Raw genomic sequence first — 57,173 nt, forward strand, 5'->3', positions numbered from 1 at the left:
GCCAATCATGACCTACTACCAGGCCGAAGATTTGGAGACACGCCCTAGTGACGGCAGGCCCGGCGGCTGAGGTGCCCCAGCCGCACCCCGCACCAGCCGGGGTGCGGCTGCCGTCGCCTCACTCGTGGGCCTCTCACCGCCCGGCCGCCCGTGCCCGGCCGCCCCTGCGCGGCCGCCGCCCGCTGGCCAGTCCCGACACCCGGGGCCTTCGCCCGCTGGCGGCACCGTTGAAGGGGCGGTACCCGGAGGCGGGCGGTCCGGTCGGGGCATGCGGCGGGTCGAGGCGGCCTTGTTGTTTCTCCCGACGTTTCAGATGAATAATAACACCGTGTTCTTTGATGCCGGCGGCATGATCACCCGATCGTGAACACGGCCATCGGTAAAAGCGCAGGTCAGAGGTGCGGCTGGGCTCGTCGGCTTCTGCACTGGGAGGCCGTCAAAGTGCTTCGATCTCCTCGCGCGCGGCGCGCTGGACGGGGCAGGCGGGTTAGCCGCGTGGGTCCCAGCGGAAGAAGCGGCCGGCCAGGGCGGTGGCGGCGACGGTCCACAGGGCCACCGACAGGGCGGCCGGGCCGATCTGGTCGGTCGGGCCGCCCCACGCCGCGCCGACGAGAGTCCCGAGGCCGGTGCCCGGCACCAGGAACACCGGCAGGTCCACCACCCCGTTGGACCCGAACAGGCCACCGATGATCAAGGCGAAGAAGAACGGCGCGGTGGTGATCTGGGCCAGTTCCGCGGTGCCGGTCACGCCGCTGGTCGCCACGCCCGCCGCGCAGCTCAGCGCCACCCCGCCGACCAGCGCCAACGCCAGCAGCTCCGGCCGCGCGGGCACCGGTGCGCCCGCCGCCACGCTGATGCCCAGCAGCACGAGCGCCTGCACGACCCCCAGCAGCACCACCGGCAGCAGGATGCCGGTCAGCACGACCACGTCCGACGCCGCACCCGTCCGCAGCCGCTTCAGGTAGAGGTCCTGGCGGCGGGCGGTCAACGCGGTCGTCACCGTCACGTACACGGTGAACCCGAACGAGAACAGCAGCTGGAGCGTGACCACCATCGTCCAGCCGCCCTCCTCGCCGTTCATCTGCAAGGCGAAGAACAAGCCCGTGGCCAACGGCATCAGCACGGCCAGCGCGGCGGCGGTCCGGTTGCGCAGCAGGAGCTTCAGCTCGGCCACGCCCAGTGCGACGATCATGCGGCCACCACTTCCCTGCCCGTGCGGGCGTTGTGGAACACGTCCTCCAGCGACGCGTGGTGCGCGCGGATCCGACCCAACCGCAGGCCTTCCCGCCCCGCCCACGCCAACAGCACCGCCAAGTCGTCCTGCAACTCGCCGGTGCGCACCTCGACCCGACCGGTCGGCCGGTGCACCACGTCGCCCGCCAGCATCGGCAACGCGGTCACGTCCAGCCGGTCCGGCAGGTCGAACTCGATCCGCGCGGGCTGCGCGGCCAGCACGTCCACCAGCGCACCGGACACCGCGACCAGGCCCTCGTGCAGGATCGCCAGCCGGTGCGCGAGCGACTCGGCTTCCTCCAGGTAGTGCGTGGTCAGCACGACCGTCGTGCCCTCGGCCAGCAGCCCGCGCACCACGTCCCACGTCCGCTGCCGCGACTCGGGGTCCAGCCCGGTCGTCGGCTCGTCCAGGAACAGCAGCTCGGGCCGCCCCAGCACGGCGAGCGCGAGGTCCAGCCGCCGCCGCTCGCCGCCGGAGAGCTGCTTGATCCGCACGTCGCGGCGGTGCTGGAGGTCCAGCCGGGCGAGCACGTCCTCGGTGGCACGCCGACCGCTCGTGACGCCCCACAGCGCGACCATCTCGCGTGCGGTCAGGTCGGCCGGGAACCCGCTGTCCTGCAGCATGATCCCGGTGCGCGACCGCAGTGCCGCGCGTTCGCGGAACGGGTCGAGCCCCAGCACCCGCACGGTGCCGCCGAACGGGGCGCGCAGCCCCTCCAACGTCTCCATGGTCGTGGTCTTGCCCGCGCCGTTGGTGCCCAGGAGCGCGAACAGCTCACCGCGCCGGACCTCGAAGTCCACCCCTCGCACGGCTTCGAAGTCACCGTAGCGGCACCTGAGGTCCGCCACGTCGATCACCGTTTCTCCCATGGCCACCATGCTGGTCGCGCGCACGGGCAGCACCCAGTGCCGTCGCACACCGGTCCGTGTGACAGATGTCAGCAGACAGGCGGGCGATCCGGCTCGTAGATTCGTGCTGTGACTCCCCTGAGCAGGCTCCGCCGCTACACGTGGTGGACCGTGGTGGCCGGCGGCGTGGTGGTCGGCCTCGGCACGGTGGCCGACCTGCTCGCCCACGACCACGGCGTGCTGAAGTCGGTGCTGCTGGCGGCGGCCGTGGCGATCGTGATCACCCAGCACGCCCGGTACATGCGGCGGGCCATGATCGGGTTGGGTCGCGGTGACGGCCCGCTGTGGGAGCACGCGGCGACGTTCGCGGTGGCGCTGGCGGCGTGGGCGGTGACCAGCGGTGGCGGCGGCTTCATGCCCGCCTGGGCCATGCTGCCCGCCTTGGTGGTCGCGCACGTGGGCGCGGTCCTCCCGGCGCGCAGCCGGTGGCCGGTGGTGACCGTCATGGCGGTGCTGTCGGTCGGTGTGGGCGGGTTGTTCGGCGGCGACGACGCCGGTCTGGCGATGCTCACGGCCGGGGTGCTGATCGTCGCGCTGGTGGTCGCCGACCTGGCCCAGCTGTGGATCTGGGACCTGGCGGTGAAGCAGGAGCAGGCCCGCAAGACCGCCGAGGCGCTGGCCGTGGCCGAGGAGCGGCTCAGGTTCGCCGCCGACCTGCACGACATACAGGGCCACCACCTGCAGGCGATCGCGTTGAAGGGCGAGCTGGCGCAGCGGCTGATCGGCCGGGACGACGAGTTGGCCAGGCAGCACGCGGGCGAGGTGGCGGAGCTGGCGCGCACGGCGTTGCGGGAGACCCGCGAGGTGGTGCAGGGCTACCGGCGGGCGAGCCTGGGCACGGAGATCACGAACGCGGTGGGCGTGCTGCGGGCGGCGGGCATCGAGACGACGGTCGAGGGTGACGCGGCGGGCGTGCCGCCGCCGTTGCAGCCGCTGTTCGGCGCGCTGGTGCGGGAGGGCACGACGAACGTGCTGCGGCACAGCCGGGCGCGGCGCTGCGCGGTGTTGATCGACGTGCTCGACGGTCAGGTGTGCGTGCGGCTGCGCAACGACGGCGTGCCGGCCGATTTCGCGCCGGGCGCGGACGGGGAGGGCGCGGGGCTGGCCGGGTTGCGGGAGCGGTTCGCCACCGTCGGCGGACGGGTCGAGGTGGGTCCGGCGGGCCCGGAGGAGTTCGAGCTGGTGGGCAGGGCCGGGGTGGGCCGGTGATCCGGGTGGTGCTGGCCGACGACGAGGACCTGATCCGGGGCGCGCTGGCGGCGTTGCTGGAGTTGGAGGACGACATCTCGGTGGTCGCGCAGGCCAGCGACGGTGACGCGGCGGTCGCGGCGGTGCGGGCGCACCGGCCCGACATCGCGGTGTTCGACCTGGAGATGCCCCGGCTGGACGGTGTGCTGGCGGCCGAGGCGGTGCGCGGGCTGGAGGGTGTCGCGGTGGTCATCGTGACGCGGCACGCGCGGCCCGGCGTGCTGCGGCGGGCGTTGAGCGCGGGCGTGCGCGGGTTCGTGCCCAAGACGACACCGGCGGCGCAGCTCGCGTCGATCCTGCGCGACGTGCACGCGGGCCGGCGTTACGTGGACTCCGAGATCGCCGCCGCCGCGCTCACCGAGGGCACGTGCCCGTTGACCGCGCGGGAGTTGGATGTGCTGCGGTACGCGTTGCGGGGTGGCACGGTGGCGGCGATCGCGCAGGAGGCCCACCTGGCGGCGGGCACGGTGCGCAACTACCTGTCGTCGGCGATGACGAAGCTTGGCGTGAACACCCGCTACGAAGCCGCCCGGTTGGCCTGGGACGAGGGCTGGATCTGAGCCTGGCCGAGGTGCACGACCTTCACCGCGGTCATCTCGTCCAGCAATTCCGGCCCGTAGCCGAACCCGGTGCCGGACAGGCGGCGGGGCTGGGCGGCGCCGCCGGGCGCACCGCCGAAGACGGCGTTGACCTTCACCGTGCCCACGGGCAGCGCCCGCCACGCCTGCTGCGCGTGCGCCATCGACCCGGTCAGCACGGTCGCGGCCAGGCCGTGCTCGTCCACGCACGCCTCCGCCAGGCCGTCCTCGAACGACGGCACCACGCGCACGGGCGCGACCGGCCCGAAGGTCTCCTCCCGGAACACGCGCATGTCGGGCGTGCAGTGGTCGAGCACGGTCGCCGGGTAGTACGCGCCGTCGCGGTCCGGGATCTCGCCGCCGACCAGCGGCTGCGCGCCGTCCGCCACCGCCTCGGCGACGTGCGCGTGCACGTGGTCGCGCATCCGCAGGTCGACCAGCGGTTGAGGGTCGGCGTTCCAACGGCGGGCCTCGTCGCACAGCGCGGTCAGGAACTCGTCGGCCACGGCCTGGTGTACGAAGATCCGCTCCACCGACGTGCACAGCTGGCCCGCGTTGGTGAACGCGCCGATCGCCGCCTGCCCGGCCGCCCACGCCGGGTCCACGTCCGCGTCGACCAGCAGCGGGTCGTTGCCGCCGTTCTCCAGCAGCGCCTTCGCGCCGGTCCGGGCGCACGCGGCGGCAATCGAGCGGCCGGTCGCCGTGCCGCCGACGTGGGCGACCACGTCCACGTGCGGTGAGCAGGCCAGCGCCGAGCCGATCGAGGCGTCGCCGGTGAGGCTCTGCAGAACGCCCGGCGGGAAGTGGTCGACCATGAGCTGCGCGAGCAGCACACCGGTGTGCGGGCACCGTTCGCTCGGCTTGTGCACCACCGCGTTGCCGGTCACCAGGGCCGCGCCGAGCAGCCCGCAGGACACGGCCACCGGGTCGTTCCACGGGGTGAGCGCGACGACCACGCCGCGCGGTTCGGGGACCATGAAGTCCGCCGCGTCAGGCGAGCCTTGGAGCGAGCGTCCACGGTGGACGGGTCCGAGCTCGGCGTACTGCTCCAACGTGGACACGCTGGCCAGCACACCGTCCCGGGCGGACGCGAGCGGGCGGCCGGTCTCGGCGTGCAGCACGTTCGCCAGGTCCGCCGCGTGCTCCCGGATCGCCTGGGCGGCGGCCTTGAGCGCGGCTCCCCGTTCGGCGGCGGGTGTCGCCACCCAACCGGGCTGCGCCTCACGGGCGGTGAGCACCGAGCCGGCCACGTCCTCGTCCGTGGCGGTGGGCAGCCAGCCGATCAGCTGACCGTCGAGCGGGCTGTGGACGTCGAGTGCATCGACACGCATGTCCGTCATGGCCTCCGGGTACCCCGGTGGCCGAGGTGAAACCCGAGGCGGAGCCCCGAGGAGGACAGCCATGCCCGGACGTGAGGAGTTGCCGAGCACGATCGCGCGCTCGTCCAAGAAGGCGCAGCGGACGTGGATCAAGGCGCACGACTCGGCAGTGCAGACCTACGGCGAGGGCCAGCGCTCGCACCGGACCGCGTTCGCCGCGTTGAAGCACTCGTTCGAGAAGGTCGGCGACCACTGGGAACCGAAGGCGGAGAAGGGGCCGTCCGACAAGCAGGCGGCTCGCAGCACGCCGAAGCAGGGCCGGACTGCGGGTGGGGTCGATGCCAACGCCAGCAAGCAGCACTTGTACGACTTGGCCAAGAGGCTGGATGTGCCGGGGCGGTCGAGCATGACCAAGCAGCAATTGGTGGACGCGATCGGCAAGGCGAACAACCGCAAGACCGCCAAGGCCCGGTCGTAAGACGAATAAACCGCCAAGGCCCGGTCGTAATCCGCACAAACTCAACGCGCCCACATCGGACCCGCCCACAACGGGTCCGCCCACAACGGGTCCGCAGCCCAACCGCAGAGGCCCGATTTTACATGGGGTTCGGGTGCTTTAGGCTGGTCGAAGCCGGGCAGGCTTGGCGGGCGCTTTTTCCGCCAGGCCTGCCCGGCTTTGGCCTGCCTGGAGTGCCCGTAAGGGGCCCCATGTCAAATCGAGCCGGGACTTGAGTGGCGTGCTGGTAGTTCTTAAGTGCAAGAACCTAAAAGATTAAAAGCATGTCCTCGCCGGACGGGCAGATCAACAGGATGACATCCCCTGGTCCCGCCTCGCTCTTATTGCGTCGGGAACTCCCGCTGAGTTGGTGGTACCGGACTCCGTGTCATCCCACCGACCTCCCTCCGGGTTACCACACGTGTCAAGGGCGGCGCGAGGTCCCAGTGAAGTAGCGGGCAAAGCCGCACGCGCCGCCCTTGACACGTGCGGTAAGGCTGCGCCAGGTCGGCGGGATGACACGAAGCCCTCCTATGAGGGAGAAGGACGTGCCAGTGCAGTGAGGGCGGCGTGCCGGTGCAGGTGTGGTGGGTTGGTCAGGGTGTGAGCCAGCTTCGGTCGGTGAGGAGTTGGCTTGCTTGGGGGCCCATCAGCGTCATTCCGCCGTCCACGAGGAATGAGGCGCCGGTGACGTAGCCGGCGGCTGGTGTGGCGAGGAAGGCGACGACGGCGGCGACTTCGTTCGCGTGGCCCGGGCGTCCCAGAGGCACGCCTGGCCGGGGTTCGGTGCGGGGGTCGATGTCCTCCTGGCCGGTCATCGGGGTGGAGATTTCGCCCGGTGCGACCGAGTTGACCGTGATGGCGTGCTCGGCCAGTTCCAGGGCCAGCACCTTGGTCAGTGCGCCCAGGCCTGCCTTGGCGGCGCAGTACGGGGCGGCGCCGACCCTGGGCTGGTGCTCGTGGACGGACGTGATGTTGATGATCCTGCCGCCTCGGCCCGCTTTGATCATGTGCTTGGCGGCGCGTTGTGAGCACAGGAAGGCGCCGTCGAGGTCGACCGACAGGACGCCGCGCCAGGTGTCGAAGTCCATGTCCATGGCCTTCTGCGCGGTGCCGGTGCCGGCGCAGTTGACCAGGACGTCGATGCCGCCCAGTTCGGCGGCGAGGTCGTCTACGACGGAGGCGGCGGTGGGGAGGTCGGTCAGGTCGAGTCGGCGGACGGCTGCTTGGACGCCCTGTTCACGTGCCTTGCGGGCGGTGTCCTCGGCGCCGTCGGCGTCGGTGTGGAAGGTGATGCCGACGTCGACGCCGCCGCCTGCCAGGGCTACCGCGATCGCCTTGCCGATGCCGGAATCGGACCCGGTGACGACCGCTCGTTGCGGCGCGCCCACCCGGTCCTGGGGTAGTGGTGCGCTCATGAGCTGCGGGTACCCGGGCCGGTGTTTGCCACACGCCGTGCCGGGAACGCTCCGGGCAGTCGACCGCGGCGCAGTCGGGAGGGGTTTTGATGAAGGCCGTCACCTGGCACGGCAAGCGGGACGTGCGCGTGGACACCGTGCCGGATCCGATCCTCAAGGAGCCGAGCGACATCGTCGTGCGCATCACGTCCACCGGGCTGTGCGGCTCCGACCTGCACCTGTACGAGGTGATGGGTCCGTTCATCGACGAAGGCGACATCCTCGGGCACGAGCCGATGGGCGTGGTCGAGGAGGTCGGTGCGGAGGTCACCGAGGTCAAGCCGGGTGACCGGGTGGTGGTGCCGTTCAACATCTCCTGCGGCACGTGCTTCATGTGCGGGCGGGGCCTGCAGTCGCAGTGCGAGACGACCCAGGTGCGCGAGCACGGGTCCGGCGCGGCGCTGTTCGGCTACACCAAGCTGTACGGGCAGGTGCCGGGCGCGCAGGCCGAGTACCTGCGGGTGCCGTTCGGCAACACGTTGCCGATCAAGGTGCCGGAAGGGCCGCCGGACGACCGGTTCGTGTACCTGTCCGACGTGCTGCCCACGGCGTGGCAGGCGGTGGAGTACGCGGGCACGCGGGACAGCCTGGTGGTGCTCGGGCTCGGCCCGATCGGCGACATGGCGACCCGCATCGCGCAGCACCGCGGCGTCGAGACCGTCATCGGGGTGGACCTGGTGCCCGAGCGGATGGCGCGGGCTCGCGGCCACGGTGTGACCGTGCTGAACGTGCGCGACAGCCACTTGGTGGACCACATCCGCGACCTCACCGACGGGCGCGGGCCGGAGGCCGTGATCGACGCCGTCGGCATGGAGGCGCACGGCGCGCCGGTCGCGAAGCTGGCGCACCAGGCCGTCGGGATGCTGCCGGACGCCATCGCGGCGCGGTTCATGCAGACCGCGGGCGTGGACCGGTTGCACGCCCTGCGGTTGGCGATCGACATCGTGCGGCGCGGCGGCACCATCTCGGTGTCCGGCGTGTACGGCGGGATGGCCGACCCGCTGCCGATGCTGACCCTGTTCGACAAGCAGGTGCAGCTGCGCATGGGCCAGGCCAACGTGTGGCGCTGGGTGCCGGAGATCCTGCCGCTGCTGACCGACGACGACCCGCTCGGCGTGGACACCTTCGCCACCCACCACCTGCCGCTCGACCAGGCGCCGCACGCCTACGACATCTTCCAGCGCAAGCAGGACGGCGCCGTCAAAGTGCTCCTGCGCCCATGACGGGTTATGGTCCAGCCATGATCCGCTTTCGGTGGTGCGCCGTCGTGTCGCTGCCGGCGGTGCTGGTACTGGGCGGGTGCGGTTCCGGGTCCGGTGACGTGGTGAAACGGGTGACGGAGGAGTTCACCGCGGCGGTCGCCTCGGGTGACTCGGAGAGGGCCTGCGAGCTGCTCACCGACCGTGCCCGCGAGGACGTGGAGTGCTCGTCGCTCGACGTTCCCGGTGGGACGGTGGAGTCGGTCGAGGTCTGGGGTGACGCCGCGCAGGTCCGCACGTCCGACGACGTGCTGTTCCTGCGTGAGCTGTCGTCGGGGTGGCGGGTGGCGGGCGCCGGCTGCGAGTCGCAGGGCGAACGGCCGTACACGTGCGAAGTGGGTGGGCCGTGACGCAGCGCGGGATGTTCTACGCCTACCTGCTCGGTGTGGTGGTGTTGCTGGTGTTCTTCAGCGTCATCGGATTGGTGGGGCTGTGAAGAGGTTCCTGCGGGACAACGGACTCGGGCTGGCGTTCGGCCTGCTGTTCCTGGCAACGCTGGTGGGTCAGGCGTTCGCGGGCAACGCCGACCTCAACAACCGGCGGCTCACCGACGGCGGTGACCCGATCGGCTTCTGGCAGTACGTGGCCTCGTCGGACTTCGCGGTGGACGTCGCCGAGAACTGGCAGTCGGAGTACCTGCAGTTCTTCCTGTTCATCTTCGCGACCGTGTGGCTGATGCAGCGCGGCTCGCCCGAGTCGAAGCCCGCCGACCGGATCGGCGCGGAGTCCGACAAGGACCAGCTGGTCGGGGCGTACGTCAAGGAGCAGTCGCCGCCGTGGGCGAAGGCGGGTGGCTGGCGGACGGCGCTGTACTCGAACTCGCTCGGGCTGGTCATGCTGGGGCTGTTCGTGGGCTCGTGGCTGACCCAGTCCATCGCCGGTCGCAGTTCGTACAACAACGACCAGCTGAACACGTTCCAGGACCCGGTGGGCTGGTGGGACTACGTGCTGTCGGCCGACTTCTGGAACCGGTCGCTGCAGAACTGGCAGTCGGAGTTCCTGGCCATCGGGTCGATGGTGGTGTTGAGCGTGTACCTGCGGCAACGCGGGTCGCCCGAGTCCAAGCCCGTGGGCACGCCACACGACCGGACCGACGAGTCCGGCTGACCGACCCCGGGCGGTGACCGCGGCCGGCCCGGGGCAGGACCGGCCGCGGGTCCACCACTACGCGGACCGGGCGCTCCCGGCACCGGCGGGCGTCCCGAGCTCGACCAGCCCGCTCAGGGCGCGCGGCAGCGGGCCGTGGTGCAGGACGCCGAGGCGTTGCGTGGCGCGGGTGAGGGCGACGTACAGTTCGGCCGCTCCGCGTGGGCCGTCGGCGAGGATGCGTTCCGGTTCCACCACCAGCACGGCGTCGAACTCCAGGCCCTTGGTCTCCGACGCGGCCACGGTGCCCGGCACGTCCGGTGGGCCGATCACCACGCTGGTGCCCTCACGGCCGGCCTCGGCCCGGACGAACTCCTCGACGGCCGCACCCAACTCGTCCTCGCTGACCCGCCTGGACCACGGCCGCACGCCGCACGCGCGGACCGACTCCGGTGGCTTGACGTCGGGGGCGAACCCGGCCAGCACCGCGGCGGCGACCGCCATGATCTCCGCCGGGGTGCGGTAGTTCACCGTCAGCGGCCGGTAGGCCCAGCGGCCGGGGACGTACGGGTCCAGCATCGTGCCCCACGACGTGGCACCGGCGGGCGAGCGGCGTTGGGCGAGGTCGCCCACCACGGTGAAGGAGCGGCCCGGGCAGCGCCGCATCAGCACCCGCCAGTCCATTTCGGACAGTTCCTGCGCCTCGTCCACCACGACGTGCCGGTAGGTCCAGTCCCGGTCGGCGGCGGCGCGTTCCACCAGCTCGCGGGTGTCCCGCTCCAGCACGCGGTCGGCCAGGTCCTCGGCGTAGAGCAGGTCCGTGGCGTACAGGTGGTCCTCGTCGTCCATCGAGTCCTGGCGGCCCTGGAGGCTGTCGAGCACCTCGGCGGCGTACTTCGCCTCGGCCTGCCGCGCGCGCTCGGCGGCCCCGTCGTCGGACTTGTCCCGGCCCAACAGGTCGACCAGCTCGTCGAGCAGCGGCACGTCCGACACCGTCCACGCCTCGCCGTCGGCACGCCACAGCACCTGGTCGGCACCGGCCGCCCGCAGCCGTTCCCGTGACGTGTACAGCGAGGACAGCAGCGCCTGCGGCGTCAGGACGGGCCAGAGCTCGTCCAGCGCGGCGGTGAACCCCTCGTCCTGCGCGAGTTCCTTGACCAGGTCGGCCCGCAGCCGTTCCCACGACTCGCGGTCCGACCGGGTCAGCCAGCCCTTGCCGATCCGGCCGATCGCCCGCTCGGTGAGCACGTACGTGACGATCTCGGTGAACACCGCGCGTGCCTCGTTGTGCGGCAGCCCGCTCGTCCGCGCCTCGTCCCTGGCCCACGCCGCGGTCTCGGCGTCGATCCGGGCCGTGACGCCGCCCAGTTCGACCGGGATCGGCTCCTCCGGCAACCGCTGCCGGTCGGCGACCGCCGCCGCGAGCACGTCCAGGATCTTCCGCGAGCCCTTGAGCCGGGCGGCCTCGGGCGCGTCCTCGGCCGTGGCGCGCAGGCCGGGCACCAGGTCTCCGGGGGTCGTGAACACCACGTCGGACTCGCCGAGCGACGGCAGGACGCGGCCGATGTGGTTCAGGAACGCCGGGTTGGGGCCGACCACGAGCACGCCGTGCCGCTCCATCCGCTCCCGCTGCGTGTACAGCAGGTACGCGACGCGGTGCAGCGCCACCACGGTCTTGCCGGTGCCCGGGCCGCCTTCGATCACCAGCACGCCGGGGTGGTCGAGCCGGATGACCTCGTCCTGCTCGGCCTGGATCGTGGCCACGATGTCGCGCATGCCCTCGCCGCGCGGCGCGTTGACCGCCGCGAGCAGGGCCGCGTCACCGCGCTCGGCGCCGTCGGGGCGGCCGAGGACCTCGTCGGTGAAGTCGACCACGTGCCGCCGGTTGGTGTGGAACTGGCGGCGGCGGCGCATGTTCTCGGGGTTGGCCGCGGTGGCGACGTAGAACGCGCGCGACGCGGGCGCCCGCCAGTCCAGCAGCACCGGCTCGTACTCGTCGTCCTCGTCGAACAGCCCGATCCGGCCGATGTAGGAGACCTCGCCGGACACGGCGTCCAGCCGGCCGAAGCACAGCCCGTTGTCCGCCACGCCCAGCCGCTTCGCCTCCTTGGCCAGCGCGCGCACCTCGTCGTCCCGCTCCAGCCGCGTGCCGCCGGTGCCGCGCAGCGCCGCTTCGTACTGCCGCTTCACCCGCGCGCGTTCGGCGTCGAGCCGCCGGTGCAGGTCCGCCACGTACGCGCGTTCGGACCGCAATTCTTCTTCATACCCCTGAGTGGACACGTGCCCCCGGTTTCCGCAGGTCATGGCGTTGGCCGTGAGAGTGTGCGGCATGACCGGGGGCTTGCCGCAAGTCCGGGGGTGCGCTATAAGTTGAAGGTGGCGGGAAGGATTCCGCTCACTCGATGCGGTCCTCGTCGTCTTCGTCGTCGTCCGCCATGGTGTCCCGCCCGCGCTCGCGCCAGGGCCACGCGAACCACAGCGTGCCGAACACCAGGGCCGCGAACGCGCCGAGCACGATGCCGATCCAGCCGCCGATGATGACCTCGCCGAGCACCAGGATCGTGCCGGTCATGGCCACCGCCAGGCACGCCAGCCCGATGATCGCGAAGTTGTTCGCCACCTCGATCACGTCCTCGCGCCTGCCCCGGCGGAAGAGCAGCCGGTGCCAGGCGGCGGGCGCGGTGAGCAGCGCCACGGCCCCGGCGGCGAACAGGACGGTGATCAGGTGGGTGGCGCGGATGTAGGTGCCGGCCCCCGCGTAGCGCTCGGTGAACGCGATCGACAGCAGGAAGCCGAACAGGATCTGCACACCGGCCTGTGCCACGCGCAGTTCCTGCAACAGCTCGTTGAGGTTGCGCGCCAATCTCCGTTGATGTGACTCCTCAGCCTGACTCACGGCCACCACATACCCGTCTGAGGGAGTAACTAATCATCACTTCGAGTGACGAACGTCAGCCCGAAGTGGTTCAGCGTGGCGGGCAGCGGCGGACTCAGCGTCGGCACCTCCAAGTGGTCGCGCAGCGCGTCCAGCATGGTGCTCCCCGCCACCAGCACGAGGTCGCGGCCGGGGCAGATGCCCGGACCGCCGCTGAACGGCACCAGGCCGGGGTCGTTGGGCGCGGGCCAGTTCTCCGGCGCGTAGGCGTCGGCGCAGGGCAGCCGGTCCGGGTCGCGGTGGAAGTACGGCAGGAACACGACGAACGTGGTGCCCGCCGGCAGCCACGTGCCGTGCCAGCGGGTCGGTTCGGTGCTCTCGCGCAGGATCACCGGCGTCGTCGGCCACAACCGCACCGACTCCCAGATCCCGGCCTCCCCCTCGCCGCCGATCGCCAACGCCCGCATGGTCGCGATACCGCCCGCGTCGAACGCGAACAGCCAGTGCGGCGCCTGGTCGACCAGCTCGTCGGCGGGCGCGAGGCTCGCCAGGCTGCCCGGCTCACCGCGCTCCAGATGCCCCCGCAGCCGTTGCTCGAACCGCCGGCGCAGTGCCTCGCGGCGGGGGTGGAGGTAGGCCCAGTTCGCGTTGCCCCGCAACGTCCGCAGCAGGTCGGTCAGCTCGCCGTCCTGCCGCGCGAACGACCCGAGCACGATCCGCCGCGCCGCCCGCCACCACGCCTGCGCGAACGCGTCCCACGTCAGCTCGCCGACGCTGCGCGCGTGCCGGAGCAACAGGTCGGCCTCGTCGGCCACGATGCCCACCACGTCGATCTTCTCCGGCCGCAGCACGTCCTCGTTCACCGCACGCCGGTGCGCCCGTTCCGGTCCCGTCGAGATCAGCACGCCGTGCGGCTGGAAGTGCGCCAGCGCGGCCTCCTTCTCCCGGGTGGCCAGGGCGAACGGCTCGGGCGACTCGGCCAGCAGCCGCGCCACGTCCACCGGGTCGAGCAGCAGCGCGATGCTGCGCCCGGTCACCCTGAGCCGCAGCGGTTCCGGTCCGTAGCGCTCGCGGAACCGCTGCACGGTGGCCACGGCCACGGCGTCCGCCCGCACTTTCTCCGCCATCGCCGTGGTCGACGGGCGGCGCACGATGACGCCCTTGGCCACCGTCGGCAGCAGCACCTTGGCGAACGCCCGGCCGGTGTCCAGCCGGGAGGCTATGGCCACGACCCCTCCTCGGCGTGCGCGACCACGAGTTCGCGCACCTCGCACCCCTCGGGTTGGCGCAGCGCGAACACGATCGCGTCGGCGACCCGCTCGGGCGGGTTGAGCTTGCTGTCGTCCGGCGGCCGGTACTGCTCGGCGCGGTCGTCGAAGAAGTGCGTGCGCATGCCGCCGGGGATGACCAGGGTGACGCCGACGCGCCCGGCGGTCTCGGCGGCCAGCGCCCTGGTGAAGCCGACCACGCCGAACTTCGAGGCGCAGTACGCGGTGGCGTCGCTGACCGCCTTGATGCCGAGCGTGGACGCGATCGTCACCACCCGTCCGCCGTCCAGCAGGGGCAACGCCGCCCGCACCACCGCGGCGGTGCCGAGCAGGTTCACCATCACCACCCGGTCCCAGTCCGCGCCGGACACCTCGTCCAGCCGGCCGCACGCGTCCGTGCCCGCCGCCGTGACCACGGCCCGCAGGCCGCCGTTGCGCCCGGCGATCGCCTTGACCGCGCGTTCCGCCGCCCTGGTGTCGGACAGGTCCACCGACTCGAAGTCGGCCACCTCCGGCGACGACGGTGCCGCCTTGTCCAGCACCAGCGGTCGCCCGCCCAACTCGTGCACCGCGTGCACCACGGCCGCGCCCAAGCCGGACGCGCCTCCGGTCACCAGCACCTGACCGAGCATCAGCCCCTCCTCGACAGCATCTCGGTGGTCGACCGGCCCCGGTGGTAGGGCACGACGACGGTCCGCCCACCCCACCCCCGGACCAGGTCCGCTTCCGGCAGCGACTCCACGGTGTAGTCACCGCCCTTGACCCACACGTCCGGGCGCAGGGCGGCCAGCACGCGTTCCGGCGTGTCGTCCTCGAACACGACCACGTCGTCCACGCAGCCCAACGCGCGCAGCACCTCGACCCGGTCCTGCTCCTCGGTGACGGGCCGGTCCGGGCCCTTGAGCCGGCGCACGGACGCGTCGGAGTTCAGGCACACCACCAGGCAGTCGCCGAGCGACCGGGCGGCGCGCAGGGTGCGGACGTGACCGGCGTGCAGCAGGTCGAAGCAGCCGCCGGTGGCGACGACCGTGCCGCCCCGCGCCCGCACCGCGTCCACCGTGGACAATTCATCGGTCGACCGGAACCCGGACGCGCCACCACGGCGCAGGAACTCGGCGGCCGACGTGACGCCGTCGGCGACCGCGTCGTCCATCGCCGCGCCGCGCATGAGCCGTGCCGCGACGGTGACCGCGAACCGGTCCCCCGCGCCGCACGGGTCGAGCACGGGGACGCGGGGCGCGGGCACGGCTACCGGCGTGCCGCCGCCGTGCAGCAGCGCACCGTCCGCGCCGAGCGTGACGACGACGGCCCGGGCACGCCACTTCGCCCGCAGCGCTTCGAGGGCGTCCATCGGGTCGGCGTGGCCGCTGAAGGTCTTGGCCTCGGCCGCGTTCGGCGTCACGAGCCGCGCCCCGGGCACCGGGGCCGGACCGCGCGGGTGCGGGTCCCACACCACCGGACGGCGGGCGAGCACTCCGCGCAGCCGTTCGTCACGCACCAGCCCGCGACCGTAGTCGGAGACCAGCACGTAGTCGGCTTCCAGCACGGCGTCGAGCATGTCGTCGGTGGCCTGCGGCGCACCGGGGCCGCCACCGCGGTCGAGCCGGGCGATCGACTGGTCGCCGCACCGCAGCCGGGTCTTGACCGGCGTGGGCGCGGGTGACGGGCCCAGGACGGTCTCGACGTGGGCCAGCTCGTCGCGCAGCCGGTGGCCGTCCTCGTCGTCGGCCACGGCGCTGACCAGCGTGACGTCCACACCGTCCGCAGCGGCCAGGGCGGCGGCCAGCCCCGCGCCACCCGGGCGGGCGCGTTCTTCCTGCACGTCGAGGACCGGCGCGGGCGCATCCGGGCAGAGGCGCTCAGCGGTGCCGAGCACGTCGATGTCGAGCAACGAGTCGCCGACGACGACCAGCTTCACGAGACCCTCCGTTCCGCCGCGGGTAGAGCCGCTTCGAAGGCCGCACACAGTGCATGCACGGCCACGAGTTGCGCTTCCTGCACGTTCGCGGGTTCGCCCGGCAGCGCCAGCACCTCGTCCACGGCCTCCGCCAGCGGGTTCGGGGTCGGGCCCGTCATCGCCCACACGTGCGCGCCCGCCTGCCGGGCCGCCTTCGCCGCCTCCAGCAGGTTCGGGCTGCGCCCGCTGGTGGACAGCAGCACGACCACGTCCTGCGGCCGGGCGTGCGCGGTGACCTGGCGGGCGAACACCTGCTCGTAGCCGTAGTCGTTGCCGATCGCCGTGACGCTGGACGACTCCGCGCACAGCGCGATCGCCGAGAACGGCCGCCGGTCGTCGCGGAACCGGCCGACGAGCTCGGCGGTCAGGTGCTGCGCCTCGGCGGCCGAGCCGCCGTTGCCCGCGGCGAGCAGCCGTCCACCGTCGGTGAGCCTGCGGGCCAGCACGCCGCCCCAGCGGGTCAGCCGCGGCGCCTGGGCACGCAGCCCGGCCAGCGACTGGGCCAGCCCGTTCAAGTGCGTCTCGACGGTCATCGCGTGCCTCCCACGGCCACGGCGCGCACCGCCGTGACCCGCTCGTAGACGCGTTCGGTGTCCTCCGCGATCCGGTCCCACGTGTAGCACACGCCCACCCGGTCCAGCCCGGCCATGCCGCACGCTTCCCGGCGGGCGTCGTCGGCCAGCAGCGAGTGCAGCGCACGGGCGAGCGCGGCCGGGTCGCGCGGCGGCACGAGCACGCCGGTCACGCCGTCCACGACGGTGTCGGTCAAGCCACCGACGGCGCTGGCCACCACCGGCACGCCGCACGCCATGGCCTCCAGCGGCACGATGCCGAACGGCTCGTACCAGGGCACGCACGCCACCACGTCGGCCGAGCGCAGCAACGCGGGCATCGCGTCCCGCGACACCTGGCCCGCCAGCCACAGCCGCCCGCGCACGCCGACGCGCTCCGCGTGCGCGGCCAGCCGTCGTGCCTCAGGGTCGGACTCGACGTCCACCGGGCCGCCCGCGATGACCAGCTCGGTGTCCGGCAGCGACCGCAACGCGGTGATCAGGTCCTGGAAACCCTTGCGCGGCACCAGCCTGCCGACGGACACGACGCGGTGCCGGTAGCGGCGGCGGTCGGTCGGGCCGTCGGGGCGGAAGCGCACCGGGTCCACGCCGCACGGCACGACCGAGATCCGCGACCGCTGCACGCCCATGCGCATCAGCTCGGCCGCCTCGTCGTCGCACGTCGCCGCGATCCGGTCGGCCTCGCGCCCGATCATCCGCTCGATGCCGATCCGCTCGGGCGGGCTGGTGTCGTCCGCGCCCTGGTGGCGGCGCTTCACCGTGCCCAGGGCGTGGTAGGTCTGCACGACGGGCACGCCGACCTTGCGCGCGGCGAGCACCGAGGCCAGGCCGGACATCCAGAAGTGCGCGTGCACGACGTCGGGCGGGTCCTCGCACCACGCGTTCTCCAGGAACCGGGCGAACTCGCCCATGTGCGGCAGCAGGTCGTCCTTGGGCACCGCCGCGGCGGGGCCGGCGGGCACGTGCACGACCTCGTAGCCCTGCTCGGTGCGCACCCGCGCGGGCAGGGCCGGGTCGTCGCGGCGGGTGTAGACCACCACGTCGTGCCCGCCCGCCGACAACGCCGCCGACAACGCGGCCACGTGCACGTTCTGCCCGCCGGCGTCGACACCGCCCAGGGCAGCCAACGGGCTGGCGTGCTCGGACACCATCGCGATCCTCATCCGCTCACTCCTGTCAACAGCCGGTCCCAACTCCGCAGGAAGGCGTCGAGCCCGTACCGGGCCAGGGCGAACTCCCTGGCGTGCTTCCCCTTCTGCCTGGCCAGCGCGGGATCGGCGACCAGCTCGGCCGCGGCCCGCACCAGCTCGTCCACGTCGGTGGACACCACGCCCGCCTCCGGCGGCACCGCGCGCACGACCTCGGTGCACGCCAACGCCACCACGGGCATCCCCAGGTGCATCGCCTCGATCAGCGACAGCCCCAGCGACGTCCACCGCACGGGGTGCAGGTAGAGCCGTCGCAGGGCCAGTTCCCGGTGCAGCGAGGCCAGGTCGTGGTCGCCGCGCCCCATCTCGCCCAGCTTCTCGGTCTTCATGCCGTAGACGTCCAGCGGCGCCGCCTCGGCGAACCGGGGCAGCAGGTCGGTGCCGACCGCCCGGCCGCGGCGCACCGGGTCGTTGACCACGACGGCGGCACGGGGCAGTTCACCGGTGTACAGGGGGCCGGGGTCGACCACGCCGTGCTCGATGACCACCGTGCGCGTGGTCCCGCAGTCCCACATCAGGTCGTTGAAGTGGGTGACGTGGACGATCGTGCCCGGCCAGTCCTTGAGCGGGTGCGTCTGGTTGGGGTACTTGGGCGTGTTGTGCTCCAGGTACACCACCGGGATTCCGGTGGGCACCCAGCCGACTTCCTCCGGGCGTTGCAGCACGGCGATGTCGGCGTCCACTTCGGACGACGTGACCTCGCGCGCGGCGGGCCAGTCGCGTCCGGCCAGGCCGATGCCGTTGGGCGGCCCGGGGATCAGGTACTCGTGCCCGCCCCGGACGAACGCGTTCGTCCACGAGCCGTGCACGTGCCACAGCAGGATCTTCACGTCCGCACCCCCACGAGGTCGGCTACGGCGGTGACGACCTGGTCGGCCGTCACCCGGTCAAGGCACGGGTGGCCGGGCACCGGGCACTCGCGGGCGCGCGAGCCGCGGCACGGCGCGTCCTGGTCGCCCAGCAACACGTGCGGCCCGTGCGGCGCCCAACGGCGGGCGGGCACGACGGGCGAGAACAAGGAGACGACCGGCGTGCCGACCGCGGCGGCGAGGTGCGCCGGTCCGGTGTTGCCGACCACGACCGCGTCCGCGCGGGCCAGGACACCGGCCAGTTCGGCGAACGTGGTCCGGCCGCCGAGGTCGACGCCGTGCGCGCCGGCCACGTGCCGGGTGAGGTCGGTCTCGTTCGGACCACCGGTGACCAGGACGCGGTGCCCGGCCTCGGCGAGTGCCGTGACGGCTTCGGCGCACCGGTCCGGCGACCACGCGCGGGCGGGCACGGAGGCGCCGGGGTGCACCACGACGTACGGCCCGATCTCGGCCGGTTCCGGTGGTGGGATGATCGCCGGCCTGCCGTCGTCACCCGGCGGCAGCTCGAAACCGGCGGCCCGTGCGACTTCCAGCGCGCGCTCGGCCTCGGGGATGTCCGGGTCGTCGCGCAGCCGGACGTCGAGGAGGGAGCCGGGGTAATCCGTCGAACGGGCCACGATCTTCGGCACACCGGCGAGCTTGAGCAGCAACGCCAGCGGCAACGGGCTCTGGTGGAACGACGTCAGGATCAGTGCCACGTCCGCGCGAATCCCTTTGAGCAGGGCGACGATCCCTTCGATGTCCGGTGTGCGCACCTCGGGTGCGGGGTTGGCGATCCACGGGCAGTCCCACCGAACGACCCGGTGCACACCGGGCAGGAGCGCGGCGGCCTGCGCGCCGGAATGACCGCACAGCACCACGACTTCGCCCGCGTGCGCGGCGGCGCGCACCGCCGGACCGGCGAGCAGCACGTCACCGTCGTTGTCGAGCCTGGCCACGAGCGTCCTCATAGGACCATCGCCAATGCGGACCGGAGGTCGGGCGCGGTGTGCGGTGCGCGTTCGACCTCGTCGGGCAGGGTCGCCGGGGTGGGCACGAGGATGGGGGTGGCACCGGCCGCGAGGGCGGCTTCGACGTCGGCCTCGATGTCACCGATGAAGACGGTGCGCTCCGGACGGGCCTGAAGCGCCTCACAGGCCTGGAGGATCATGGTGGGCGCGGGTTTGCGGCACGCGCAGCCGTCGTCCGGGCCGTGCGGGCACACCTGCCACGTGCCGAACCGGCCGAGCAGCGCTTCCACCCGCGAGTTCACCGCGTTCACTTGGGTGCGCGTGAGCAGACCACGACCGATGCCGGACTGGTTGCTCACGACACCCGTGCGCACTCCGTGAGCGCGCAGCACGCGCAGAACTTCGCGCGCGCCGGGCATCGGCTCCACCCTGTCCGGGTCGCCGTTGTAGGGCACGTCCCTGATGAGCGTGCCGTCGCGGTCGAAGAGAACCGCGTCGGGGTACTGGTCCACAGAGGAGAGTTAGCCGGTGGGAAGAGAAGCAAACACTTCTCGGCGAGGCGCTACTCTCCGTCACTCCGCGGTGGTCGCCCATGTGTGTAAGGACCTTGTTCCGGGGTATCCGGGTGTCGAACTCGATTCCCTGAAGAGAGGTTGTTGCAAGTGACGACGATCGAGAAGTCCGTGGACGTCGAGGTCCCGGTCACGACCGCGTACAACCAGTGGACGCAGTTCGAGTCGTTCCCGCAGTTCATGGAGGGCGTCGAGCGCATCACCCAGGTGACACCCACCCGGACCCACTGGGTCACCAAGATCGGTGGCGTGACGCGGGAGTTCGACGCCGAGATCACCGAGCAGCACCCGGACGAGCGGGTCGCGTGGCACACCGTCGACGGTCCGCCGCAGGGCGGTGTGGTGACGTTCCACCGCCTCGACGACCGCCGGACGCGAGTGCACGTGCAGATGGAGTACGACCCGCAGACGCTCACCGAGAAGGCCGGTGCGGCGACGGGCGTGGTCGGCCACCGCGTCTCCGGTGACCTGGAGCGGTTCAAGGAGTTCATCGAGGGGCGCGGCGTCGAGACCGGTGCGTGGCGCGGTGACGTGAACCGGCCGCCGCAGGCCGGCGAGACGCGTCACGACCTGCCGGACGCCGGCCGTCCGGGAGATCCGCTGCGATGAGCCCCTCGGCGGTCCGGGACCCGCGGCGACGGAGTTGGTCACACCCTCCGATCCCCCGTCCCAGGCCGCCGGTCGACGGCAGCTGACCGGCTGCGGTCGAAGGTCCGCGAAAGCCCCGCGAACTCCGGTTCGCGGGGCTTTCGCATGCGATGGGTGCGTGCCATGCGATGGGTGCGTGCGGCGATCCGCGTGTCTCGCATGCGAAAGGGCCCGCGCCGCGGCGGGCCCTTTCCGGTGTTCCGGTGCTCAGCCGTCCTTCAGCCGCTCGAACAGCTGCCCGACCGACTGGCGCAGCGCGGACGCCGCGTCACCGAGCAGCGAACCGGCCTTGGGGCTGCCGTTGGTGCCCCGCTCGCGGTCGGCTCCCGGGTCCACGTCCTGGTCAAGCAGCTCCCGCAGCACCTCCAGCACCACCTCGGGGTGCCCGAGCGGCACGGGGGCGGCGAACGTCTGGGCCGAGCTGATCAGGTCCTGGTGTCGCCGGATCAGCTCACCCACCCCGGCGCCGGCCGCCGCACCGGCCACCAGGTGCACCGGCACCGAGCGGTCGGCGAACTCGGACAGCACCTCGTCCACCTCGTGCCACGGCTCGTCCGCCGCGGGCAGCCGGCACCACATGACCTGCAGGTGGTCCGTCAGCGGGCGCCAGGTGCCGGGCAGGTCGCCGTGCCTGCCGACACCGGCCGGGTCGAGCACGATCACGGCCGGCGCGTCGGGCGGACCCGCCCACACCACCGACGGACCTCCGCTCCTGGGTTCCTCGTCCATGCGGCTACACCTCCACTACGGCGGGTTCCACGCAATAGACGGTGTATGCCGATCGGATGACCGGTTGTGCCACGTTGCGCACCCGCACGCCACCGGGCGTCATGCCGTGCTCGTTGCCGAAGTGCGCGTGCCCGTGCACGGCCAGGTGGGCGTGGTTCGCGTCGATCGCCTCACCCAGCAGGTACGAACCGAGGAACGGGTAGATCTCCGGCGGCTCGCCGCGCAACGTGTCCGGCACCGGCGAGTAGTGCGTCAACGCCACCTTCACGTCGGTGTCGAGGCTGCTCAGCGCGGCACGCAGCGAGTCGGCGATCTCGGAGGTGTGCCGGATGAACGCCTTCATCTCCGGCTCGCCGAACGCGCTGCCGCACTTGCCCGCGAACCCGCCGCCGAAGCCCTTCACCCCCGCGACGCCCAACGTGTGGCCGTCCACGCTGATGGTGGTGCTCTCCCCCTCCAGCACGGTGAGGCCCGCGTCGCGCAGCACGGCGGTCACCTCGTCGGGCTTGTCGTCGTGGTGGTCGTGGTTGCCGAGCACGGCGACCACGGGCACGGGCAGGCCACCGAACTCGTCGGCCACCACCCGCGCCTCCGACACCGTGCCGTGCCGGGTCAGGTCGCCGGCCAGCAGCAGCACGTCGGCCTGCTCGCCGAGCTGGTCCAGCGCGGGCCGCAACCGGCCGCGCGCGTCTTCGCCCAGGTGCACGTCACCCACCGCGGCGATGCGGATCATCGCAGCTCCTCTCGGCCGACCGGCGCCTCGGACGGCACCACTTTCACGTCGTCGAGCACGGTCAACTCCGGCGCCACGTCGTGGATCACGGCTTCGAGCTCGGCGCGGCGCTCCGGGCTGGCCACGTCACCGGACAGCAGCACGTGGTCACCGCGCACGGTGACCCGCACGCCCAGTTCGGTGGTGCGCGGGTCCTCGGCCAACGCCTGGCGGAGCCGGGCGGCGAGGTATTGCTCTGCGGTCATCGGGTGCTCCTGGTCAGCGGGGCGGGCAGGAGGTCGAGGCGTTCGACGAGCACGAGGAACGCCTCGGCGTACGGCGAGTGCTTGGTGGCCTCGCGGACGTGCTCCCAGTCGATCTGCTCGCGGAGCGCGCGGACGAACGGCAGCAGCTCGCTGAAGTCGCACCGGTGTCCGTCGAGGACGAGCAGTTTGCCGATCAGGACCTCCGTGGCGGGCATGACCGGCAGCACGACCGAGCCGACCTGCAACTCCTCGGCACGGGCCAGGGTCTCGTCGGTCACCGGCACCTCGTTGGGCCGGAACAGCAGGTCAACCAGCGAGTCACCGTCGTAGACCTTCAACAGCCAGTCCTCGGGTGGTGTCGCGGCCCGCATGCCGGCCGCGACGAGCGCGCTCACGGCGGCGCTGGCGTCCTGCTCGCGGACCAGGAGGTCCACATCGTGTTCTGTCGCCGGCCCGCCTCTGGCGTACACCGCGCACCCGCCCGCCAGGGCGAACGGGATCTCTTGCGCGCGCAGGGCTTTGGCGACTTTCGTCAACGTGCGCAGCAGCTCGTCTTGAACACCGCTCATGTGACGTGATTACCCGTACGGCTGGTCGTTCACACGGGTGCGGGTAGCGCCGTCCCCACCGGGTAGCCCACCCGGTATGACTGCCACACCGCCCGACCCGGACCCGGCCCGCACGCCCGGTCTGGAGCCCGGTGGCGGGGTCGCGCCCGGCGAGACACCGCCCGATTCCGGCCAGACCTCCGGTCTGTCGCACCCGCAGCCGATGCCGTCCCGCCGCGGGCCCGTCATCACGCTGGTGGCCGTGCTGCTCGTGACGGCGCTGGCGCTGGCGTTCGTCGTGGCCCAGGTGATGGGGTGGACGAACCTGTTCGAGGGCTTCTGACCGAGCTTGACCGGGCCCTCGGAGCTCTCGGGGCTTGCTCTCAGGGCTTGAGCGGGGGGCTCGGTGCCAGGCCCTCCTTGCGGCCGAGGCCGTCGAGGAGCTGGCGGAGGGTGTCGCGGGCGTTGTGCCGGGGTGCCCAGCCGAGCCGGGTGAACGCCTTGGTCGCGTCCAGCAGCGGCGCGGTGAGGGCCAGGTCGACCCAGCCGTGCGAGGTGGGTTGCAGGCGCAGGTGCCAGCTGACCTTGGCCGCGGTGCGCAGGAGGGTCGGCGGGATCGGCACGTGCCGGGTGCCCATGACCTCGGCCAGCACCTGGGGTGTCACGACGGGCTCGGAGACCAGGTTGTACGCGCCCTCGGCCCGGGTGGTGAGGATCTTCGCCAGGGCGTCGGCCACGTCGTCGGCGTGCACGAACTGCAGCACCATCGTGCGCGGGAGCGGCAGGACGGGCGGCTTGAGCCGGAACAGCGCGTGCGGCACCAGCGGGCCCAGGAAGTAGCGCTTGATCTCGGCGGCGGCCTCCGGCTGCAGGACCAGGCCGGGGCGGACACGGGTGACGGTGAGCTGCGGGTGTGCGCGTTCGAGCTGGTCGAGCAGGTGCTCGGCGGCGGCCTTGTGCCGGCTGTAGTAGGAGTTCGCCAGGCCGTCGTGCGCCCAGCTCTCGTCCACGGTGTGGTCTTTCGAGGCAGGCGAGTAGGCGCCGACCGACGACATGTGGACCAGGTGCGGGACGCCCGCCTTCACGGCGGCGGTGAACACGCGGTCGCTGCCGGCGACGTTGGTCCGGTAGAGGACGCGCTCGTCGTGGCCGGGCTGGATGAGCCAGGCCAGGTGGACGACCGCGTCGGCGTCGCGGAAGGCCTCGGCGAGGGGTTCCTCGGCACCCTCGCGGCTGAGGTCGACCGGGGTCCAGGTGATCGTGTCGTAGGGCGGTGCGACCGCGGGTTGGCGGCGGGAGACGCCGTGCACGGTGATGTCCGGTTCGTCGGCGAGACGGCGCACCAGGGCGGTGCCCAGATTGCCGGTCGCGCCGGTGACGACGATCCTCATGGCGTCCGGTTACCCGCGCGGGGCGGGTCCGACACGGGAGGCGCGGTGTTCCAGGCGGCGGGGTGGGGGTTGCTGGCCGGGTCCGCGCTGCTAGTGGGTGCGCTCGTGGGCTACCTCGTCCGGGTGCCGCGCGGTGTGGTGGCCGGGGTGATGGGGTTCGGCAGCGGCGTGCTGTTGTCGGCGGTGTCGTTCGACCTGATCGACGAGGCGCACGAGTTGGGCGGGCTGCTGCCCACGGCGACCGGTGCCGCGTTCGGTGCCCTGGTGTACACGGCGGCGAACGTGGCGTTGGCGCGGCGCGGTGCCCGGCACCGGAAGAGGTCGGGAGGGTTGCAGCCGTCCGAGGCGGAGCAGAGCGGGTCGGGGACGGCGATCGCGGTCGGTGCGCTGCTGGACGGCATCCCCGAGTCCGTGGTGATCGGGGCGAGCCTGCTCGGCGGCGGAGGGGTGAGCGCGGTGACCGTGGCGGCGGTGTTCATCAGCAACGTGCCGGAGGGGCTGTCGTCGGCGGCGGGCATGCGGAGGGCCGGCCGGTCGCGCCGCTACGTGTTCGGCCTGTGGACCTCGATCGCGGTGGTGAGCGGCCTGGCGTCGATGGCGGGCTACGGTCTGCTGGCCGACGCCCCACCCCAGTGGCTGGCCGCGATCACCGCGTTCGCCGGCGGCGCGATCCTGTCGATGGTGGCCGACACCATGATCCCGGAGGCGTTCGACGACGCCCACCTGCTGGTCGGCTTGGTGACGGTGGCCGGCTTCCTGAGCGCCTTCGCACTATCCCGGGCCTGACCAGGCCAAACCGGGTGCGACGGTCCGTTGGTGGGTCACTCGGCCGGGCGAATAGTGCAACCTTTGACAACCCAAATCGCATTTCTCACGTTAGCCGGAGAAAACGGCCGGCCCGGCGGCGGGGAGGCGTCGGTCGGTCCGGGAAGGGCGGTTCGGGAGGCGGATCGGGACGGGCCGTTCGGGAGGGCGGAGCGGGGCGAATCGGGTAGGACGGTCGGTCGGGCAGGCGCGCGACAGCAGGCGGGCAGGCGCGCATTGCGGACGGGCAGGCGCGCGACAGCGGCAGCGGCGGTCGGCCCGTTGCCAGCCGCTCGCGGTCGGCCCGTGGTCAGCTGCTCGACGGTCAGCTGCTCGACGGTCAGCTGCTCGACGGTCAGCTGCTCGACGGTCAGCTGCTCGACGGTCAGCTGCTCGACGGTCAGCTGCTCGACGGCGGGGCGGGGACGGGGGATTTCGCCAGTGCCGTCGCGACGGCGTGCAGGTTGGCGGCCATCGCTTCGCCGGTGCTCCTCGACCACTCGTGGCCGTGGACGGTGTCCGGGTAGCTCGGGCCCGGTCCCGGGCCCATGTTCCAGTAGGTCCACGCCTGGCCGGGGATGGTGTAGCCGATGTCGCCGAGGGCGCCGGCGACCTCGCTGATCACGTGGTGCGCGCCGTCCTCGTTGCCGGTGACGACGACGCCCGCCACGCGGTTGTACGCGACCGGGCGGCCCTCGTCGTCCTGTTCGGAGATCATGGCGTCCATCCGCTCGATGACGCGTTGCGCGATGGACGACGGGTGCCCGACCCACGTCGGCGTGGCGACCACCAGGATCTCCGCGTTCAGCAGCTCGTCGTGGATCATCGGCCACTCGTCACCGTCGCCCAGGTCGGTGACGACGCCCGGCGGCACGTCGTGGTCCACCACCCGGAACGTCCGCACCTCGACGTCGCGCTGCTCCAGCGCCTTGACCACGACGTCCGCCAGCAGCTGCGTGTTGGACGTGTCGGGCGACTTCTTCAGCGAGCAGTTGAGCACCACGGCCCTCATCACGGGCACCTCCGCATCCGGTCGGCCACCCGCCGGGGTACCCGCGACGGGCGCGAAAATGCGTTGCCGTCTCCGCCGCCGGGTCGCCAGGCTCGGAGCATGGTCGACATCCCGTACCACGACGGACGTGCCGGTATCGACGCCGGGTTGGTGCGGCGGCTGCTCGCGAGCCAGTTCCCGCGGTGGGCCGGGCTGCCCGTGACGCCGGTCGAGGTCGACGGGTGGGACAACCGCACCTACCGCCTCGGCGACGACCTGACGGTGCGGCTGCCGACCGGTGCGGGCTACGCGCCGGCGGTGGAGAAGGAGCACACGTGGTTGCCGGTGCTCGCGCCGGCGCTACCGGTCCCGGTGCCCGTGTCGCTGGCGATGGGCGTGCCGGGCGAGGGTTACCCGTTCCACTGGTCGGTCCGGCGCTGGCTGGACGGGCAGACCGCGTCGCCGGACCGCGTCGAGGACATGGCGGGGTTCGCGGTCTCGATCGCCGACTTCCTCCGCGCGCTGCGGCGCATCGACGCGACGGGCGGGCCGACGGCCGGTGCGCACAGCTTCCACCGCGGCTCGCCGCCGGGTCACTACGACGACGGGACGCGGCGGGCGTTGGCGGCCTCGGCAGGTCGGATTGACGTCGAACGGGCCGCGGCCGTGTGGGACGACGCCCTGCGCGCGCCGGGGTGGTCCGGGCCGCCGGTCTGGTTCCACGGCGACATCGCGAGCGGGAACCTGCTGGTCGACGGCGGGAAGCTGGCTGCGGTGATCGACTTCGGCACGTGCGGTGTCGGGGATCCGGCGTGCGACCTGGTGATCGCGTGGACCATGTTCTCGGGTGAGAGCAGGCGGGTCTTCCGCGAGGCGGTCGGGTTGGACGACGCGACGTGGGCGCGGGCACGCGGGTGGGCGCTGTGGAAGGCCCTCATCACGCTGGCGGAGGGCGACGAGCGGTCACGGCCCGTGCTCGAGGAAGTGCTCGCCGACGCGCCGTAGCGAATGGGGCGCCTCCGCGGCCAGAGGCGCCCCATTCGGCTCGATTCAGCGGTTGACGGTCAGGTCTCGCGCCGAGGCGTAGCGGTCCCGCACCCACGGGGTCGGCTCGGCCTCGACCGTGGTCGACGCCAGTTCCGACCAGTGCGGCGGTGCGTCCGCGCCGCTGACCGCCCACGCCGCCTGCCTGGCCGCGCCGTCGGCCACGTACTCGCTCGGCGACGGCACGAGGACCGGGCAGCCGAACACGGCGGGCGCGAGCCGCTGCACGGCGGGCATGCGGGCCCCGCCGCCGATCAGCAGCACCCGCGTCACGGGCATGTCCAGGGCGCGCAGCGCGTCGATCGCGTCGGCCAGGCTGCACAGCAGACCCTCGACCGCGGCACGCGCCAGGTGCGCCGGGGTCATGGTCTCCAGCCGCAGGCCGTGCAGCGCACCGGTGGAGTCGGGCTTGTTCGGCGTCCGCTCCCCCTCCAGGTACGGCACGAACACCAGCCCGTCGGCACCCGCGGGCGCGCTCAGGGCCAGGTCCGACAGGTCGGCCAGGTCCACCCCGAGCACGGACGCCGCCGCCGTGAGGATGCGCGACGCGTTCAGCGTCGCCACGAGCGGCAGGTGGCCGCCCTCGGCGTCGGCGAACCCGTTGACGATGCCGGTGCCGTCGACCACGGGGTTCGGCCGGCGCGCGAACGCCGTGCCGGACGTGCCGATGGACACCACCACGTCACCGGGCTGCGCCTGCACGCCCAGCGCGGCCGCCGCGTTGTCGCCCGCGCCCGCGCCGAACCGGCCGTCGACCAGTTCGGCCGGGCCGACCACGCGGGGCAGCCCGACGACCTTGCCCAGGGCCAGTTCGAGCAGATCCGGCCGGTAGTCCTCTGTGGACGGTGACCAGTAGCCGGTGCCGCTGGCGTCGCTGCGGTCGGTGGTCAGCGTGGCCGGCGACGTGCCGCCGGACAGCTTCCACGTCAGCCAGTCGTGCGGGAGGCAGACCGCCGCCGTGCGGGCGACCGACTCCGGCTCGTTGGTCGCGAGCCACCGCAGCTTGGTCACGGTGAGCGAGGCGACCGGGACGCTGCCGATCGCCTCGGCCCACTTGTCCGGCCCGCCCAGCTCGGTGGTGAGCTCGGCCGCCGCCCCCGCGGAACGGGTGTCGTTCCACAGCAGCGCCGGCCGGACCACCTCGCCGGCCGAGTCGAGCGTGACCATGCCGTGCTGTTGCGCGGCCACCGACACGGCGGCCACGTCGTCCAGGCCGCCCGCGTCCGCGATGGCGGTCTGGAGCGCGTCCCACCACGCGGAGGGATGCACCTCGGTGCCCGTCGGGTGCGCCGCACGCCCTTGCCGAACAAGGGCGCCGGTGTCCGCGTCGCGCACCACTACCTTGCAGGACTGGGTGGACGAGTCGACGCCCGCGACGAGCGCCATCAGCGGGCGCCCAGCAGGTGCTCGGTCGCCAGCTGCGCCAGGCGCACGAACCCGAAGCCGCGCTCGCTCGCGGCGGACGGGTCGAAGTCCTCGCCCTTGAGGAAGTCCGCGATCGACTCGCCCTCGTTGAGGGTGGGCTCGGCCAGCTCGTAGACGCCGCTGTACTTCATCGCCTCCTGCACCTCGGGGTCGGCGCGGAACGCCGCCGCCCGCTCGCGCAGCAGCTTGTAGGTGCGCATGTTGGCCGCCGCGCTCTCCCACACGCCGTCGAAGTCCTCGGTGCGCAGCGGCTTGTAGTCGAAGTGCCGGGGGCCGTCGTAGCCCTCGTTCTCCAGCAGGTCGACCAGGAAGAACGCGGACAGCAGGTCGCCCTGGCCGAACACGAAGTCCTGGTCGTAGCGCGGGCCCTTCTGGCCGTTGAGGTCGATGTGGAAGAGCTTGCCCTGCCACAGCGCCTGGCCGATGCCGTGCACGAAGTTGAGGCCCGCCATCTGCTCGTGGCCGACCTCGGGGTTCACGCCGAACAGCTCGTGGTGCTCCAGCGTCGAGATGAACGCCAGGGCGTGGCCGATGGTCGGCAGCAGGATGTCGCCGCGGGGCTCGTTGGGCTTGGGCTCCAACGCGAAGCGGAAGCCGTAGCCCTGGTCGACCGAGTACTGGGCGACCGTGTCGACGGCTTCGCGGTAGCGGTCGAGGGCGGCGGACACGGGCTTGGCCGCGTCGACCTCGGAGCCTTCACGGCCGCCCCACATGACGATGGTCTGGGCGCCGAGCTCGGCGGCCAGCTCCAGGTTGCGCAGCACCTTGCGCAGCGCGAACCGGCGCACCGAGCGGTCGTTGCTGGTGAAGCCGCCGTCCTTGAACACCGGGTGGGTGAACAGGTTGGTGGTCACCATGGGCACGACCATGCCGGTCTCGTCCAACGCCGCCCGGAAGGCGGAGACCCGCTTGCCGACCTCGGCCGCGTCCGAGCCGAAGGGGAACAGGTCGTCGTCGTGGAACGTGATGCCCCACGCACCGAGCTCCGAGAGCTTGCGCACCGCCAACGGCACGTCGAGCGGCGGGCGGGTCGCGTCGCCGAACGGGTCGCGTCCCGGCCAGCCGACCGTCCACAGGCCGAAGCTGAACTTGTCCACGAGGGCACCTCCAATAAGTTTGATGCCTGAACTTATCGCACAAAGCCGCTAGGATCCAGTGGTGTCCAGACCGCAGCCCGCGAGCCAGCACACCGTGCGACGGCACAACTCCGCCCTCGTGCTCGACGCCATCGCCGAGGCGCCCGGGTCGTCCCGCGCCGCCGTGGCCGCCCGCACCGGCCTGACCAAGGCGACCGTGTCGAGCCTGGTCGACCGGATGATCGGCGCCGGTCTGGTGGCCGAGGGCGAGGCGCAGGCCAGGTCCGGGCCGGGGCGACGCGGCACGGCGCTGCACCTGTCGCCGACCGGTCCGCACGGGCTCGGGGTGGAGGTCGGGGTCGACTACCTGGCCACGTGCCTGGTCGACCTCACCGGGCGGGTGCGGGCGCGGTGGGTGCGGCCCAGCGACAATCGTGCCTCCTCCCCCGCCCGCGTGCTGGCCAAGGTGGCGGCGGCGGTGCGCACGGCGGCGAAGCAGGACGTGCCGATCGGCGGGGTCGGCGTGGCCGTGCCCGGTCTGGTGAAGGTGGCCGGCGGTTCGCTGCGGCTGGCGCCGAACCTGGGCTGGCGCGAGGTGGACGTGCGCGGTGAGCTGACCCGGCGGTTGGAGCTGGACGTGCCGGTGCTGGTCGGCAACGAGGCCAACCTGGCCGCGTTGGCCGAGCTGTGGCACGGGGACGTGGCGGCGGACTTCCTGCACATCTCCGGTGAGATCGGCATCGGCGCGGGCATCGTGGTGGGCGGGGCGCTGTTCGAGGGCGTGTCCGGGTTCGGCGGCGAGATCGGGCACCTGTCCGTCGACCCGCGTGGGCCCGCGTGCGCGTGCGGGTCGCGGGGGTGCTTGGAGCGGCTGGCGGGGCAGGACGAGATCGTGCGCGCGGCGGGCGTGACGGGGGTGGACGAGCTGCTCGGACGGCTGGCGGCGGGTGATCGGACGGCCACGACGGCGGTGCGCTCGGCGGCGCGGTGGCTGGGCGTGGCGCTGTCCGGGGCGGTGAACCTGCTGGACCTGCCGACGGTGGTGCTGGGCGGGACGTACGCCCGGCTGGAGCCGTGGCTGCAGGAGCCGTTGCACGCGGAGTTGGATCGACGCGTGGTCAGCGCCGAGTGGTCGACCGTGCGGGTGGTCGCCTCGTCGTTGGGCGCCGAGGCCGCCGTGCGCGGCGCCGCCACCACCGCCGTCCGCGCGATCCTGGCCGACCCCGACCCCTACGTCACCTCAGTCCTCGCCTGACCGTTGAATTCGGGGGTCCTGAACGTACGACACGCGCGTTCCGAACGTAGGACACGCGCGAGAGTCGTACCTTCGCGCCGCGCGTGTCCTACGTTCGGAACGGCCGTGTCCTACGTTCAGGTACCCCGAGTTGAACGTTCAGGGCGGCCAGGAGGGTGTGGTAGGTGTGGGCTGGGTCACCTTCCACCGAGGGGATCACGGTGGGGTGGCGGGTGGCGATGACGGCTTGGAGGTTGTCGTACATCGCGGACAGCTCGGCCGGGGTCGCCTGGACGGTCCCGCGCTCGAGAAAGCGGCGGATCGCGTTCTCCCGCGTGTCGTGCAGGACGATCTCGTGGTACTCGACGCCCACGTCGGCGGCCAGCGCGCAGAGCCGGTCCAGGAACTCGGGGCGGCCCAGGAACTGGGGCACGATCACGTCATGGCCCGAGGTCAGATGGGTGCGGGCGGCGGAGATGGCGATGTCGCGGGCCAGTCGGCCCGCCTCGGCGAGGTCGCCGGCGATCAGGTCGCGCACCCGGTCGACGTCCAGCACCAGCGCGGGCGGGTGGTTGTCGGCGTAACGGCGCGCGATGGTCGACTTGCCGCACCCGGGCGGACCGTTCAGGGCGATCAAGCGGGGCACCGGGCCGAGGATAACCGGGCGGGGGACGGTGCCCCCTGGTCACCGCCCCCGCACCGCACATCCTGCTGATCACCGGTACACGCCGGGGTACACACCTGCGTGTACCGACATCACTACGCTGTGTCCTGTGCGTTTCGGGGTGTTGGGTCCGCTGGAGGTTCGCGACCGCGCGAACCGGCTCGTCGTACCCACCCGGCGCAAGGAACGCGTGCTGCTCGCCGTCCTCCTGCTGCGCGACGGCACGCCCACCTCCGCCGACGCGCTCAGCGACGCGTTGTGGCCCGAGGCGCTGCCCCGCTCGGCCGGCGCGAACCTCAAGACCTACCTGTCGGACCTGCGCCGCCTGCTGCGGGACGGCGACGCGGTGATCGACACCCGCCCGGACGGCTACGTGCTGCGCGTCGACCGGGACGCGCTGGACGCCACCCGGTTCGAGGACCTGGTGGCCGAGGGTCGGGAGGCGTTGCGGGACAAGAGGTTCGACGTGGCCGCCGAACGGCTGACGCGGGCGCTCGGCCTGTGGCGCGGCCCGGCGCTGGACGGCTTACCGGTGCCGGAGATCATCCGGCCCCGGGTCACCGTGCTGGAGGAGCTGCGGCTCACCGTCCAGGAGGACAACGTCGACGCCCGCTTGGCGCTGGGCCAGGAGGCGGAGCTGTGCGGTGAGCTGTCCGCCCTGACCGAGCAGCACCCGCTGCGGGAACGGCTGTGGGCCCAGCTCATGCTCGCCCGTTACCGCACCGGACGCCAGGCCGAGGCCCTGGCCGCCTACCAGAGCCTGCGCGCAGCGCTGGGCACCGAACTGGGCATCGAGCCCTCCCCCGCCGTCAAGCGGCTGCACCTGGAGATCCTGCGCGCCGACCGCGCGTTGGACCGCACGCCGCTGCTGCCCGCCGCGGTCGTGCCGCGCCAGCTGCCGGCCGCCGTCCCGGACTTCACGGGCCGCCGCACGGCACTGGAGGAACTCGACCGCCAGGCGAGCAGGGCCCGCGAGGACCGGGCCGGTGCCACGGTCGTCATCTCCGCCATCGCGGGCACGGCCGGGGTGGGGAAGACGGCGTTGGCCGTGTACTGGGCGGACCGGGCGCGCGAGCTGTTCCCCGACGGCCAGCTCTACGCCGACCTGCGCGGTTACGACGCCCTGCCGCCGCGGCGCCCGCTGGAAGTGCTCTCCCGCTTCCTGCACGCCCTCGGCGTGCCACCCGAACGGGTGCCGCCGGACGTGGACGAGGCCACCGCGCTGTACCGCAGCACGCTGGCCGACCGCGCAGTGCTCGTGGTGCTGGACAACGCGGCGGGCGCGGACCAGGTCCGCCCGCTGCTGCCGGGCGGCTCGGGTTGCCTGGTCGTGGTCACCAGCCGGGACCGGATGGCGGGTCTGGTGGCCCGCGAGGGCGCCGCGCGGGTCGCGCTGGACGTGCTCACCCCGGCCGAGTCGGTCGAGCTGCTCGGCCGCCTGCTCGGCGAGGACCGCACGGCCGCCGAGCCGGAGGCGACCGCCGAGCTGGCCGCGTTGTGCGCGCGCCTGCCGCTGGCGTTGCGCGTCACCGCCGCCCACTACGCCGGTGGCCGGATCGCCGACCACGTCGCCGAGCTGCGCCGCGGCAACCGGCTCACCGCGCTGCACGCCGACGAGGACACCGCCGTGCGGGCCGCGTTCGACCTGTCCTACAGCGCGCTCCCGGCCGCCGCGCGGAGGCTGTTCCGGCTGGTCGGGCTCATCCCCGGCCAGGACTTCGGCGTCGAGGCGGCGGCGGCCGTCGCCGACTTGCCCGTGCCGCGCGCCCGTGAGCTGCTGACCGCGCTGACCGACGCGCACCTGCTGCACGAGGACGCGGGCCGGTTCACCGGGCACGACCTGCTGCGCCTGTACGCGCGGGAACGCGCGGTGGCCGAGGAGACCGACGACCGGCGGGACGAGGCGGTCCGCCGGCTGTACGACTGGTACCGGGAACGGGCGCGGTCCGCGGCGGCGGTGCTGTACCCGGACATGTCCCGGCTGCCCGGCCCGCTCCCGCCGGAGTTGTTCGAGCACGAGAACCAGGCGTCGGCCTGGCTGGACGCCGAACGCGCCAACCTGGTGGCCGCGGTGCTGCACGCCGCCGGGCACGGACCGCGCCGCGAGGCGTGGCTGCTGTCGGACGCGCTGCGCGGCTACTTCTGGCTGCGGATGGCCACGGTCGACTGGATGACGGTGGCGAGCACCGCGCTGCGCGCCGCCGAGGGCGAGCCGATGGCGCAGGCCGCGGCCGAGCTGAGCCTGGCGAACCTGAAGTTCCTGCGCGCCGAGCACGCCGCCGCGATCGAGCACTCGGCCAGGGCGCTGCGGCTGGCCGAGGAGGGCGGCTGGCCGGACGGGCAGGCGTCGGCGCACAACAACCTCGGCGGCATCCACCGCCAGTCCGGGCACCTCACCGAGGCGGCCGAGCACTTCGCGCGGGCCGTCGAGATCGACCGCCGCCACGGCCTGGTCGCCGGTCAGCTCGCGGGCCTGAACAACCTGGCGATCGTGGCGTGGCAGCTGGGCAGGCTGGCCGAGTCGACCGACTACTTCACCGAGGCGCTGCGGCTGAGCGACGACGCCCGCGCGCCGCAGGCGATCGCGCTGGCCAAGGGCAACCTCGGCGAGCTGTGGCACACGCGCGGAGACCTCGACCAAGCGTCCGGGTACCTGACCGAGGCGTTGCGGATGCACCGCGAGATCGGCGCGCGGGTCGCCGAGGCGGGCAACCTGACCACGCTCGCCGCCGTGCACAACGACCGGGGCGACCGGGCCGCCGCGTACGAGCACGGCCGCACGTCGTTGATGCTGGCCCGCGACACCGGTGACCGCCGGATCGAGGCGGGCGCGCTGCACGTGCTGGGCGACATCCACCGCCGCGCCGGTCAGGAGGGTGACGCGCTGGACTGCTACCGGCAGGCGGTGGAGCTGGCCCGGGAGACCGAGGACGACTTCCTGGAGGCCGAGGCGCTGATCGGGTTGGGCCGGGCGGAGGAGGCGCTGGCCATCGCGCGCAAGGCGGGCTACCGGGTGGTCGAGGCCAAGGCGCTCACCGCGCTGGCCCGCACGGCACCCGCCGAGGAGGCCGTCGCGCACGCGCGGCAAGCCCTCGACCTGCACCGGAGCACCGGTCACCTGGCTGGTGAGGCGCACACCCTGCGCCTGCTCGGCCACCTCGAACCGGAGCACGCGCGAACACACTGGCGAAGTGCTCTAGACCTCTTCACCCGAATGCAGTCCCCCGAAGCGGACACACTGCGCCCGCTCGTCTGACAGCCTGGACGGCACGTTTGTCACTGCGGACAATCGTCGCCGAGACTGCCAGGGGGTGAGCCGGTTGCCGCGCGGAGAACGCCCATTGGACGTCGGTGACAGCCCGTTGCTGAGGTTCGCCGCCGACTTGCGGTCGTTGCGGGACAAGGCGGGTGGGTGCAGCTACCGGCAGTTGGGCGCACGCGCCCACTACTCGGCGACCACGCTGTCGGACGCGGCGGGCGGGCGGAAGCTGCCCACGCTCGCGGTGACGCTGGCCTACGTGCGCGCCTGCGAGGGTGACGTGGCCGAGTGGGAGGACCGGTGGCGGCAGGTCGCCGCCGAGGTGCTGCCCAGCCCCGACCAGGACCCCGACGAGAGCCATCCGCCGTACGCGGGCCTGGCGGCCTACGGCACCGAGGACGCCGAGTGGTTCTTCGGCCGCGACCACCTGCTGGACGACCTGGAGAAGCGCATCGCGCAGCGCCGGTTCGTCGCGGTGTTCGGCGCGTCGGGCGCGGGCAAGTCGTCGCTGCTGCGCGCGGGCCTGGTGCCGCGGGTGACCGGCCGGGCCGTGGTCACCTCGCCCAGCGAGACCGCCGAGCCCGACCTGGACGCCGACCTGCTGATCGTGGACCAGTTCGAAGAGGTCTTCACGCTCTGGCCGGACGCCGACCGGCGCACCGCCTACGTCGACGCCCTGTTGGCGGCGCGGTGCAAGGTCGTGATCGGCGTGCGGGCCGATTTCTACGGGCACTGCGCGCAGCACCCGGCGCTGGTGGAGGCGCTGACCGACGGCCAGCTGCTGCTCGGGCCGATGGGTCCGGAGGAGCTGCGCCAGGTGATCATGCGGCCCGCCGTGAAGGCGTCGTGCACGGTGGAGACGGCGCTGGTGTCACGGCTGGTCGCGGACGCCACCGGCCAGGCGGGCGTGCTGCCGCTGATGTCGCACGCGCTGCTGGAGACCTGGCGGCGACGGCGCGGCACCACGTTGACGCTGGCCGGCTACGAGGCCGCGGGCGGTATCCAGCACGCCATCGCGCAGACCGCCGAACGCACCTACACCTCGCTGGAACGCCACCAGCGCGCGTTGGCCAGGCAGGTGTTCCTGCGGCTCACCGCGCTCGGTGACGGCACCGAGGACACCAAGCGACGGCTGCCGCGCGCCGAGCTGGACCACGACGTGGACGTGGACGTGGTGCTGGACCGGCTGGCGCACGCCCGGCTGCTCACCCTGGACCGCGACAGCGTGGAGATCGCGCACGAGGCGCTGATCCGCTCGTGGCCGCGGCTGCGCGGCTGGCTCGCCGAGGACCGGGACGGGCTGCGCACCATGCGGCGGCTCACCGAGGCCGCGGCCACCTGGGAGTCGCTCGGCCGGGACCCGGACGCGCTGTACCGGGGCACGCGGCTGGACACAGCGGTGGAGTGGACGCAGCGCGACGGCGTGCGGACCAGCGCCCAGGAGCGCGACTTCCTGGCCGAGAGCCTCCAGGCACGCGACCGGGAACGGGTGCTCGCGCACCGCCGCACCCGCCGGTTGCGCCAGCTCGTGGCGCTGCTGGCCGTGCTGCTGATGCTCGCGGGCACGGCCGTGGTGCTCGCGATCACCGCGCAGAAGGAGGCCGCGGCGGGCTGGAAGTCGTCGGCCGCCTGGTACGTGGCCAACCAGTCGCAGGCGCTGCGCAGCAGCGACCCGCGGCTCGCCGACCAGCTCGCCATCGAAGCGCACTACCTCAACCCGAACGACGAGACGCGCAACGGCGTGCTCAGCGCGCGTGCGACGGACGAGCGGGACATGGCCAGCCGCGCGGCGTTCGCGTCCGCCCAGGCCCTCGCCGACCCGGACCGCGAGCGCGAGACCGTGCCCCGGGTGCTCGGGCCCGCCGACGAGACGGTGACCTCGATCGCGGTCAACGGCGCGGGTCAGGCGTTCGCCACGACCGTGGTGGACGGGGTGGGCAAGGTCTGGGACGTCACCGATGTGACCACCGAGGTCACGCACACCTTCGCCGGCCTGGTGGACCTGGTCGCGTTCGACCCGGCCCGCGGCCGCACGCTGGTCGCCGTGTCCGACCAGGGCGCGGTGGCGGTGTGGGACTGGTCGGACCCGGCCCGGCCGGTCGAGGCGGCCCGCCTGGCGGACCAGCCGCGCCCGGTCGTCGGCGTCGTCTACGGCCCGGACGGCGAGGTCGTGGTGACCTACGACGTCATGGGCGTGGTCCGGCTGTGGGACGTGTCCGAGCCGACCCGGCCGGACCTGCTCGTGGAGCTGGACCTGGCCCGCGACATCACCGCCGCGGCCCTGTCGCACGACCACCGCGCGCTGGCGCTCGGCACGGCGAAGGGCGAGGTCCGGCTGTACGACGTGACCGACAGGGCGAAGCCCGCCGAGCTGTGGTCCGGCAAGGCGCACCGGGGTGCGGTCCAGGCGCTGGCGTTCCACCCGACCGGTGACGCGCTCGCCACCGTCGGCACGCAGGACACGGTGGCGCTGTGGGACGTGTCGGACCCGCGGCGGCCCGCCCAGCGCGGCCGGATCAACGGGCTCACCGAGGGCGTCTACGCGGTGGGGTTCGGCGACACGGCGACCAACGTGGAGACGTCCAAGTCGAACGGCACCACGCGGTCCTGGGAGTTCGACTTCGACACGGCGGTGCGCGAGATGTGCGACGGGGTCACCACCCACATCACCCGCGAGGAGTGGCAGCAGTACGTGGGCGCGGTCGGCGCGCTGGAGTACCACCGCCCGTGCGGTTGATTGGCGGGCCGGCGGAGGCGGGCCGATAATCGCCAGGTGACTACGCCGCGTGACGACGACCGCACGGAAGCAGCACCGACGCGCCCGATCCCGAACGGACCCGCCACCGTGGACCCGCCCGGTGGCGCGGTGGAGCCCTCGGTCACCGGGGAGCCGGAGCGGACGGTCGCGCCGCCCGCGAGGCTGAAGCCCACCAGGATCAGCGGCACGTGGGTCGCCGTGCTGGCCTCGATCGTGGTGCTGATCGTGCTGCTGGTGTTCATCCTGCAGAACCTCACCGACGCCACGATCCACTTCTTCGGTGCCGCGGGCACGCTGCCGCTGGGCGTGGCACTGCTGTTCGCGGCGATCGCGGGCGCGATCCTGGTGGCCCTGGTCGGCGCAGCCCGGATCATGCAGCTGCGCCGCCAGGCCAAACGAGGGCTGCGATAAATCGTCCTCAGACCGAGGAACAGGACCTACCGTTCAGCGTGAAGCCGGTGGGTGCGGCGTTGCTGCCCTGCCAGCTCGCCTGGAATCCGAATTCCACCGTGCTCCCCGCCGCGATGGTCCCGTTCCAGCCCTCGTTGGTCACCGTGACGGCGGCGCCGACCTGCGACGCCTTGCCGTTCCAACTGTTGGTGATCCGCTGGCCGTTCGCGAACGACCAGCCCAGGCTCCACCCCGTGACGGGGGCGTTGGCCTGGTTGGTGATCCTCACCGAACCGGTGAAGCCACCTCCCCACTGGCTCGTGACCTGGTAGCGCACCGCACAAGTGGGCGGCACCTGGTCCGTGACAGTGGTGCTCGTGGTGCTGCTCGACGTGGTGCTCGACGTCGTGTTCGGAATCGTGGTGGTCGTGGTGGGGAACGGCTCGGTGGTCGAGATGTTCCCGGCGGGGTCGGCGACGAGGATGCCGCGACCGTTCGTGCCCAGGTAGACGCGTCCGTAGACGCGCGGGTCGCCGGTGATCGCCTCGCCCATGTTGCCGTACTGCTGGTTCACCCCGGTGTTGATGTGCACGAAGCCCGCGGCCATGCCGTCGAAGCCGAAGCCGTCGATGCGGAAGACACCGGTGCCCATCACCTCGTTGGTCAGCACCGCGTACATGGCCGGGTAGGTCTTGCCCTCGGCGGGCTTGCCGAACCCGATGCTGACGGCCTTGGTGACGAACCGGTTCTTGCGGACGGTGGCGCCGGAGTCCTCGGAGCGGAACAGGCCGGTGTCACCGGTCAGCCAGATGTCGCCCTCGTGGCCGGGCACGGCCTTGAGCTTGCTCGCCGGCACCTCGGGGCCCGCGGTGAACGTCGCGCCGCCGTCGGTGCTGGTGTAGAGCCTGCCCTCGGCCAAGGCGTAGAACTTGAGCGGGTTCACCCGGTCGGACTCGACCACGGCGCCCGCCGGGATGCCGGTGGACGGCGTCCACGTGGTGCCGAAGCCCACCGAGTAGTGCACCGCGGCGCCCGCCGGGCTCCACACGAACCGGGAGCCGTCCGCCGCCGCGGCGACCGTGCCGCCACCGGTGACGCCGCCGGGCTCGGTGCCCTGGAACCAGTTCTCGCCGCCGTCGGTGGAGAACGCCACCCGCATGTCGTTGGGCTGCGCGGACTTGTCGAAGTCACCCGAGCGGACCATCACGGCCGGGTTCTTCTCGGCGTAGTCCAGGCTGCGGGTGGTGGTGAAGTACGGCCGCTGGAACATCATCCCGGGCACCTTGGTCAGGTCCGTGTGCCGGAACCCGCCGATGTCACCCAGACCGCTGATCAGCGGCGCGCCCTCGGGCGGGCTGATCAGGTCGAGCACCGCGGTCTCCTCCAGCCCGGCGACGGCCGGCTTGATCGTGATCTGGCCGCCGTCGTCCCACTTGAGCAGGTCCGTGGTGCCGTAGATGGTCGCGCCGGTGCCGTACAGCATCCGGTTGGAGTCGAACGGGTCGATCTCCAGCGACTCGACCATCCAGCCGAGCTTCGGCGTCACCTCCGGAGGCTGCGGGTTCTGGCCGAAGCTCAGCCAGGGCGCGGCGCTGATGTCCATGGTGTAGCGGAAGCTGCGGTTGGGGTAACTGGTGAAGTCCCAGGCACGGGTCCAACTCGCGCCGCCGTCGGTGCTGCGGAAGATGATGACGTCCGGCCACCAGGAGATCTGGGTGGCGACCATCAGCGTGTTCGGGTTCTGCCGGTCGATGGTCAGGCCGCTGTAGCCGAAGTAGTTGTCCGAGCTGCTGGACGGGACGGGGCTGACCTGGGTCCACGCGCCCGTGGCGGTGTCGTACTTCCAGACGTCGCCCTTGCCGCCGTCGTACGGGCCGCCGGTGTCGCTGGTGGCCAGGTAGAGGAAGCCGCCCTTGGTGTCCAGCTCGCCCTGGTGGGCGATGTAGCCGGTGGGCTGGCCGGCGAGCCGGGACCACGTCGCGCCCGCGTCAGTGCTGCGGTAGACCGTGTTCTCCTTGTCGGCGACACCGACGTAGATGGTCTTCGACGGGCTGCCCGCGGTCGAGGAGCGCGGGTCGTAGGTCACCCAGACGACGCCCTGGATGTCGTTGCCGTAGCCGTTGGGGTCGTTCGGGTCGGCGACGTAGTTGCCTGGGTTGGGGAAGCTCGCGACCTGCGACCACGTGACGCCGCTGTCCGTGCTGCGCCACAGGCCCTTGCCGCTGGGCGCGCCGAAGTACAGCACCCGGCCGTCGTTGGGGTCGACGGACAGCCGCTCGCCCATGCCGCGGCCGGGCATGTTGCCGCCGACCTTGAACGGCAGCTGGGTGTGCTGCCAGGTCTTGCCGCGGTCCGCCGAACGCAGGATGGCGCCGTTGTCGGGGTCCCAGCTGTTGGTGTACATGCCGACGGCGGCGTAGACCTTGTCGGCGTTCTCGGGGTCGGGCGCGATGCTCGCCACGCCGTTGTAACCCCAGTTGTCCCAGTCGACCCAGTCCAGCAGCGGGATCCAGCGGCCGGTGGCCTGGTTCCACCGGTACGCGCCGCCGATGTCGGTGCGGGCGTAGATCAGGTCCTTCTCCGCCGGGCTGAACACGATGCCGGGCACGAACCCGCCGCCCGCGATCTCCACGTTGCGCCAGTTGTGGGGCTGCACGATGCCCGCGGCGTCGACCGGCGCCGGTGACGCGGGCCTGGTGACGGCGGAGACCACCACGAGGCCGAGGACGGCCACGGCGGCGGCGGTCAACGCGAGGAGGCGCTGGACGGCGGGGGCCGTGCGCGCGGTGCGTCGGGCCATCGTGGTGCGCTCCTTTGCGCGGGGCGGGAGGAGGCGGTGGGCGAGTGGGATCCGCCTCCCCCCTGGCTCTGGTGGAGTCAGGCGGGCCGCACAGGTCTGGGAGCGCTCCCAGAACGTGCAGGATTGGACCGTAGCCAGGGCCGTCGGTCAGCGGCAAGCAGTCCGGGTTACGCCATCCGAGTGAAGTGCGGTGCGTGATCAACCGCAGTGGTCGAACCGCGTCGAAACGGCCGTCGAATCGATTCGAAAAACACCGCGACCCGGGCCTCGTGGCCCGGGTCGCGGTGACGTGCTGGGTACTTCGAGAGCGACTCAGGCGCTCGAACGGGTGACCATCGCCGTCGGCAGGAGCAGGAACGGCGGCAGGTTCTCCTCGCCCGCCAGCTCCGCCATGAGCCGCCACGTCATGGTGCGCCCCAACTGCTCCACGTCCTGCCGGATCGTGGTCAGCGGCGGCACCGCGGTGGAGGCGATCATCAGGTCGTCGAACCCGACCACGGCCACGTCGTCGGGGACCCGCTTGCCGTGCGCGTGCAGGGTCTGCAACGCGCCCAGCGCCATGATGTCCGCGCCGACGAACACCGCGTCCAGGTCCGGCGCCCGCTTGAGCAGGTCGGCCATGGCGACCGCACCGCTCTCCGGGGTGAAGTCACCGTACGCGACGAGATCGGTGTCGAGCCGTGCCTGGCTCAGCCCGCGCTTCCAACCGGACAAACGGTCCATACCGACCGCCATGTCGCGGGGGCCGGCGATGGTGGCGATCCGCTTGCGGCCCCGCGAGACCAGGTAGCGGGCCGCCTCCATGGCGCCGTTGAAGTTGTCCGAGTCCACATAGGGCACTCCGCCCGCGCCGAGGGGCCTGCCGCCGACGACCGTCGGCAGGCCCGCGTCGGCGAGCGTGCGGGGCAGCGGGTCCTGGCCGTGCAGGCTGATCACCAGCACGCCGTCCACGTGCCCGCCGCAGAGGTAGTTCACCAGGTCCTGCTCGTCGCCCTCCTTGCTCATCATGAGGACGAGCTGGACCCGCTTGCCCGCGAGTTCGGCGTGCACACCGCGGAGCACGCCGGCGAAGAACGGGTCGGCCAGCACCCGGCTGCCCTGCTCGGAGACGACCAGGGCGATACAGTTGGCCCGGCTGCCCGCGAGCGTCCGGGCCGCCTGGTTCGGGCTGTACCCGAGCTTGCCGATGGCCTGGTGCACGGCCTCCCGCGCCCGGGAACTGACGTACGGCTCGCCGTTGATCACCCGGGAGACGGTCGACTTGGACACCCCGGCTGCGCGAGCGACCTCCTCCAGCCGGGTGTTGGGTCGTCGCGCCTTGGGTGGGTCAACGGCATCTGTCACGGAGCGACCGTCGCCGCGAGAGCGTTGCCACGGGCAACCTGCGAGTACCACATGGCGCTCATCTTAGGCGTCCGCACCTGGGTCTCGTAGTCGACATGCACGATCCCGAACCGCTTGGCGTAGCCCTCGGCCCATTCGAAGTTGTCCATGAGCGACCACGCGAAGTAACCGCGCAGGTCGACACCCGCCTCGATGGCCGCGTGCGCCGCCCTGAGGTGCGACTCGATGTAACCGAGGCGCTCGGGGTCGTTGATCGACCCGTCGTCGTCGATGGAGTCGACGTAGGCGGCACCGTTCTCGGTGACGTACAGCGGGATGCTCGGGTAGTCCTGGTGCACCCGCATGAGCACCTTGAACAGGCCGTCCGGCTGCACCTCCCAGTCCATGGCGGTGCGGGGCAGGCCGCGGCTGGGGAACGAGACGTGCTCCGCGCCGACCCACGGTGACCCGGTCGGGCGACGCCCGTTGTCGACGACCGGCGCTTCGGGCTCGGGCGTGTTGCTCACGAAGTGCTCGGCGTAGTAGTTCACGCCCAGCTGGTCCAACGGCGCCGAGATGATCTCCAGGTCGTTCTCGCGGATGTGCTTGGAGAACCCGTAGGGCTCCAAGTCCTCCACGATGTCCGCCGGGTACTCGCCCTTGAACAGCGGGTCCAGGAAGATCCGGTTCTGCAGGCCGTCGAGCCGGCGCGCGGCGTCGAGGTCGCCCGGGTCGTCCGGGTTCGCCGGGATGATCGGGTACATGTTGAGCGTGATGCCGACCTTGGCGGTCGGCGCCTGCTCCCGGATCGCCGCGGTGGCCAGGCCGTGGGCCAGCAGCAGGTGGTGCACGGCCGCGACGGCGGCCTCCGGCTCCTGGCGGCCGGGCGCGTGCACGCCCGCCGCGTAGCTGAGCAGCGACGAGCACCACGGCTCGTTGAGCGTGGTCCAGTTCTCCACCCGGTCGCCCAGCGCGCCGACGACCGACTCGGCGTACTCCGCGAAGCGGTACGCGGTGTCCCGGTTGGCCCAACCGCCCTCGTCCTCGAGGGTCTGCGGGAGGTCCCAGTGGTAGAGCGTCAGCCACGGGGTGATGTTGTTCTCGAGCAGCTTGTCGACCAGCCGGGAGTAGAAGTCCAGGCCGGCCTGGTTGACCGGACCGGCGTCCGGGCGGATGCGGGGCCACGCGGTGGAGAACCGGTAGGCGTGCAACCCGAGGTCGACCATCAGCTGGACGTCTTCGTCGACGCGGTAGTAGTGGTCGGCCGCGGGATCACCCGTGTCACCGCCCACCACCGCGCCGGGGATCTGGCAGAACGTGTCCCAGATGGACGCGGTGCGACCGTCCGCGGTGGTCGCGCCTTCGATCTGGAACGCCGCTGTCGCGGCGCCCCACACGAATCCCTCGGGAAAGGAAATCGACTCCACAGCTACCCCTTCACAGCACCCTGCATGATCCCGGCGACGATCTGCCGACCGAGTACGAGGAAGACGATCAGAATCGGGACCGTGGCCATCGTGGTCCCGGCGAGCACGAGCGTTTTGTCGACGTAGTAGCCGCTCTGCAACTTCTCCAGGGCGACCTGCATCGTCGGGTTGTCCGCGTTGAGCACGATCAGCGGCCAGAGGAAGTCGTTCCACGACATCATGAACGTGAAGATGCCCAGCATGGCGGCGGCCGGGCGCACCGCGGGCAGGCACACGTGCCAGAACGTGCGGATCATGCTGCACCCGTCCATGCGGGCCGCCTCGATCAGCTCGTCGGGCACGGCGTCGGCGATGTACTGGCGCATCCAGAACACGCCGAACGCGGTCACCAGGTTGGGGATGATGACCGCACCGAGGGTGCCTGACCAGCCGTACTCGGCCATCACCATGTACAGCGGGATGATGCCGAGCTGCGTGGGCACGGCGAGCGTGGCGACCACGAACACCATGAGCGGGCCGCGGCCCTTGAACCTCAGCTTGGCGAACGCAAACCCGGCCAACGTCGAGAGCACCACCACGGAGAGCGTGACGGTGCCGGAGACGATGATGCTGTTGCCCAGGGCCTTCCAGAACGGGATGGTGTCCAGCACCCGTGCCGCGTTGGTGAAGAACTTCCCGCCGGGCAGCAGGGGCGCCTCGGCGGTGAACTCCGCGTCGTCGTGGCTGGCCACCAGGAACGACCAGTAGAACGGGAACGCCGACCCGAGGATGAAGGCGATCAGGATCCCGTAGACGGTGAAGCCCGGGCGCCGCTCGGACAGCGACACCGCCTTCGAGCGCCTCCGCTTGGTCTTGTCCCCGGTGGCGCTCGGCGCCGGGCGATCGGTGATGGTGGCCATCACGCCTCCCCACTGGACGCGAGCCTGCGGGTGAGCAGGAAGTTGATCCCCGCGATCGCGATGATGACGATGAACAGGATCCAGGCCATCGCCGAGGCGTAGCCGAGGTCGAGGCGCTGGAAGCCCGCCTGGTACATGTAGAGCACGACCGTCTGGTACTGGTGGGTCGCGCCGCCGTTGGCACCCGCCGAGGGCGAGAACAGCAACGGCTCGGTGAAGATCTGCAGACCGCCGATGGTCGACGTGACGATCACGAAGATCAGCGTGGGCCGCAGCATCGGCAGCGTGATGCTGAGGAACTGGCGCACCTTGCTCGCGCCGTCGACCCAGGCCGCCTCGTAGACGTCGCGCGGGATGGCCTGCATGGCCGCCAGCACGATCAGGGCGTTGTAGCCCGTCCAGCGCCAGTTGACCATGGTCGCGATGGCCACGTGGCTCCACCAGCGATCGGCCTGCCAGTCGATCCGGTCGAAGCCGAAGAACTCGACGATGTTGTTGATGGTGCCGTACTGCACGCCGAACAGGTCGCCGAAGATGATGGTCAGGGCGACGAGGCTGGCCACGTAAGGCAGCAGCACGCCCATCCGCCAGCCGGTCCGCCCGCGCAGGGCGGTGTTGAGCAGCGCCGCCAGCAGCACCGCGATGATCACCTGCGGGATCGTCGAGATCGCGAAGATGCTGAACGTGTTGACCATCGCGTTCCAGAACTGCGAGTCGGCCAACAGCTCGGTGTAGTTCTCGATACCGACGAACGGCTGCTCGTCCGCGCCCAGCTCCCACTCGAACAGGGAGATGTAGGCGGTGTAGAGCAGCGGGAACAGGCCCACCACCGCGAACAGCACGAAGAACGGGGCGATGTACAGGTACGGCGAGACCTTCACGTCCAGGCGGTTGAGCCGGTAGCGCAGGCTCAGCTTCCCCGGACCGATGTCATCGTTGTCGTCGCGCCGCGGCGGGCGGGGCTCAGCGCCCCGCCCGCGCGCGACCGAAAGCTCGGTCGTCATTACTTGACAGCCTTCTTGGCTCCCTCGACGACCTGCTTCCAGGCTTCCTCAGGGGAGGTGCCCTGCTCGACCGAGGTCAGCGCCGGGGACACGATGTTGTCCTGGATGTCGCCGTCCTTCGGGCCCTTGTACTGGGCCGCCGCGACCTTGTTGGCCTGCTCGGCGAACAGCATGCCGACCTTCTCGCCACCGAAGTACTCGCTGGTCTGGTTGAGCAGCTCGGGCGAGATCAGGGCCTCGGTCTGGCTCGGGAAGGTGCCCTTGGCCTTGAACGCCTTGATCTGCTGCTCGGGCGCGGTCAGCCACGCGGCCAGCTTGGCGGCCTCGGCCTTGTTCTTGCCCTGCTTCGGGACGGTCAGGAACGAGCCGCCCCAGTTGCCGCCGCCGCCGGGGAACGCCGCGGTGACGGCCCACTTGCCCTTGTGCTCGGGGCCGGCGTTGCCCTCGATGACACCCAGCATCCAGGACGGGCAGGTCTTCGTGGCGAACGCGGACTCCTTGAAGCCCTTCTGCCACTCCGGGCTCCACGCGGAGAGCTTGGCCGACTGGCCGCGCGCGACCGCGCCGGAGACCTGGTCGAAGATCTTCTTGTCGTTGTTGGTCTCGATCACGAGCTTGTCGTCGCGGTCGAAGTACCCGGTCTCTTCCTGGTTGTGCATCGGGTTGAAGATCTGGGCGGCCGAGTCGAACCACGGCTTGCCGGTCTTCTGCACGTAGGTGTCACCGGCCTGGAAGTACGAGTCCCAGGTGGCGAACAGGGCCTTGACGCCCTCGGGGTCGGACGGCAGGCCGGCGGCCTCCAGCATGTCCTTGCGGTAGCACATGGCCAGCGGGCCGATGTCGGTGCCGTAGCCGATGAGCTTGTCGTCCTTGGTGGTGACCGCGTCGACCTTCCACTGCAGCCAGCGGTCCTCGCGGACGTCCTTCGGGCCGATCTCCTTGAGGTTCTCGAACTGGCCCGACTTGGCCATGACCTGGCTCAGGAAGCCCTCTTCGACGGCCTCGACGTCGGCGAGGCCGGAGCCGGCGCCCAGCTTGGTGAACAGGTTCTGGTGGTGCGGCGCGGCCTGGCCGGTCTTGCGCTGCGTGACCTTGACGTTCGGGTTCGCGGCCTCGTACTCCTTGAGGAGCTCTTCGTAGCCGAACTCGTTGAAGGTCGCGATGGTCAGCTCGACCTTGCCATCAGGCGACGTGCCGGACCCTCCCGAGCCACAGGCCGTGGCGACTGCGGCAAGCACTGCGGTGCAGGCCAGGACTTTGGCCAAGCCCGCTCGACGGTAGCGCACGAGAACTCCTCAGTTGATCGGCGGTGAACGTTCTGGGAGCGCTCCCAGGTTTTGGGGGAGTGTGGTTCGCGCCACGGAGTTGTGTCAAGCTCCCGTGTCCGCGCTGTTACCGACGTTGCGACGTTTGCCCTGCTGGACCGATTCTGGTAGCCGTGCGCCCAGTGGTCCGTTCAGGCACTGTTCGTAGACCGGTCGGACACGCTCGGTTCATCTCCGCGCCGAACGGCCCGGAAAAGATTCACGAGACGCGAACCCACTCTCCCGCCACCAGTGTGCACCGGAAGTGTGCACGGGTCGGACACCACCCCACCGCGAGTCGCGGACGTGACCCGTCGAGTGGTCCGGTCGGGTAGCGCGAGTCGGCCGGCCGGGGGTCGACACCGGCCGGCCGAGTCACCTGGCGGACGGCCCACCGGAGCACGGCGACACGTCCATTCGAGACCAATGGTCCACTTCTGCGCCGCGTCACGCGTGAACGACGCGCGAATATAGGGGCACCCCTCATTATCACCGCGTTATCGATGCTTTCCGATGACGCCAATCCCTCACGAAGACGTGCCGCGGCGGATCAGCGGCCGTCCTCGAGATCACCCTCGGTTTCCAGGTACGCCTTTCGCAGCGCGGCCAGCGTCTCGGCCTCCGGGTGCTCCCACATACCCCGTTCGGCCGCCTCCAGGAGGCGTTCGGAGATGCCGTGCAGCGCCCACGGGTTGGACCGCTCCAGGAACTCCCGGTTCACCGGGTCCAGCACGTAGCTCGCCGCGAGCCGCTCGTACATCCAGTCGGCGACCACGCCGGTGGTGGCGTCGTAGCCGAACAGGTAGTCGACGGTCGCGGCGAGTTCGAACGCGCCCTTGTAACCGTGCTTGCGCATCGCGGCCAACCACCGCGGGTTGACCACGCGGGCGCGGAACACCCGGTTCGTCTCCTCGTGCAGCGTCCTGGTCCGCACCGCGTCGGGCCGCGTGCTGTCGCCGACATAAGCCGCGGGCGCTTTTCCGGTCAACGCGCGCACGGTGGCGACCATTCCGCCGTGGTATTGGAAGTAATCGTCCGAATCGGCGATGTCGTGTTCCCGGGTGTCGATGTTCTTCGCCGCGACCGCGATGCGCTTGTAGGCGCTCTCCATGGCCGGACGCGCTTCGACCCCGTCGAGTTCACGGCCGTACGCGTAGCCGCCCCAGACCGCGTACACCTCGGCGAGATCGGCGTCGTCGCGCCAGTTCCGGCTGTCGATCAACGGGAGCAGGCCGGCGCCGTACGCGCCCGGTTTGCTGCCGAAGATGCGCATTGTCGCGCGGCGCGGGTCGTTGTGCTGCGCGAGATCGGCTTGGGCGTGCGCCCGGACGTAGTTGTCCGCGGCCGACTCGTCCAGGTTCGCCACCAGTCGCACCGCGTCGTCGATCAGTGCCACTACGTGCGGGAATGCGTCGCGGAAGAACCCGCTGATGCGGACCGTGACGTCGATTCGCGGCCGGTTCAACTCGGCGAGCGGTATCACTTCCAGACCCGTCACCCGGCGGGACCGCTCATCCCATTCGGGCCGGACGCCGAGCAGGGCCAGCACCTCGGCGATGTCGTCACCGGCCGTGCGCATGGCGCTGGTGCCCCAGACCGACAGGCCGACCGACGGCGGCCACTCCCCCGTGTCCGCGCGGTAACGCTCCAGCAACGAGTCGGCCATCGCCTGGCCGGTCTCCCAGGCCAGCCGGGACGGCACCGCCTTGGGGTCGACCGAGTAGAAGTTCCGGCCGGTCGGCAGCACGTTCACCAGGCCGCGCAGCGGCGAGCCGCTGGGACCGGCCGGGACGTAGCCGCCGTCCAGCGCGTGCAGCACGTTGGTCAGCTCGTCGGTGGTGCGGGCGAGCCGGGGCACGACCTCCAGCGCGGCGAACTCCAGCACGCGCGCCACGTCCTCGCTGTCGGTGACGGCGCTGGCCGCGTTCACGTCCCAATTGGCGTCTTCCATGGCCTGCACGAGCGCGCGGGCCCGTTCCTCGACGCGGTCGGTGCCCGTCCGGTCGTTGCCGCCCTCGGCCAGGCCGAGCGCCTCGCGCAGGCCGGGCAGGGCGGCGACCCGGCCCGCCCACATCTGCTTGGCCTGCAGGATCGACAGCACCAGGTTGACCCTGGTCTCGCCGGTCGGCGCGGCGCCCAGGACGTGCAGGCCGTCGCGGATCTGGACGTCCTTGACCTCACACAGCCAGCCGTCGACGTGCAGGATCAGCTCGTCGAACTCCGCGTCGTGCGGCCGGTCGGCGATGCCCAGGTCGTGGTCGAGCTTGGCGGCCTGGATCAAGGTCCAGATCTGGGCCCGGATCGCGGGCAGCTTCGCCGGGTCCATCGCGGCGATGTTGCCGTGCTCGTCCAGCAGCTGCTCCAGCCGGGCGATGTCGCCGTAGCTGTCGGCCCTGGCCATCGGCGGCACGAGGTGGTCGACCAGGGTGGCGTGCGCCCGCCGCTTCGCCTGGGTGCCCTCGCCAGGGTCGTTGACCAGGAACGGGTAGATCAGCGGCAGGTCGCCCAGCGCCGCGTCCGGGCCGCAGCCCGCCGACAGGCCGACCGTCTTGCCCGGCAGCCACTCCAGGTTGCCGTGCTTGCCGACGTGCACCACGGCGTCGGCGCGGAACTCGTCCTCCAGCCAGCGGTAGGCGGCCAGGTAGTGGTGGCTCGGCGGCAGGTCGGGGTCGTGGTAGATGGCGATCGGGTTCTCGCCGAAGCCGCGCGGCGGCTGGACCATGACCACGACGTTGCCCGAGCGCAGGGCGGCCAGCACGATCTCGCCGTCGCGGTCGCGCGACCGGTCCACGAACAGCTCGCCGGGGGCCTCGCCCCAGTGCCGTTCCATCTCCTCGCGGGTGTCCTCGGGCAGGGTGGCGTACCACTGCCGGTAGCGGGACGCGGGCAGCCGCACGGGGTTGCCCTGCAGCTGCTCCTCGGTGAGCCAGTCGGCGTCCTGGCCGCCGGCGGCGATGAGGGCGTGGATCAGCGCGTCGCCGTCGAGGTCGGCCACGCCGGGCAGCTCGTCACCGATGTCGTAGCCGTGCTCCTCCATCGCGGCGAGCAGCCGGACCACGCTGGCCGGGGTGTCCAGGCCGACCGCGTTGCCGATGCGGGAGTGCTTGGTCGGGTACGCCGACAGCATGACGGCGATCCGCCGTTCGGCCGGCGGGATGTGGCGCAGCCTGCCGTGGCGCACGGCGATGCCCGCGACCCGCGCGGCGCGTTCGGAGTCGGCGACGTAGACGGTGAGACCGTCCTCGTCGACCTCCTTGAACGAGAACGGCACCGTGATGATCCGGCCGTCGAACTCCGGGATCGCCACCTGCGTAGCGGTGTCCAAAGGGGACAGACCGTCGTCGTTGTCGTCCCAGGAGGCACGGCTGCTCGTCAGGCACAGGGCCTGCAGGATCGGCACGTCGAGGGCCGCCAGCGCGCCCACGTCCCACGCGTCGTCGTCACCACCGGCGGAGGCCGCGGCGGGCTGGGTGCCGCCGGCCGCCAGCACCGTCACCACCAGCGCGTCGGCTTTGCCCAGTTCGGCCAGCAGCTCCGGCTCGGCCGTGCGCAGCGAGGCGCAGTAGACCGGCAGCGGACGGCCGCCCTTGGCCACGATGGCGTCGCACAGGGCGTGCACGAACGCCGTGTTCCCGGCCACGTGGTGGGCGCGGTAGTACAGCACCGCGATGGTCGGGCCCTCCGCCGCGGCGGTGGTCCGATCTTCGGCCCCGGCGAGGGCACGCTCCAGCAGGCCCCAGGTGGGCGTCGGCTCGGGCGGCGCGAAACCGTGCCCGGTGAGCAGCACCGTGTCGGACAGGAAGTGGTGCAGCTGGGCGAGGTTCACCGCGCCGCCGTGCGCCAGGTACGCGTGCGCCTCCGCGCACACACCGCCGGGCACCGTCGACAGCTCCATCAGCGGCGCGTCGGGGTTCTGCTCGCCGCCCAGCACGACGACCGGCAGGCCGGAGGCGAGCAGCCGGTCCAGCCCTTCCTCCCACATCCGGCGACCGCCGAGGATGCGCACCACCACCAGGTCGACGCCGTCCACCAGTGCCGGCAGGTCGTCCACGGCGGTGCGGGCGGGGTTGGCCAGGCGGTAGTCGGCGCCACTCGCGCGGGCGGACAGCAGGTCCGTGTCGGAGGTCGACAACAGCAGGATCACGTGCGGGCTCCATCCCTCGGGGGTCCTCGCCCCGGTCGTAGGGGACGGCGAGCGGAGTTCCTGACTCCCGGGGCCTCACCCGGTCACAGTGGCGGGACCGCGCCGGATTCACACCGGCTTCCTCCTGCTGCTTCGCCGTTCGGTGGTCACCCTAACGGCAGTTAGCATCCAGTCCATGCCCGCGGATCGAACTCACCCGGACGCCTGCCCCGGCGCCGTCGACGTGCACCACGCCGCCGATGGCGGGCTGGCGCGCGTCCGAGTGCCCGGTGGGACGTTGAGCGCGGCGCAGGTCGACGTGCTGCGGACCGCGGCGATCGAGCTCGGTGACGGGTTCCTCGAGTTGACCTCGCGGGCGAACGTGCAGATCAGAGGCCTGGCGCCGGGGGCGGAGCACGAGCTGGGCGCCCGGTTGGCCGAGGTCGGCCTGCTGCCGTCGCGGACCCACGAGCGGATGCGGAACATCGTCGCCGTGCCGATGGAGGACAACCAGGCGCTGGTCGACGCGATCGACGCGGCGTTGCGCGCGGTGCCGGAGTTGGCGTCCCTGCCGGGGAGATTCCTGGTCACGGTGGGTGGCGCGGTGAGCGGCCTGTCGGGTGACGTCGGGCTCGTCGGTAACGCGTTGTTGCTGGCGGGGCGGGATTCCGGGCTGCGCTTGACCGATCCGGTCGACGCCGTGGTGACCGCCGCGCGGCTGTTCGGGGAGATCCGCGGCGACGCGTGGCGGCTGTCCGAAGTGGACGGCGGTGTGCGGAAGATCACGGCGGCGTTGGGCGTTCCGGGTGACGAGCGGATCGAGCCGGGTGTGACGCCCGTCGCACCGGGCCCGCACGGTCCGGTGGTCGTGGCGGGCGTGCCGTTCGGGCGGTGGGACGCGCGGCTGCTCGCCGGCGTGCCGGTGCGGCTCACGCCGTGGCGCAGCGTGGTGCTGCCGGCCGGGAGCGATACCAGCGGCTTGTTCACGTCGCCGGACTCGCCCTGGCACGGCGTCAGCGCCTGCACCGGCCGCCCGGGGTGCGTGAAGTCGCTGGCCGACGTGCGCGCCGACGCGACCCGGTGGGTCGACGTTCGGACCGCGCCCGGTCGGGTGCACTGGTCGGGTTGCGCACGCCGGTGCGGACGCCCCGCCGGCGACGTGGTGGAGTTCGTCGCGACCGGCGACGGCTACGAGGAGATCAGGTGACCAGCTACGTCAAGGACGGCGCGGAGATCTACCGCCGGTCCTTCGCCACCATCCGCGCCGAGGCAGACCTGGCGCGGTTCCCGGACGACGTCGCCCGGGTGGTGGTGCGGATGATCCACGCCTGCGGCATGGTCGACCTGGTTGGTGACGTCGACTTCTCGCCGAACGTGGTGCGCGACGCGCGGGCCGCGCTGCTGGCCGGTGCGCCGATCCTGTGCGACGCGCAGATGGTCGCCGCGGGCGTGACGCGGCGGAGGCTGCCCGCGGACAACGAGGTCGTGTGCACGTTGGGCGATCCGCGTGTGCCGGGGTTGGCGGCGGAGCTGGGCAACACGCGCAGCGCGGCGGCGTTGGAGCTGTGGGCGGACAAGCTGGCCGGTGCGGTGGTGGCCATCGGCAACGCGCCGACGGCGTTGTTCCACCTGCTGGACATGATCGCGGCGGGCGCCGCTCGGCCGGCCGCCGTGCTGGGGGTGCCGGTGGGGTTCATCGGTGCCGCGGAGTCGAAGGACGCGCTGGCGGCCAACGACCTCGGGCTGGAGTACCTCGTCGTGCGCGGTCGGCGCGGTGGCAGCGCCATGACCGCGGCGGCGCTCAACGCGATCGCGAGCGAGGAAGAATGACGGGCAGGCTGTACGGGGTCGGTGTCGGTCCGGGCGACCCGGAGCTGGTGACCGTCAAGGCGGCGCGGCTGATCGGCGAGGCGGACGTCGTCGTCTTCCACAGCGCGCGGCACGGGCGCAGCGTGGCCCGCCGGATCGCCGCGCCGTACCTGCGGGACGGGCAGATCGAGGAGCAGCTGGTCTACCCCGTCACGACCGAGGACTCCGACGACTACCAGGGCGAGATCGACGCGTTCTACGAGGAGTGCGCGGCCCGGTTGGCCGCGCACCTGGACGCCGGGCGCACGGTGGTGGTGCTGGCAGCCGGTGACCCGTTCTTCTACGGCTCGTACATGCACCTGCACAAGCGGTTGGCGCACCGGTACGAGGCCGAGGTCGTGCCCGGTGTGACGTCGGTGAGCGCCGGTGCGGCGGTGATCGGGCGGCCGCTGGTGGAGCGGGACGAGGTGCTGACCGTGCTGCCGGGCACGTTGTCGGCGGACGCGCTGGTGGAGCACCTGGCCGGTGGCGACCCGGTGGCGATCATGAAGCTGGGGCGGACGTTCCCTCAGGTGCGCGAGGCGTTGGCGCGGGCGGGGCGGCTGGACGAGGCCTGGTACGTGGAGCGGGCGACGACCGGGGCGCAGCGCACCGCGCCGCTGTCCGAAGTGGACGCCGACGGTGTGCCGTACTTCTCGTTGGCGTTGCTGCCGAGCAAGCCCGCGGTCCGTTCGGCGGGTGAAGGCCGGGTGGTGGTGGTCGGTCTCGGTCCGGCCGGGCCCGAGTGGTTGACGCCGCAGGCCCGGCGGGCGCTGGCGGAGGCCGACGACCTGGTCGGGTACGTGACCTACCTGGACCGGGTGCCGGTGAACCCGCGGCAGCGGCGGCACGCGTCGGACAACAAGGTGGAGGCCGAGCGGGCGGCGTTCGCGCTGGACCTCGCCAAGCGCGGGCGGCGGGTCGCGGTGGTGTCGTCCGGCGACCCGGGCGTGTTCGCGATGGCCAGCGCGGTGCTGGAGGTGGCGACCGAGGAGCAGTTCGCGGACGTGCCGGTGACCGTGCTGCCGGGGTTGACCGCGGCGCACGCGGTGGCCAGCCGGGTCGGCGCGCCGCTGGGGCACGACTACTGCGTGGTGTCGCTGTCGGACCGGCTCAAGCCGTGGGAGGTCATCGAGGAGCGGCTGGAGGCGGCGGCGAAGGCTGATCTCGTGCTGGCGATCTACAACCCGGCCTCGCGCAGCCGCACGTGGCAGGTGGAGAAGGCGCGGGACCTGCTGCTGCGGCACCGCTCCCCCGACACGCCGGTGGTCGTCGGGCGGGACGTCGGCGGGCCGGAGGAGACCGTGCGGGTGGTGCGGTTGGCGGACCTCGACGCGTCCACTGTGGACATGCGATGCCTGCTGCTGATCGGCTCGTCGCAGACGACGGTCAGCGCGCGCGGCACGGTGTTCACCCCGCGCCGCTACCCCGGGTGAGCCAGTCGAGCGCCTCGGCCACCGTCTCCACCAGCGGCGCGTCCGGTGGCGGCGGTCGGCGCACGACGACGACCGGGAGGCCGAGGTGACGTGCGGCGGTGAGCTTGGCCGCGGTCATCTCCCCGCCGCTGTCCTTGGTGACCAGGACTTCGACCCGGTGCTCGCGCATCAGCCGGAGTTCGCCGTCCACTGTGTACGGGCCGCGGTTTAGGACCAGGGTGAGGCGGGGGTTCGGCGGGTCGGGTGGGTCGACGGTGCGGGCCACGCCGCTGGTGAACGCGGCCAGCTCCTGGCGGCCGGTGGTGATGAACGCCCGGCGGTCGGCGACGAGCGCGGCGGCCTCGGCGACGCTGTCCACGTACCGCCAGTCGTCCTGGGATGGCCAGCCGGGGCGGCGCAGCACGAGGAACGGCGTGCCGGTCGCGGTGGTGGCGGCCAGGGCGTTGGTCGTGATGCGGTCGGCGAACGGGTGCGTCGCGTCCACGACGGTGTCGACGTGCTCGGCGCGCAGGTAGGCGATCATGCCGTCGACACCGCCGAAGCCGCCGACGCGGACCTCGCCGTCGGGCAGCTTCGGGTCCGCGACCCGGCCGGCCAGCGACGAGATCACCCGCACGTCGGTGAGCGCGGCGGTGAGTGCGGCGGCGAGTGCGCGGGCCTCGCCCGTGCCACCCAGTACCAGCACGGTCTGCACGGCTGTTGCATCCTGTCGTCGTGAGCACGAACCTGCGCTTCGGCTGGACCACCGGCGCCTGCGCCACGGCCGCCACCACGGCGGCGTACACGGCGCTGCTCACCGGTGAGTTCCCCGACCCGGTGGGGATCGTACTGCCGAAGGGGCAGGCGCCGTCGTTCGCGCTGGCCCGTGAAGCGCTGGGCTCCGGCGAGGCATTCGCGGCGATCGTCAAGGACGCGGGCGACGACCCGGACGTCACGCACAACGCGGTCGTCGGTGCCACGGTCCGGCACGGCTCTCCGGGCAGCGGCGTGGTGTTCGAGGCGGGACCCGGGGTGGGCACGGTGACCAAGCCGGGCTTGCCGTTGGCGGTCGGCGAACCGGCGATCAACCCGGTGCCGCGGCAGATGATGCGTGAGCACGTGGCACGGGTGGCTCTTGAGCACGGCGGCAGCGGTGACGTGGTCGTGACGGTTTCGGTCGAGCACGGCGAGGAGCTGGCGCGCAGGACGTGGAACCCCCGGCTGGGGATCCTGGGCGGGCTGTCGATCCTGGGCACGACGGGGATCGTGGTGCCGTACTCGTGCTCGGCGTGGATCGACAGCATCCGGCGCGGCATCGACGTGGCGCGGGCGCAGGGGTACGAGCACGTGGCCGGCTGCACCGGCAGCACGTCGGAGAAGGTGGCGGCGGAGGTGCACGGCCTGCCGGAGGACGCGTTGCTGGACATGGGCGACTTCGCCGGCGCCGTGCTGAAGTACCTGCGCCGCCACCCCGTGCCGCGGCTGACCGTCGCGGGTGGGATCGGGAAGCTGTCCAAGCTGGCTGACGGCCACTTGGACCTGCACTCGGGCCGTTCTCAGGTGAACCTGGGGTTCCTGGCGTCCCTCGTAAACGATCCCGCCCTGGCGGTGGCGATCATGGGGGCCAATACGGCGCTCGGTGCTTTGCAACTGTGCCAGAGCGCGGGGGTGCCGTTGGGTGACCTGGTCGCGGAACGGGCCAGGGCGACGGCCGACGGCGTGCTGCGTGGCGCACCGGTCACTGTGGACGTCATCGTCATCGACCGAGCGGGCACCATCGTCGGCCGCGCCTGATCCACAGGCACCCGTCGACGGGCCGATCTTGTCGGTGTCCGCCGGTAGAATGGAAAACGGGGGGATCCCCGCGCCCGGGATGGTCTTCGAGCAGGTCACGACCGGCAGCGGGTGGTGGAGTAGAGGTGGCTGTCGGGGAAGCCCTCGGCGGTCAGGACGCGGCCCACGACGATGACGGCGGTGCGCTTCACGGCCGCGTCCCGCACCTGGTCGGCGATGTCGGCGAGGGTGCCGCGCAGGACCAGTTCGTCCTCGCGACTGGCCCGTGCGACCACGGCGACCGGGCAGTCCGAGCCGTAGTTCGGCCGCAGGTCGGCCACTACCTCCTCGATCCGCTGCACCGCCAAGTGCAGCACGAGCGTGGCCCCGGACCGGCCGAGCGTGGCCAGGTCCTCCCCCGCCGGCATCGGGGTGGCGCGGGCCGACGTGCGGGTCAGGATGATCGTCTGGCCGACACCCGGCACGGTCAGTTCGCGGTTCAGCGAGGCGGCCGCGGCGGCGAAGGCGGGGACGCCCGGGGTCACGTCGTAGGCGATGCCCAGGGCGTCCAGGCGGCGCATCTGCTCGGCCATCGCGCTGAACACCGACGGGTCGCCGGAGTGCAGGCGCGCCACGTCGTGACCGGCGGCGTGCGCGGCGGCCAGTTCGGTCGTGATCCGGTCGAGGTCCAGGTTCGCGGTGTCCACCAGTCGGACGTCGGGCGGGCAGTGTTCGAGCACCTCGACCGGCACCAGCGCGCCCGCGTACAGGCAGACCGGCGACTCGGCGATGAGCCGTGCCGCCCGCAGCGTCAGCAGGTCGGCGGCGCCGGGTCCGGCGCCGATGAAGTGGACGGTCACGCGTTCTCCTTGGTCATGACCCACGTGGTCACGGGCATCTGCGGGCGCCAGCCGGTGAACCCGCCGATCGCGGTCGCCCGGCTCACCTCGATCCTGGTCAGGTCGCCGCCCAACCGGGCGCGCCACCGGGTCAGCACGGCCTCCGACTCCAGTGTCACGGCGTTGGCCACCAACCGCCCGCCCGGCTCGAGCACGTCCCAACAGCGCTCGACCACCCCGTCGGCGGTGAGGCCACCACCGATGAACACCGCGTCGGGCGGCTCCAGGTCCAACGCTTCCGGTGACTCCCCCACCACCACCTCGACCCCCGGCACACCGAGCTTGACCGCGTTCCGCGTGATCCGCGCGGCGCGCTCCGGGTCCCGCTCCACCGCGATCGCCCGACACCGCGGGTGGGTCCGGCACCACTCGACCGCGATGCTGCCCGCACCGGCCCCGACGTCCCACAGCAGCTCACCGGGACGGGGCGCGAGCAGCGCCAACGTCACCGCCCGCACCTCGCGCTTGGTCAACTGCCCGTCGTGCTCGTAGACCTCGTCCGGCCGTCCCGGCGTCAACGACTCGCCGCCCGCACCGCACTCCACCGCGAGCACGTGCAGCGG

General features: G+C 72.1%; 51 protein-coding genes and 1 riboswitch (1 of these 52 running past the window's edge). Of the genes, 18 read left to right on the forward strand and 33 right to left on the reverse strand.

Annotated features, from left to right (window positions below):
• Positions 1–487 precede the first annotated feature (487 nt).
• On the reverse strand, positions 488–1,192 hold the full coding sequence (locus A6A25_RS28345) for a hypothetical protein (protein ID WP_073895349.1): 705 nt from the start codon (positions 1,190–1,192) through the stop codon (positions 488–490).
• Positions 1,189–2,103, reverse strand: coding sequence for an ABC transporter ATP-binding protein (locus tag A6A25_RS28350; RefSeq protein WP_073895482.1), 915 nt, complete (start codon positions 2,101–2,103; stop codon positions 1,189–1,191). The genes A6A25_RS28345 and A6A25_RS28350 overlap by 4 nt, the downstream gene beginning before the upstream one ends.
• 108 nt (positions 2,104–2,211) lie before the next feature.
• On the opposite strand from A6A25_RS28350, the gene A6A25_RS28355 reads away from it, so the two are divergent.
• Complete coding sequence (locus A6A25_RS28355) at positions 2,212–3,351, forward strand: sensor histidine kinase (RefSeq protein ID WP_143193468.1); 1,140 nt, start codon at positions 2,212–2,214, stop codon at positions 3,349–3,351.
• Positions 3,348–3,950, forward strand: a complete 603-nt coding sequence (locus A6A25_RS28360) for a response regulator transcription factor (RefSeq protein ID WP_073895353.1) — start codon at positions 3,348–3,350, stop codon at positions 3,948–3,950. Before A6A25_RS28355 ends, A6A25_RS28360 begins: the two co-directional genes overlap by 4 nt.
• On the opposite strand, the gene A6A25_RS28365 is transcribed toward A6A25_RS28360, so the two are convergent.
• Positions 3,908–5,299 carry an aldehyde dehydrogenase family protein gene (locus A6A25_RS28365; protein ID WP_380736073.1) on the reverse strand — a complete coding sequence of 464 codons (1,392 nt, stop codon included), beginning with the start codon at positions 5,297–5,299 and terminating at the stop codon, positions 3,908–3,910. The genes A6A25_RS28360 and A6A25_RS28365 overlap by 43 nt on opposite strands.
• Before the next feature lie 70 nt (positions 5,300–5,369).
• On the opposite strand from A6A25_RS28365, the gene A6A25_RS28370 reads away from it, so the two are divergent.
• The gene (locus A6A25_RS28370; protein ID WP_073895357.1) at positions 5,370–5,765 is read left to right on the forward strand and encodes a ChaB family protein; all 396 of its coding nucleotides are present in this window, start codon (positions 5,370–5,372) and stop codon (positions 5,763–5,765) included.
• A gap of 614 nt (positions 5,766–6,379) precedes the next feature.
• Here the strand turns inward: A6A25_RS28370 and A6A25_RS28375 are convergent.
• The gene (locus tag A6A25_RS28375) at positions 6,380–7,201 is read right to left on the reverse strand and encodes an SDR family oxidoreductase (protein WP_073895359.1); all 822 of its coding nucleotides are present in this window, start codon (positions 7,199–7,201) and stop codon (positions 6,380–6,382) included.
• 89 nt (positions 7,202–7,290) lie between these two features.
• Between A6A25_RS28375 and A6A25_RS28380 the strand changes: the two genes are divergently transcribed.
• The 3 genes from A6A25_RS28380 (at position 7,291) to A6A25_RS28390 (ending at position 9,606) form a co-directional block, all read left to right on the forward strand.
• Positions 7,291–8,463 (forward strand): zinc-dependent alcohol dehydrogenase, encoded by a 1,173-nt coding sequence (locus A6A25_RS28380; RefSeq protein WP_073895361.1) that lies wholly within the window; start codon positions 7,291–7,293, stop codon positions 8,461–8,463.
• Between the two features lie 17 nt (positions 8,464–8,480).
• Positions 8,481–8,849, forward strand: coding sequence for a hypothetical protein (locus A6A25_RS28385; RefSeq protein ID WP_083668756.1), 369 nt, complete (start codon positions 8,481–8,483; stop codon positions 8,847–8,849).
• Positions 8,850–8,931: 82 nt separating this feature from the next.
• Positions 8,932–9,606, forward strand: coding sequence for a DUF6766 family protein (locus tag A6A25_RS28390; protein WP_073895365.1), 675 nt, complete (start codon positions 8,932–8,934; stop codon positions 9,604–9,606).
• Between the two features lie 57 nt (positions 9,607–9,663).
• Here A6A25_RS28390 and helR read toward each other — a convergent pair whose 3' ends face one another.
• The 10 genes from helR to A6A25_RS28440 form a co-directional block, all read right to left on the reverse strand.
• Positions 9,664–11,865 (reverse strand): RNA polymerase recycling motor ATPase HelR, encoded by a 2,202-nt coding sequence (gene helR, locus A6A25_RS28395; RefSeq protein WP_198932897.1) that lies wholly within the window; start codon positions 11,863–11,865, stop codon positions 9,664–9,666.
• Positions 11,866–11,980: 115 nt separating this feature from the next.
• A complete protein-coding gene (locus A6A25_RS28400) occupies positions 11,981–12,481 on the reverse strand; it encodes a DUF6328 family protein (protein WP_073895484.1) in 501 nt (166 codons plus the stop codon).
• Between the two features lie 29 nt (positions 12,482–12,510).
• Positions 12,511–13,689 carry a cytochrome P450 gene (locus A6A25_RS28405; RefSeq protein WP_073895369.1) on the reverse strand — a complete coding sequence of 393 codons (1,179 nt, stop codon included), beginning with the start codon at positions 13,687–13,689 and terminating at the stop codon, positions 12,511–12,513.
• On the reverse strand, positions 13,680–14,360 hold the full coding sequence (locus A6A25_RS28410) for an SDR family oxidoreductase (protein WP_073895371.1): 681 nt from the start codon (positions 14,358–14,360) through the stop codon (positions 13,680–13,682). Before A6A25_RS28410 ends, A6A25_RS28405 begins: the two co-directional genes overlap by 10 nt.
• Positions 14,360–15,646 (reverse strand): D-glycero-beta-D-manno-heptose 1-phosphate adenylyltransferase, encoded by a 1,287-nt coding sequence (gene rfaE2, locus A6A25_RS28415; RefSeq protein ID WP_073895372.1) that lies wholly within the window; start codon positions 15,644–15,646, stop codon positions 14,360–14,362. The genes A6A25_RS28410 and rfaE2 overlap by 1 nt, the downstream gene beginning before the upstream one ends.
• Positions 15,643–16,218, reverse strand: a complete 576-nt coding sequence (locus A6A25_RS28420) for a D-sedoheptulose-7-phosphate isomerase (RefSeq protein ID WP_073895374.1) — start codon at positions 16,216–16,218, stop codon at positions 15,643–15,645. The genes rfaE2 and A6A25_RS28420 overlap by 4 nt, the downstream gene beginning before the upstream one ends.
• Positions 16,215–17,420 carry a glycosyltransferase gene (locus A6A25_RS28425; protein ID WP_073895376.1) on the reverse strand — a complete coding sequence of 402 codons (1,206 nt, stop codon included), beginning with the start codon at positions 17,418–17,420 and terminating at the stop codon, positions 16,215–16,217. The genes A6A25_RS28420 and A6A25_RS28425 overlap by 4 nt, the downstream gene beginning before the upstream one ends.
• Positions 17,417–18,295 (reverse strand): glycosyltransferase, encoded by an 879-nt coding sequence (locus A6A25_RS28430; protein WP_073895378.1) that lies wholly within the window; start codon positions 18,293–18,295, stop codon positions 17,417–17,419. The genes A6A25_RS28425 and A6A25_RS28430 overlap by 4 nt, the downstream gene beginning before the upstream one ends.
• The gene (locus A6A25_RS28435) at positions 18,292–19,284 is read right to left on the reverse strand and encodes a glycosyltransferase family 9 protein (protein WP_073895380.1); all 993 of its coding nucleotides are present in this window, start codon (positions 19,282–19,284) and stop codon (positions 18,292–18,294) included. The genes A6A25_RS28430 and A6A25_RS28435 overlap by 4 nt, the downstream gene beginning before the upstream one ends.
• The gene (locus A6A25_RS28440; RefSeq protein ID WP_073895382.1) at positions 19,281–19,796 is read right to left on the reverse strand and encodes a D-glycero-alpha-D-manno-heptose-1,7-bisphosphate 7-phosphatase; all 516 of its coding nucleotides are present in this window, start codon (positions 19,794–19,796) and stop codon (positions 19,281–19,283) included. The genes A6A25_RS28435 and A6A25_RS28440 overlap by 4 nt, the downstream gene beginning before the upstream one ends.
• A gap of 150 nt (positions 19,797–19,946) precedes the next feature.
• Between A6A25_RS28440 and A6A25_RS28445 the strand changes: the two genes are divergently transcribed.
• Positions 19,947–20,465 carry an SRPBCC family protein gene (locus tag A6A25_RS28445; RefSeq protein ID WP_073895384.1) on the forward strand — a complete coding sequence of 173 codons (519 nt, stop codon included), beginning with the start codon at positions 19,947–19,949 and terminating at the stop codon, positions 20,463–20,465.
• Between the two features lie 246 nt (positions 20,466–20,711).
• Here the strand turns inward: A6A25_RS28445 and A6A25_RS28450 are convergent, their stop codons facing one another.
• From A6A25_RS28450 to A6A25_RS28465, 4 genes are read right to left on the reverse strand one after another with little or no spacing between them, the layout of a single operon-like run.
• A complete protein-coding gene (locus tag A6A25_RS28450; RefSeq protein WP_073895386.1) occupies positions 20,712–21,233 on the reverse strand; it encodes a hypothetical protein in 522 nt (173 codons plus the stop codon).
• Positions 21,234–21,237: 4 nt separating this feature from the next.
• Positions 21,238–21,966, reverse strand: coding sequence for a metallophosphoesterase family protein (locus tag A6A25_RS28455; protein WP_198932894.1), 729 nt, complete (start codon positions 21,964–21,966; stop codon positions 21,238–21,240).
• Complete coding sequence (locus tag A6A25_RS28460) at positions 21,963–22,211, reverse strand: BON domain-containing protein (protein WP_073895388.1); 249 nt, start codon at positions 22,209–22,211, stop codon at positions 21,963–21,965. Before A6A25_RS28460 ends, A6A25_RS28455 begins: the two co-directional genes overlap by 4 nt.
• The gene (locus A6A25_RS28465; RefSeq protein WP_073895390.1) at positions 22,208–22,780 is read right to left on the reverse strand and encodes a nucleotidyltransferase family protein; all 573 of its coding nucleotides are present in this window, start codon (positions 22,778–22,780) and stop codon (positions 22,208–22,210) included. Before A6A25_RS28465 ends, A6A25_RS28460 begins: the two co-directional genes overlap by 4 nt.
• Positions 22,781–22,856: 76 nt before the next feature.
• Between A6A25_RS28465 and A6A25_RS28470 the strand changes: the two genes are divergently transcribed.
• Entirely contained in the window at positions 22,857–23,102 is a 246-nt protein-coding gene (locus A6A25_RS28470) for a DUF6480 family protein (RefSeq protein ID WP_073895392.1), read from the forward strand.
• Positions 23,103–23,142: 40 nt separating this feature from the next.
• Here the strand turns inward: A6A25_RS28470 and A6A25_RS28475 are convergent, their stop codons facing one another.
• Positions 23,143–24,150 (reverse strand): NAD-dependent epimerase/dehydratase family protein, encoded by a 1,008-nt coding sequence (locus tag A6A25_RS28475; protein WP_073895394.1) that lies wholly within the window; start codon positions 24,148–24,150, stop codon positions 23,143–23,145.
• Between the two features lie 45 nt (positions 24,151–24,195).
• Here A6A25_RS28475 and A6A25_RS28480 point away from each other — a divergent pair, with 45 nt between their 5' ends.
• Positions 24,196–24,936, forward strand: a complete 741-nt coding sequence (locus A6A25_RS28480; RefSeq protein ID WP_073895395.1) for a ZIP family metal transporter — start codon at positions 24,196–24,198, stop codon at positions 24,934–24,936.
• Between the two features lie 418 nt (positions 24,937–25,354).
• Here A6A25_RS28480 and A6A25_RS28485 read toward each other — a convergent pair whose 3' ends face one another.
• Positions 25,355–25,966, reverse strand: coding sequence for a flavodoxin family protein (locus A6A25_RS28485; protein ID WP_073895397.1), 612 nt, complete (start codon positions 25,964–25,966; stop codon positions 25,355–25,357).
• Positions 25,967–26,065: 99 nt separating this feature from the next.
• Between A6A25_RS28485 and A6A25_RS28490 the strand changes: the two genes are divergently transcribed.
• Positions 26,066–26,950 carry an aminoglycoside phosphotransferase family protein gene (locus A6A25_RS28490; RefSeq protein WP_073895398.1) on the forward strand — a complete coding sequence of 295 codons (885 nt, stop codon included), beginning with the start codon at positions 26,066–26,068 and terminating at the stop codon, positions 26,948–26,950.
• A gap of 45 nt (positions 26,951–26,995) precedes the next feature.
• Here A6A25_RS28490 and A6A25_RS28495 read toward each other — a convergent pair whose 3' ends face one another.
• Both A6A25_RS28495 and xylA read right to left on the reverse strand, forming a co-directional pair.
• Positions 26,996–28,375, reverse strand: coding sequence for a xylulokinase (locus A6A25_RS28495; protein ID WP_073895400.1), 1,380 nt, complete (start codon positions 28,373–28,375; stop codon positions 26,996–26,998).
• The gene (gene xylA / locus A6A25_RS28500; RefSeq protein ID WP_198932895.1) at positions 28,375–29,511 is read right to left on the reverse strand and encodes a xylose isomerase; all 1,137 of its coding nucleotides are present in this window, start codon (positions 29,509–29,511) and stop codon (positions 28,375–28,377) included. Before xylA ends, A6A25_RS28495 begins: the two co-directional genes overlap by 1 nt.
• A 61-nt stretch (positions 29,512–29,572) precedes the next feature.
• Between xylA and A6A25_RS28505 the strand changes: the two genes are divergently transcribed.
• Positions 29,573–30,745, forward strand: a complete 1,173-nt coding sequence (locus A6A25_RS28505) for an ROK family transcriptional regulator (RefSeq protein ID WP_073895488.1) — start codon at positions 29,573–29,575, stop codon at positions 30,743–30,745.
• Between the two features lie 88 nt (positions 30,746–30,833).
• On the opposite strand, the gene A6A25_RS28510 is transcribed toward A6A25_RS28505, so the two are convergent.
• Positions 30,834–31,370, reverse strand: a complete 537-nt coding sequence (locus A6A25_RS28510; protein WP_073895404.1) for an AAA family ATPase — start codon at positions 31,368–31,370, stop codon at positions 30,834–30,836.
• A 127-nt stretch (positions 31,371–31,497) separates the two neighbouring features.
• Between A6A25_RS28510 and A6A25_RS28515 the strand changes: the two genes are divergently transcribed.
• The 3 genes from A6A25_RS28515 to A6A25_RS28525 all read left to right on the forward strand — a co-directional run bounded on the left by A6A25_RS28515 (position 31,498) and on the right by A6A25_RS28525 (position 37,816).
• Entirely contained in the window at positions 31,498–34,644 is a 3,147-nt protein-coding gene (locus A6A25_RS28515) for an AfsR/SARP family transcriptional regulator (RefSeq protein ID WP_158073832.1), read from the forward strand.
• Between the two features lie 55 nt (positions 34,645–34,699).
• Positions 34,700–37,384: an nSTAND1 domain-containing NTPase gene (locus tag A6A25_RS28520; protein ID WP_241828963.1), complete on the forward strand. Its 2,685-nt coding sequence runs from the start codon at positions 34,700–34,702 to the stop codon at positions 37,382–37,384.
• Positions 37,385–37,513: 129 nt separating this feature from the next.
• Positions 37,514–37,816 (forward strand): LapA family protein, encoded by a 303-nt coding sequence (locus A6A25_RS28525; protein ID WP_241828967.1) that lies wholly within the window; start codon positions 37,514–37,516, stop codon positions 37,814–37,816.
• A 7-nt stretch (positions 37,817–37,823) separates the two neighbouring features.
• Here A6A25_RS28525 and A6A25_RS28530 read toward each other — a convergent pair whose 3' ends face one another.
• The 7 genes from A6A25_RS28530 to cobN form a co-directional block, all read right to left on the reverse strand.
• Positions 37,824–40,595: a cellulose-binding domain-containing protein gene (locus tag A6A25_RS28530; RefSeq protein ID WP_073895407.1), complete on the reverse strand. Its 2,772-nt coding sequence runs from the start codon at positions 40,593–40,595 to the stop codon at positions 37,824–37,826.
• Positions 40,596–40,907: 312 nt separating this feature from the next.
• Positions 40,908–41,939 carry a LacI family DNA-binding transcriptional regulator gene (locus tag A6A25_RS28535; RefSeq protein ID WP_073895408.1) on the reverse strand — a complete coding sequence of 344 codons (1,032 nt, stop codon included), beginning with the start codon at positions 41,937–41,939 and terminating at the stop codon, positions 40,908–40,910.
• Entirely contained in the window at positions 41,936–43,345 is a 1,410-nt protein-coding gene (locus A6A25_RS28540; RefSeq protein ID WP_241828964.1) for a GH1 family beta-glucosidase, read from the reverse strand. Before A6A25_RS28540 ends, A6A25_RS28535 begins: the two co-directional genes overlap by 4 nt.
• Positions 43,346–43,347: 2 nt before the next feature.
• Entirely contained in the window at positions 43,348–44,244 is an 897-nt protein-coding gene (locus tag A6A25_RS28545; protein WP_083668758.1) for a carbohydrate ABC transporter permease, read from the reverse strand.
• Complete coding sequence (locus A6A25_RS28550; RefSeq protein WP_083668759.1) at positions 44,244–45,248, reverse strand: carbohydrate ABC transporter permease; 1,005 nt, start codon at positions 45,246–45,248, stop codon at positions 44,244–44,246. The genes A6A25_RS28545 and A6A25_RS28550 overlap by 1 nt, the downstream gene beginning before the upstream one ends.
• Positions 45,248–46,534 carry an ABC transporter substrate-binding protein gene (locus A6A25_RS28555; protein WP_073895409.1) on the reverse strand — a complete coding sequence of 429 codons (1,287 nt, stop codon included), beginning with the start codon at positions 46,532–46,534 and terminating at the stop codon, positions 45,248–45,250. The genes A6A25_RS28550 and A6A25_RS28555 overlap by 1 nt, the downstream gene beginning before the upstream one ends.
• A gap of 568 nt (positions 46,535–47,102) precedes the next feature.
• The gene (gene cobN / locus A6A25_RS28560) at positions 47,103–50,696 is read right to left on the reverse strand and encodes a cobaltochelatase subunit CobN (protein ID WP_073895410.1); all 3,594 of its coding nucleotides are present in this window, start codon (positions 50,694–50,696) and stop codon (positions 47,103–47,105) included.
• A 54-nt stretch (positions 50,697–50,750) separates the two neighbouring features.
• A riboswitch (cobalamin riboswitch) is annotated at positions 50,751–50,820 on the reverse strand.
• A 51-nt stretch (positions 50,821–50,871) separates the two neighbouring features.
• On the opposite strand from cobN, the gene A6A25_RS28565 reads away from it, so the two are divergent.
• Genes A6A25_RS28565 through A6A25_RS28575 form a run of 3 tightly spaced genes read left to right on the forward strand, consistent with a single transcriptional unit; the run spans position 50,872 to position 53,959 of the window.
• Positions 50,872–51,882 (forward strand): hypothetical protein, encoded by a 1,011-nt coding sequence (locus tag A6A25_RS28565; RefSeq protein ID WP_073895412.1) that lies wholly within the window; start codon positions 50,872–50,874, stop codon positions 51,880–51,882.
• Positions 51,879–52,505: a precorrin-8X methylmutase gene (locus tag A6A25_RS28570; protein WP_073895413.1), complete on the forward strand. Its 627-nt coding sequence runs from the start codon at positions 51,879–51,881 to the stop codon at positions 52,503–52,505. The genes A6A25_RS28565 and A6A25_RS28570 overlap by 4 nt, the downstream gene beginning before the upstream one ends.
• Positions 52,502–53,959, forward strand: a complete 1,458-nt coding sequence (locus A6A25_RS28575; RefSeq protein ID WP_073895415.1) for a precorrin-2 C(20)-methyltransferase — start codon at positions 52,502–52,504, stop codon at positions 53,957–53,959. Before A6A25_RS28570 ends, A6A25_RS28575 begins: the two co-directional genes overlap by 4 nt.
• Here the strand turns inward: A6A25_RS28575 and A6A25_RS28580 are convergent.
• Entirely contained in the window at positions 53,934–54,653 is a 720-nt protein-coding gene (locus A6A25_RS28580) for a cobalt-precorrin-6A reductase (protein ID WP_143193469.1), read from the reverse strand. The genes A6A25_RS28575 and A6A25_RS28580 overlap by 26 nt on opposite strands.
• A 20-nt stretch (positions 54,654–54,673) precedes the next feature.
• Between A6A25_RS28580 and A6A25_RS28585 the strand changes: the two genes are divergently transcribed.
• The gene (locus A6A25_RS28585) at positions 54,674–55,732 is read left to right on the forward strand and encodes a cobalt-precorrin-5B (C(1))-methyltransferase (protein ID WP_073895417.1); all 1,059 of its coding nucleotides are present in this window, start codon (positions 54,674–54,676) and stop codon (positions 55,730–55,732) included.
• A gap of 95 nt (positions 55,733–55,827) precedes the next feature.
• Here the strand turns inward: A6A25_RS28585 and cobM are convergent, their stop codons facing one another.
• Both cobM and cbiE read right to left on the reverse strand, forming a co-directional pair.
• Positions 55,828–56,571, reverse strand: coding sequence for a precorrin-4 C(11)-methyltransferase (gene cobM, locus A6A25_RS28590; protein WP_073895419.1), 744 nt, complete (start codon positions 56,569–56,571; stop codon positions 55,828–55,830).
• Positions 56,568–57,173: the 3' portion of a precorrin-6y C5,15-methyltransferase (decarboxylating) subunit CbiE gene (cbiE, locus tag A6A25_RS28595; RefSeq protein WP_073895421.1), read on the reverse strand. It continues 537 nt past the right edge of the window; the window shows 606 of its 1,143 coding nt (coding positions 538–1,143); its start codon lies beyond the right edge, outside the window; it ends in the stop codon at positions 56,568–56,570. The genes cobM and cbiE overlap by 4 nt, the downstream gene beginning before the upstream one ends.

The organism is Saccharothrix sp. CB00851, from assembly GCF_001905065.1.
Classification (GTDB): Bacteria; Actinomycetota; Actinomycetes; order Mycobacteriales; family Pseudonocardiaceae; genus Actinosynnema.

Excerpts from the sequence above, each read along its gene's own strand:
- A6A25_RS28345 (WP_073895349.1), bottom strand. The coding sequence starts at position 1,192 with ATGATCGTCGCACTGGGCGTGGCCGAGCTGAAGCTCCTGCTGCGCAAC.
- A6A25_RS28350 (WP_073895482.1), bottom strand. The coding sequence starts at position 2,103 with ATGGGAGAAACGGTGATCGACGTGGCGGACCTCAGGTGCCGCTACGGT.
- A6A25_RS28365 (WP_380736073.1), bottom strand. The coding sequence starts at position 5,299 with ATGCGTGTCGATGCACTCGACGTCCACAGCCCGCTCGACGGTCAGCTG.
- A6A25_RS28370 (WP_073895357.1), top strand. The coding sequence starts at position 5,370 with ATGCCCGGACGTGAGGAGTTGCCGAGCACGATCGCGCGCTCGTCCAAG.
- A6A25_RS28375 (WP_073895359.1), bottom strand. The coding sequence starts at position 7,201 with ATGAGCGCACCACTACCCCAGGACCGGGTGGGCGCGCCGCAACGAGCG.
- A6A25_RS28380 (WP_073895361.1), top strand. The coding sequence starts at position 7,291 with ATGAAGGCCGTCACCTGGCACGGCAAGCGGGACGTGCGCGTGGACACC.
- A6A25_RS28385 (WP_083668756.1), top strand. The coding sequence starts at position 8,481 with ATGATCCGCTTTCGGTGGTGCGCCGTCGTGTCGCTGCCGGCGGTGCTG.
- A6A25_RS28410 (WP_073895371.1), bottom strand. The coding sequence starts at position 14,360 with ATGCTCGGTCAGGTGCTGGTGACCGGAGGCGCGTCCGGCTTGGGCGCG.
- A6A25_RS28420 (WP_073895374.1), bottom strand. The coding sequence starts at position 16,218 with ATGACCGTCGAGACGCACTTGAACGGGCTGGCCCAGTCGCTGGCCGGG.
- A6A25_RS28425 (WP_073895376.1), bottom strand. The coding sequence starts at position 17,420 with ATGAGGATCGCGATGGTGTCCGAGCACGCCAGCCCGTTGGCTGCCCTG.
- A6A25_RS28435 (WP_073895380.1), bottom strand. The coding sequence starts at position 19,284 with ATGAGGACGCTCGTGGCCAGGCTCGACAACGACGGTGACGTGCTGCTC.
- A6A25_RS28450 (WP_073895386.1), bottom strand. The coding sequence starts at position 21,233 with ATGGACGAGGAACCCAGGAGCGGAGGTCCGTCGGTGGTGTGGGCGGGT.
- A6A25_RS28455 (WP_198932894.1), bottom strand. The coding sequence starts at position 21,966 with ATGATCCGCATCGCCGCGGTGGGTGACGTGCACCTGGGCGAAGACGCG.
- A6A25_RS28460 (WP_073895388.1), bottom strand. The coding sequence starts at position 22,211 with ATGACCGCAGAGCAATACCTCGCCGCCCGGCTCCGCCAGGCGTTGGCC.
- A6A25_RS28465 (WP_073895390.1), bottom strand. The coding sequence starts at position 22,780 with ATGAGCGGTGTTCAAGACGAGCTGCTGCGCACGTTGACGAAAGTCGCC.
- A6A25_RS28470 (WP_073895392.1), top strand. The coding sequence starts at position 22,857 with ATGACTGCCACACCGCCCGACCCGGACCCGGCCCGCACGCCCGGTCTG.
- A6A25_RS28475 (WP_073895394.1), bottom strand. The coding sequence starts at position 24,150 with ATGAGGATCGTCGTCACCGGCGCGACCGGCAATCTGGGCACCGCCCTG.
- A6A25_RS28485 (WP_073895397.1), bottom strand. The coding sequence starts at position 25,966 with ATGAGGGCCGTGGTGCTCAACTGCTCGCTGAAGAAGTCGCCCGACACG.
- A6A25_RS28490 (WP_073895398.1), top strand. The coding sequence starts at position 26,066 with ATGGTCGACATCCCGTACCACGACGGACGTGCCGGTATCGACGCCGGG.
- A6A25_RS28495 (WP_073895400.1), bottom strand. The coding sequence starts at position 28,375 with ATGGCGCTCGTCGCGGGCGTCGACTCGTCCACCCAGTCCTGCAAGGTA.
- A6A25_RS28530 (WP_073895407.1), bottom strand. The coding sequence starts at position 40,595 with ATGGCCCGACGCACCGCGCGCACGGCCCCCGCCGTCCAGCGCCTCCTC.
- A6A25_RS28545 (WP_083668758.1), bottom strand. The coding sequence starts at position 44,244 with ATGGCCACCATCACCGATCGCCCGGCGCCGAGCGCCACCGGGGACAAG.
- A6A25_RS28550 (WP_083668759.1), bottom strand. The coding sequence starts at position 45,248 with ATGACGACCGAGCTTTCGGTCGCGCGCGGGCGGGGCGCTGAGCCCCGC.
- A6A25_RS28565 (WP_073895412.1), top strand. The coding sequence starts at position 50,872 with ATGCCCGCGGATCGAACTCACCCGGACGCCTGCCCCGGCGCCGTCGAC.
- A6A25_RS28575 (WP_073895415.1), top strand. The coding sequence starts at position 52,502 with ATGACGGGCAGGCTGTACGGGGTCGGTGTCGGTCCGGGCGACCCGGAG.